The 55,958-nt window shown below is 67.6% G+C and carries 51 protein-coding genes (1 of these 51 running past the window's edge); 29 read left to right on the forward strand and 22 right to left on the reverse strand.

Features of this window, described 5'->3' with window-relative positions; translation table 11 throughout:
* Positions 1–319: 319 nt before the first annotated feature.
* The 5 genes from infB to FHR04_RS09500 all read right to left on the reverse strand — a co-directional run bounded on the left by infB (position 320) and on the right by FHR04_RS09500 (position 5,145).
* Entirely contained in the window at positions 320–2,185 is a 1,866-nt protein-coding gene (infB, locus tag FHR04_RS09480; protein ID WP_139402761.1) for a translation initiation factor IF-2, read from the reverse strand.
* Entirely contained in the window at positions 2,178–2,498 is a 321-nt protein-coding gene (locus tag FHR04_RS09485) for a YlxR family protein (protein WP_039684485.1), read from the reverse strand. Before FHR04_RS09485 ends, infB begins: the two co-directional genes overlap by 8 nt.
* Positions 2,499–2,501: 3 nt before the next feature.
* Entirely contained in the window at positions 2,502–3,689 is a 1,188-nt protein-coding gene (gene nusA, locus FHR04_RS09490) for a transcription termination factor NusA (RefSeq protein ID WP_039684483.1), read from the reverse strand.
* A gap of 38 nt (positions 3,690–3,727) precedes the next feature.
* Positions 3,728–4,243, reverse strand: a complete 516-nt coding sequence (gene rimP, locus FHR04_RS09495) for a ribosome maturation factor RimP (RefSeq protein WP_081995115.1) — start codon at positions 4,241–4,243, stop codon at positions 3,728–3,730.
* 287 nt (positions 4,244–4,530) lie between these two features.
* Positions 4,531–5,145: a septum site-determining protein MinC gene (locus FHR04_RS09500; RefSeq protein WP_039684481.1), complete on the reverse strand. Its 615-nt coding sequence runs from the start codon at positions 5,143–5,145 to the stop codon at positions 4,531–4,533.
* A gap of 75 nt (positions 5,146–5,220) precedes the next feature.
* On the opposite strand from FHR04_RS09500, the gene FHR04_RS09505 reads away from it, so the two are divergent.
* The 6 genes from FHR04_RS09505 (at position 5,221) to FHR04_RS09530 (ending at position 10,548) form a co-directional block, all read left to right on the forward strand.
* The gene (locus tag FHR04_RS09505) at positions 5,221–6,006 is read left to right on the forward strand and encodes an ABC transporter ATP-binding protein (protein WP_139402763.1); all 786 of its coding nucleotides are present in this window, start codon (positions 5,221–5,223) and stop codon (positions 6,004–6,006) included.
* The gene (locus FHR04_RS09510; RefSeq protein ID WP_249039058.1) at positions 6,003–7,577 is read left to right on the forward strand and encodes a hypothetical protein; all 1,575 of its coding nucleotides are present in this window, start codon (positions 6,003–6,005) and stop codon (positions 7,575–7,577) included. The genes FHR04_RS09505 and FHR04_RS09510 overlap by 4 nt, the downstream gene beginning before the upstream one ends.
* Before the next feature lie 87 nt (positions 7,578–7,664).
* Positions 7,665–8,534, forward strand: a complete 870-nt coding sequence (locus tag FHR04_RS09515) for an HpcH/HpaI aldolase/citrate lyase family protein (protein ID WP_139402765.1) — start codon at positions 7,665–7,667, stop codon at positions 8,532–8,534.
* Complete coding sequence (locus FHR04_RS09520; protein WP_139402767.1) at positions 8,527–9,012, forward strand: MaoC family dehydratase; 486 nt, start codon at positions 8,527–8,529, stop codon at positions 9,010–9,012. The genes FHR04_RS09515 and FHR04_RS09520 overlap by 8 nt, the downstream gene beginning before the upstream one ends.
* 284 nt (positions 9,013–9,296) lie before the next feature.
* Positions 9,297–9,650: a hypothetical protein gene (locus tag FHR04_RS09525; protein ID WP_039684473.1), complete on the forward strand. Its 354-nt coding sequence runs from the start codon at positions 9,297–9,299 to the stop codon at positions 9,648–9,650.
* A gap of 208 nt (positions 9,651–9,858) precedes the next feature.
* Entirely contained in the window at positions 9,859–10,548 is a 690-nt protein-coding gene (locus tag FHR04_RS09530; protein ID WP_139402769.1) for a TetR/AcrR family transcriptional regulator, read from the forward strand.
* A gap of 303 nt (positions 10,549–10,851) precedes the next feature.
* On the opposite strand, the gene FHR04_RS09535 is transcribed toward FHR04_RS09530, so the two are convergent.
* Both FHR04_RS09535 and FHR04_RS09540 read right to left on the reverse strand, forming a co-directional pair.
* On the reverse strand, positions 10,852–11,397 hold the full coding sequence (locus FHR04_RS09535) for a DUF402 domain-containing protein (RefSeq protein WP_139402771.1): 546 nt from the start codon (positions 11,395–11,397) through the stop codon (positions 10,852–10,854).
* Between the two features lie 146 nt (positions 11,398–11,543).
* Positions 11,544–14,093, reverse strand: a complete 2,550-nt coding sequence (locus FHR04_RS09540; protein ID WP_170213907.1) for a U32 family peptidase — start codon at positions 14,091–14,093, stop codon at positions 11,544–11,546.
* Positions 14,094–14,201: 108 nt separating this feature from the next.
* Here FHR04_RS09540 and FHR04_RS09545 point away from each other — a divergent pair, with 108 nt between their 5' ends.
* The 3 genes from FHR04_RS09545 to aspS all read left to right on the forward strand — a co-directional run bounded on the left by FHR04_RS09545 (position 14,202) and on the right by aspS (position 17,662).
* Positions 14,202–15,386 carry a GGDEF domain-containing protein gene (locus FHR04_RS09545; protein ID WP_139402773.1) on the forward strand — a complete coding sequence of 395 codons (1,185 nt, stop codon included), beginning with the start codon at positions 14,202–14,204 and terminating at the stop codon, positions 15,384–15,386.
* A gap of 138 nt (positions 15,387–15,524) precedes the next feature.
* Complete coding sequence (locus FHR04_RS09550; RefSeq protein ID WP_249039059.1) at positions 15,525–16,103, forward strand: ankyrin repeat domain-containing protein; 579 nt, start codon at positions 15,525–15,527, stop codon at positions 16,101–16,103.
* A gap of 215 nt (positions 16,104–16,318) precedes the next feature.
* Positions 16,319–17,662, forward strand: a complete 1,344-nt coding sequence (aspS, locus tag FHR04_RS09555) for an aspartate--tRNA(Asn) ligase (protein WP_139402775.1) — start codon at positions 16,319–16,321, stop codon at positions 17,660–17,662.
* Positions 17,663–17,794: 132 nt separating this feature from the next.
* Here aspS and FHR04_RS09560 read toward each other — a convergent pair whose 3' ends face one another.
* The 4 genes from FHR04_RS09560 to FHR04_RS09575 form a co-directional block, all read right to left on the reverse strand.
* A complete protein-coding gene (locus FHR04_RS09560) occupies positions 17,795–18,289 on the reverse strand; it encodes an FKBP-type peptidyl-prolyl cis-trans isomerase (protein WP_039684464.1) in 495 nt (164 codons plus the stop codon).
* A 125-nt stretch (positions 18,290–18,414) separates the two neighbouring features.
* Entirely contained in the window at positions 18,415–19,947 is a 1,533-nt protein-coding gene (gene malQ / locus FHR04_RS09565; RefSeq protein ID WP_039684462.1) for a 4-alpha-glucanotransferase, read from the reverse strand.
* Between the two features lie 252 nt (positions 19,948–20,199).
* The gene (locus FHR04_RS09570; RefSeq protein WP_039684460.1) at positions 20,200–21,885 is read right to left on the reverse strand and encodes a bifunctional metallophosphatase/5'-nucleotidase; all 1,686 of its coding nucleotides are present in this window, start codon (positions 21,883–21,885) and stop codon (positions 20,200–20,202) included.
* Positions 21,886–22,135: 250 nt separating this feature from the next.
* The gene (locus FHR04_RS09575) at positions 22,136–22,726 is read right to left on the reverse strand and encodes a PsbP-related protein (RefSeq protein ID WP_139402777.1); all 591 of its coding nucleotides are present in this window, start codon (positions 22,724–22,726) and stop codon (positions 22,136–22,138) included.
* Between the two features lie 161 nt (positions 22,727–22,887).
* Here FHR04_RS09575 and FHR04_RS09580 point away from each other — a divergent pair, with 161 nt between their 5' ends.
* Complete coding sequence (locus tag FHR04_RS09580) at positions 22,888–23,826, forward strand: SMP-30/gluconolactonase/LRE family protein (protein WP_139402779.1); 939 nt, start codon at positions 22,888–22,890, stop codon at positions 23,824–23,826.
* 215 nt (positions 23,827–24,041) lie between these two features.
* On the opposite strand, the gene FHR04_RS09585 is transcribed toward FHR04_RS09580, so the two are convergent.
* Entirely contained in the window at positions 24,042–25,469 is a 1,428-nt protein-coding gene (locus FHR04_RS09585; RefSeq protein WP_139402781.1) for an ATP-binding cassette domain-containing protein, read from the reverse strand.
* A gap of 75 nt (positions 25,470–25,544) precedes the next feature.
* On the opposite strand from FHR04_RS09585, the gene FHR04_RS09590 reads away from it, so the two are divergent.
* Complete coding sequence (locus FHR04_RS09590) at positions 25,545–26,465, forward strand: SPFH domain-containing protein (protein ID WP_039684454.1); 921 nt, start codon at positions 25,545–25,547, stop codon at positions 26,463–26,465.
* Between the two features lie 2 nt (positions 26,466–26,467).
* On the forward strand, positions 26,468–26,938 hold the full coding sequence (locus FHR04_RS09595; RefSeq protein WP_139402783.1) for an NfeD family protein: 471 nt from the start codon (positions 26,468–26,470) through the stop codon (positions 26,936–26,938).
* A 220-nt stretch (positions 26,939–27,158) separates the two neighbouring features.
* Here FHR04_RS09595 and rpsI read toward each other — a convergent pair whose 3' ends face one another.
* The 3 genes from rpsI to FHR04_RS09610 all read right to left on the reverse strand — a co-directional run bounded on the left by rpsI (position 27,159) and on the right by FHR04_RS09610 (position 29,343).
* Positions 27,159–27,560, reverse strand: a complete 402-nt coding sequence (gene rpsI, locus FHR04_RS09600) for a 30S ribosomal protein S9 (protein WP_039684450.1) — start codon at positions 27,558–27,560, stop codon at positions 27,159–27,161.
* Between the two features lie 2 nt (positions 27,561–27,562).
* Positions 27,563–28,021 (reverse strand): 50S ribosomal protein L13, encoded by a 459-nt coding sequence (rplM, locus tag FHR04_RS09605; RefSeq protein ID WP_039684449.1) that lies wholly within the window; start codon positions 28,019–28,021, stop codon positions 27,563–27,565.
* A gap of 194 nt (positions 28,022–28,215) precedes the next feature.
* Entirely contained in the window at positions 28,216–29,343 is a 1,128-nt protein-coding gene (locus FHR04_RS09610) for a deoxyguanosinetriphosphate triphosphohydrolase (RefSeq protein ID WP_039687172.1), read from the reverse strand.
* Between the two features lie 117 nt (positions 29,344–29,460).
* On the opposite strand from FHR04_RS09610, the gene FHR04_RS09615 reads away from it, so the two are divergent.
* The 4 genes from FHR04_RS09615 to FHR04_RS09630 all read left to right on the forward strand — a co-directional run bounded on the left by FHR04_RS09615 (position 29,461) and on the right by FHR04_RS09630 (position 33,046).
* A complete protein-coding gene (locus FHR04_RS09615; protein ID WP_139402785.1) occupies positions 29,461–29,937 on the forward strand; it encodes a peroxiredoxin in 477 nt (158 codons plus the stop codon).
* Between the two features lie 2 nt (positions 29,938–29,939).
* Complete coding sequence (locus tag FHR04_RS09620; protein ID WP_249039060.1) at positions 29,940–30,980, forward strand: DNA glycosylase AlkZ-like family protein; 1,041 nt, start codon at positions 29,940–29,942, stop codon at positions 30,978–30,980.
* A 106-nt stretch (positions 30,981–31,086) separates the two neighbouring features.
* Entirely contained in the window at positions 31,087–32,445 is a 1,359-nt protein-coding gene (gene glmM / locus FHR04_RS09625; RefSeq protein WP_139402787.1) for a phosphoglucosamine mutase, read from the forward strand.
* Between the two features lie 85 nt (positions 32,446–32,530).
* Positions 32,531–33,046 carry a hypothetical protein gene (locus tag FHR04_RS09630; RefSeq protein ID WP_139402789.1) on the forward strand — a complete coding sequence of 172 codons (516 nt, stop codon included), beginning with the start codon at positions 32,531–32,533 and terminating at the stop codon, positions 33,044–33,046.
* Positions 33,047–33,253: 207 nt separating this feature from the next.
* Here the strand turns inward: FHR04_RS09630 and FHR04_RS09635 are convergent, their stop codons facing one another.
* The 4 genes from FHR04_RS09635 to FHR04_RS09650 all read right to left on the reverse strand — a co-directional run bounded on the left by FHR04_RS09635 (position 33,254) and on the right by FHR04_RS09650 (position 37,678).
* A complete protein-coding gene (locus FHR04_RS09635; protein ID WP_139402791.1) occupies positions 33,254–34,381 on the reverse strand; it encodes an LLM class flavin-dependent oxidoreductase in 1,128 nt (375 codons plus the stop codon).
* 74 nt (positions 34,382–34,455) lie between these two features.
* Positions 34,456–35,310, reverse strand: a complete 855-nt coding sequence (locus FHR04_RS09640; RefSeq protein WP_139402793.1) for a carbohydrate ABC transporter permease — start codon at positions 35,308–35,310, stop codon at positions 34,456–34,458.
* The gene (locus FHR04_RS09645; protein WP_139402795.1) at positions 35,307–36,245 is read right to left on the reverse strand and encodes a carbohydrate ABC transporter permease; all 939 of its coding nucleotides are present in this window, start codon (positions 36,243–36,245) and stop codon (positions 35,307–35,309) included. The genes FHR04_RS09640 and FHR04_RS09645 overlap by 4 nt, the downstream gene beginning before the upstream one ends.
* Before the next feature lie 191 nt (positions 36,246–36,436).
* A complete protein-coding gene (locus tag FHR04_RS09650) occupies positions 36,437–37,678 on the reverse strand; it encodes an ABC transporter substrate-binding protein (RefSeq protein ID WP_039684435.1) in 1,242 nt (413 codons plus the stop codon).
* A 169-nt stretch (positions 37,679–37,847) separates the two neighbouring features.
* On the opposite strand from FHR04_RS09650, the gene FHR04_RS09655 reads away from it, so the two are divergent.
* The 5 genes from FHR04_RS09655 (at position 37,848) to FHR04_RS09675 (ending at position 43,033) form a co-directional block, all read left to right on the forward strand.
* Positions 37,848–39,644, forward strand: coding sequence for a M3 family oligoendopeptidase (locus tag FHR04_RS09655; protein ID WP_139402797.1), 1,797 nt, complete (start codon positions 37,848–37,850; stop codon positions 39,642–39,644).
* A gap of 139 nt (positions 39,645–39,783) precedes the next feature.
* Positions 39,784–40,677 (forward strand): P1 family peptidase, encoded by an 894-nt coding sequence (locus FHR04_RS09660; protein WP_139402799.1) that lies wholly within the window; start codon positions 39,784–39,786, stop codon positions 40,675–40,677.
* Positions 40,678–40,715: 38 nt separating this feature from the next.
* Positions 40,716–41,129 carry an NUDIX domain-containing protein gene (locus FHR04_RS09665; RefSeq protein ID WP_170213908.1) on the forward strand — a complete coding sequence of 138 codons (414 nt, stop codon included), beginning with the start codon at positions 40,716–40,718 and terminating at the stop codon, positions 41,127–41,129.
* Positions 41,126–41,575, forward strand: coding sequence for an NUDIX hydrolase (locus tag FHR04_RS09670; RefSeq protein WP_249039061.1), 450 nt, complete (start codon positions 41,126–41,128; stop codon positions 41,573–41,575). The genes FHR04_RS09665 and FHR04_RS09670 overlap by 4 nt, the downstream gene beginning before the upstream one ends.
* A 270-nt stretch (positions 41,576–41,845) precedes the next feature.
* A complete protein-coding gene (locus FHR04_RS09675; RefSeq protein ID WP_170213909.1) occupies positions 41,846–43,033 on the forward strand; it encodes a peroxiredoxin-like family protein in 1,188 nt (395 codons plus the stop codon).
* A 3-nt stretch (positions 43,034–43,036) separates the two neighbouring features.
* On the opposite strand, the gene FHR04_RS09680 is transcribed toward FHR04_RS09675, so the two are convergent.
* Positions 43,037–43,768, reverse strand: coding sequence for a GNAT family N-acetyltransferase (locus FHR04_RS09680; protein WP_139402805.1), 732 nt, complete (start codon positions 43,766–43,768; stop codon positions 43,037–43,039).
* Positions 43,769–43,824: 56 nt separating this feature from the next.
* On the opposite strand from FHR04_RS09680, the gene cobA reads away from it, so the two are divergent.
* From cobA to FHR04_RS09695, 3 genes are all read left to right on the forward strand, one after another.
* The gene (gene cobA / locus FHR04_RS09685) at positions 43,825–45,348 is read left to right on the forward strand and encodes a uroporphyrinogen-III C-methyltransferase (RefSeq protein WP_139402807.1); all 1,524 of its coding nucleotides are present in this window, start codon (positions 43,825–43,827) and stop codon (positions 45,346–45,348) included.
* Between the two features lie 157 nt (positions 45,349–45,505).
* Positions 45,506–45,688 carry a 50S ribosomal protein L32 gene (gene rpmF / locus FHR04_RS09690; protein WP_039684420.1) on the forward strand — a complete coding sequence of 61 codons (183 nt, stop codon included), beginning with the start codon at positions 45,506–45,508 and terminating at the stop codon, positions 45,686–45,688.
* A gap of 98 nt (positions 45,689–45,786) precedes the next feature.
* Positions 45,787–47,022, forward strand: coding sequence for an aminopeptidase (locus FHR04_RS09695; protein WP_139402809.1), 1,236 nt, complete (start codon positions 45,787–45,789; stop codon positions 47,020–47,022).
* A gap of 72 nt (positions 47,023–47,094) precedes the next feature.
* On the opposite strand, the gene FHR04_RS09700 is transcribed toward FHR04_RS09695, so the two are convergent.
* Positions 47,095–47,835, reverse strand: coding sequence for a carbonic anhydrase (locus FHR04_RS09700; RefSeq protein ID WP_139402811.1), 741 nt, complete (start codon positions 47,833–47,835; stop codon positions 47,095–47,097).
* A 33-nt stretch (positions 47,836–47,868) separates the two neighbouring features.
* On the opposite strand from FHR04_RS09700, the gene FHR04_RS09705 reads away from it, so the two are divergent.
* The 3 genes from FHR04_RS09705 (at position 47,869) to FHR04_RS09715 (ending at position 51,088) form a co-directional block, all read left to right on the forward strand.
* The gene (locus FHR04_RS09705) at positions 47,869–48,255 is read left to right on the forward strand and encodes a hypothetical protein (RefSeq protein WP_139402813.1); all 387 of its coding nucleotides are present in this window, start codon (positions 47,869–47,871) and stop codon (positions 48,253–48,255) included.
* Positions 48,256–48,373: 118 nt separating this feature from the next.
* Positions 48,374–49,780 carry an MDR family MFS transporter gene (locus FHR04_RS09710; protein WP_249039062.1) on the forward strand — a complete coding sequence of 469 codons (1,407 nt, stop codon included), beginning with the start codon at positions 48,374–48,376 and terminating at the stop codon, positions 49,778–49,780.
* A 372-nt stretch (positions 49,781–50,152) separates the two neighbouring features.
* Positions 50,153–51,088, forward strand: a complete 936-nt coding sequence (locus tag FHR04_RS09715; RefSeq protein WP_139402815.1) for an Ig-like domain-containing protein — start codon at positions 50,153–50,155, stop codon at positions 51,086–51,088.
* Positions 51,089–51,170: 82 nt separating this feature from the next.
* On the opposite strand, the gene abc-f is transcribed toward FHR04_RS09715, so the two are convergent.
* Positions 51,171–53,087 (reverse strand): ribosomal protection-like ABC-F family protein, encoded by a 1,917-nt coding sequence (abc-f, locus tag FHR04_RS09720; RefSeq protein ID WP_139402817.1) that lies wholly within the window; start codon positions 53,085–53,087, stop codon positions 51,171–51,173.
* 61 nt (positions 53,088–53,148) lie between these two features.
* Here abc-f and FHR04_RS09725 point away from each other — a divergent pair, with 61 nt between their 5' ends.
* The gene (locus FHR04_RS09725; RefSeq protein ID WP_170213910.1) at positions 53,149–54,804 is read left to right on the forward strand and encodes a FecR domain-containing protein; all 1,656 of its coding nucleotides are present in this window, start codon (positions 53,149–53,151) and stop codon (positions 54,802–54,804) included.
* Positions 54,788–55,958, forward strand: partial view of a CHASE2 domain-containing protein gene (locus FHR04_RS09730; protein WP_139402820.1) — the 5' portion only. It continues 329 nt past the right edge of the window; the window shows 1,171 of its 1,500 coding nt (coding positions 1–1,171); it begins with the start codon at positions 54,788–54,790; its stop codon lies off the right edge, out of view. The genes FHR04_RS09725 and FHR04_RS09730 overlap by 17 nt, the downstream gene beginning before the upstream one ends.

The following is a 55,958-nucleotide window of genomic DNA, read 5'->3' on the forward strand; positions in this document are numbered from 1 at the left end:
CTGGACTGGACAGGCGGGGTTCTGACAGACGAAACTCTCGAGTGGGAGCTCTTTTGACACGTCCGGGGATAGGCCCCGGACGCTCTCATTTCAGTGGTGTCGGGCATGGTTCCAGCCAACTACCCGAGCGGAGCGAGAAAGAGAAAAACGGGTTCCGGATGTGGAGTGTAGGAACCGGCGCTCTCCCGGTTCCTACACGAAACAAACGGAACCCGTATAACGTGCTTCCACCAGCATCCGTGTAGCCCTTCAACAGAAAGGGAGCCGCCCCCCTTCAGGAACGGCCCCTCTCATCTGGTGAAGCTCTGGCGGCTCAGGCTTACGCCTGCTCGACTTCCACCATCTCGCTGGCCTCGATGATGTCGCCGACCTCCGCGCCGTCCCAGTCCAGGTTGATCCCGCACTCGTAGCCGCTCTGCACCTCGCGCACGTCGTCCTTGAGGCGCTTGAGGCCCACCAGCGTGCCCTCGTAGACGGTTTCCTTGCCGCGCGTGACCTTGGCCTTGGCGTTGCGCTTCAGGCTGCCGTCGGTCACGTAGGAGCCGGCGATGTTGCCGAAACGCGGGTGCTTGATCACCATGCGGACCTCGGCGCGGCCCAGGTACTTCTCCTCGAACACGGGCTCGACGTTGCCCTTGATCAGACGGTCCACCTCGTCGATCAGTTCGTAGATGATGCGGAAGGACTTGATGTCCACGCCCTTGCTCTCGGCGATCTTCGTGACGCTGCCGGGGGCCGTGACGCTGAAGCACAGGATGGTGGCGTCGGCAGTCCCGGCCAGCAGCACGTCACCCTCGGTGGGCGCGCCGATGCCCGCGAGCATCACGTTGATCTTGACGTCCTCGGACTCCTTGCGGGCCAGGATGCCCTGGATGGCCTCCACGCTGCCCTGGGTGTCGGTGCGCAGAATCAGGTTGACGGTCCGCACGCTGCTCAGCGGCCCCATCATCTCTTCCAGGGTCAGTTTGCGCTGCACCTGGGCGGCCTCCGCGTCGCGGCGGTCACTGGCGCGGCTGGCGATCAGTTCGCGCGCGGCGTGCTCATTCTTGGCGCTGCTGACCTTCTCGCCGCTGGTGGGCACCTCGCTGAAGCCCAGCACCTGGACCGGCGTGCTGGGACCGGCTTCCTTGATGCGCCCGCCCGCGCTGTCGGTCATGGCCTTGATCTTGCCGTAATTCTCGCCCACCACCAGGAAGTCGCCCACGTGCAGCGTCCCTTCCTGCACCATCACGGTGGCGAGGACGCCGGCCTGCTTGTCCACCTTGCCCTCGATGACCACGCCCGCAAACGTTCCCTTGGGATCGGCGCGCAGGTCTTCGAGTTCGGCGTTCAGGCTGATGTATTCCAGCAGGTCTTCGACGCCCTCGCCGGTCTTGGCGCTGACCGGCACCACGATCAGATCGCCGCCGTACTCTTCCGGCACGAGGTTCAGCTGCGTCAGGTCCGTCTTGACCTTTTCCGGGTTGGCCTGCGGCAGGTCCATCTTGTTGATGGCGATGATCATCGGCACCTTGGCGGCCTGCGCGTGCGCGATGGCCTCACGGGTCTGCGGCATCAGGCTGTCGTCGGCGGCGATCACGATGATGGCGATGTCGGCGACGTTGGCCCCGCGCGCCCGGATGGTCGTGAACGCCTCGTGACCGGGGGTGTCGATAAAGACGATCCGGCCCTTGCTGGTCTGCGCCTCGAAGGCCCCGACGTGCTGCGTGATGCCGCCGGCTTCCTTGGCCGCCACCCGCGTCTTGCGGATGTAGTCCAGCAGCGAGGTCTTGCCGTGGTCGACGTGGCCCATGATGGTGACGACGGGCGCGCGGTGCGGGATGTCCGACTTGGGCGCTTCCGTCACGACGTCATCGCGGGTCTGGGTGGCCGTGGCGGAGCCTGAAGCCTGGGCCGCAGGTGCGCTGGCGGCGGCGGGCTGGGGGGCCTGTGAAGCGGCCCCCTGCTTGGGCGCCTCCTGTTCCGGCGCTTTCTCGGCCTCGGTGGGCGCGGCGGCCTGGGGTTCCCCATTTGCGCCGCCCGTGCCTTCCTCGGCCACGATCTGCTTGATCAGTTCCACCGTGTCTTCCTCGATGGTGCTGCTGACGCTCTTGTACGACACGCCCAGACCGTCGAGGATTTCCAGCATTCGGGCATTTTCCAGATTCAACTCTTTGGCCAGCGTGTAGATTCGGACTTTAGACATGACTCACCTCCGGTGAGACCCGCGCGGACGGCGCGGAATGGTTCTGTTTCGGTTCTTTTCGATGGTGCAGAAGTTGCTCCGCGATCTCGGCGGCCTGGGCACGGAAGCCCCGCCGCAGCCGCTTTTCCTGCCAGCATTCAGGGGTGTCGGCACAGACGTACGCGCCCCGCCCCACTCTGTTTCCGGCCCGCACGGCCCACCGGCCGTCCACCCGCGTGACCCGCAGGAAGTCCTGCTGGGGGCGTTTGCGGCGGCAGGCCACGCAGGTGCGCTCGGGCACGTGCCGGCTGGGGGTGGGGGAAGCGGCGGTCAAGACTTACTGCTCCCCGATGTCTTCCGGACTGGCGGTGGCCACCGACTTGCTGTCCTTGAACAGCGCGTCGAAGGCGGACTGCGCGACGTCGGCCTCGCGGCCTTCCTGCTCGTCCTGCAGCGCCTGCTGCATGGCGGCGTCGAGGTCGCTGATGGCGGCGGTCTCGCGCAGGTCGATCTTGAAGCCGGTCAGCTTGGCCGCCAGCCGCACGTTCTGTCCGCCCTTGCCGATGGCGAGAGACAGCTGATCGGGCGTGACGGTCACGGTGGCTTCCTGGCGGTCGGGCAGGACCTCGATCAATCCCACCTTGGCCGGAGACAGCGCGTTGCGGATGAAGTCGCGCAGGTTGGCGTCCCACAGAATCACGTCCACGCGCTCGCGGCCCAGTTCGCCGGTCACGGCCTGGATGCGGTTGCCCCGGTGGCCGATGCACGCGCCGATCGGGTCCACGTTGGAGTTGTGGGAGAAGACCGCCACCTTGCTGCGCTGCCCGGCCTCGCGCGAGATCGCCTTGATCTCCACGATGCCGTTGGCGACTTCGGGAATTTCTTGCCTGAGGAGGTAGTCCAGCAACCGCTCGTCGGCGCGGCTCGCCAGGATCGTCGGCCCCTTGGGGGTCTTGCGGACCTCCTTGAGGTAGATCTTGACGCGGTTGCCGGGGGTCAGCTTCTCGCCGGGAATCTGCTCGCGGGGCGGCAGAATTGCCTCGCCCGCGCCCAGTTCCACAAACCAGTTGCCCTTGTTGTCGCTGCGGACCACCTGGGCGGTCAGCACCTGGCCCTCGCGGTCCTTGTACTCGTTGAAGACCACGTTGCGCTCGGTCTCGCGCATCTTCTGCGTCAGGGTCTGCTTGGCGGCCTGCAGGGCAATGCGCGAGAACTTCTCGCGGTCCACCGGGAATTCCATCTCCATGCCCAGTTCCACGCCGGGGTCCAGCTCCAGCGCGTCGGCCAGCGAGATCTGGAGGTGCTCGTCCTCAATGACCTCCACCACCTCGCGCACCACCAGCACTTCCAGCTCGCCGCTGACCGGGTCCAGGTGAACCTCAATGCGCTTGTCCGGCTCCACGTTGCGGGTGTAGGCCTGGGCCAGCGACTCCTCGAAGGCCTGGATCAGCGCCAGTTCGTTGATGTTGCGGGCCTGCGCCACTTCGCGCAGTGCGTCGGCAAAATTGAATTCGGGTTGGGTCATCTCACTCTTCCTTTGTTTGTTTTAGAGGTGGGCTGCATTCAGCGGTGCCGGTCCGGGAACTCGGCCAGATTGGCGGTGAACGTCCCGGCTTTGAGCGTCACGTCTTCGCCGTTCACGTCGAAGGTCACGTCGTCGCCGTTCACGGCCTTGATCGGGGCGGTGAACGCCTGTCCGTCGCCGCGCACCCGGGTCTTGAGGCCCACCATGCGCTCGAAATGCCGGGCGCGCAGCAGCGGACGCTTGGCTCCCGGCGACTCGAATTCCAGGCGGTACTCCCCGGCAATCGGATCCAGGCGGTCAAACTCCGCCTCGGCGGCGCGGCTGGCCCCCGTGATGTCGGCCATCGTGACGGGCTGTTCGTCCAGGCGGTCGATCCGCACCAGCACAATCAATTCTCCGCCCGCATGCTGCAACTGAACTTCCAGGACCTCAAAGCCCAGCGGCTCTACTCCTGCCTGCGCGATGGCCTGAAGCCGGGCGATCTGCCCGTCTGTCTGCCCACCTGAATTGTTGGCCGTCTGGCCGTCTGAGTTGTCGGTTGCGTTGTTATTCATATTGTCGGGGCCTCCCGTCCGGGCTGCCCACCTGACCACCCCCTCCACGAAAAAAGGTGGGCTGTCCTGCACCCACCCCCCAGTTCGAGGAATTTCAAGACCCAGTATAGCCGATGGCCCGATTTGGGCGGCGAGAGGCGTCACAAAGTCGCCGTGCGGGGCCTTTCTGGCCGCTTCTGGTCTGGAGATCTGGCCGGCAAAGGGGGGGCATGGACGCCGCAGGGCGAACCGGGGCCGGGCGTCTGAAGGGCTGCGACGTCCGCCTGCTTATGCGCTGGCCCGCTTGATTATTTCTGCGCGTCGATCACGATGATGCCGTCTTGCAACCGTGCGAGTTCAGCCACCGGCTCGCCGCCCCGCACGCGCATGTTGCTCAGGCTGCTGCCTTCGGGGGCGCGGGCCACGGCGTCGCCGATGCGGATCTGGGGGCTGGCGATGGGCCGCGCCCACACGATGGCGTCGCTGTAGCCGCCCTGCCCGGCGTGGGCCAGGCCGCGCAACGCGCCAATCACGATCACGTCCCCGCCCGCGATGACCTCGGCGCTGGGGTTCACGTCGCCCAGCACGATCACGCTGCCCCGGTACTCGCTGCGCGATCCGGCCCGGATGGTGTGCGGCACGATCACGGTGCGGGCGCTGTCGATGGGGTGGGCTTCAGGCGCGGCCTGGGCCGGCGAGGCCACGGTCACGCGCGGCGCACGCAGGCGCCCCGGCTGGCCCCCGGCGGCGCGGATGATCTCCAGCGCCCGTTCCAGCGCGCCCATGTCGGCGTCGCCATGAATCTCAATGGTCACGCTGCTGCCCGCCAGGTTGGGCATCACCAGCCCGCGCGACACGCTCTCGGCGGTGTCCCCAGGCTCCAGCAACAGATTCAGACCGCCCAGCGTGCCGCGTAACTTCATGACCCGTAATCTAGCGTTCCCTGCGCCGGGGGTTCTGGGGGCAACCTCTGTCCGCCGTATCCCGTATAAGAGGACATGTCCGCGCCCATCCCGCCCGAAACTGAAAGTGCCGCCCTGGAGTTGCGTGACCTGCACAAATCGTTCGGGGGCAAGGCGGCCGTCTCTGGCCTGAACCTGCGCGTGCGCCCTGGTGAACTGTACGCGCTGCTGGGGCCGAACGGGGCGGGGAAGACCACCACCATCCGCATCGTCGCGGGCCTGACGAAGCCCGACAGCGGCGAGGCGTTCATCTACGGCCACAGCGTCCAGCACGCGGCCCAGGCGGCCAAGCAGGTGCTGGCCTACCTGCCCGACGATCCGCTGCTGTACGGCAAGCTGAGTGCGCCGGAATACCTGGAGTTCGTGGCCGGGCTGTGGGGCATGGACGCCGCGCAGGCCGCGCCGGAGGCCGAACGCCTGCTGAAATGGCTGAACCTGTGGGACCACCGCCAGGAGCGGGTGGAGGGCTTCTCGCGCGGCATGAAGCAGAAACTGGCGATGGCCGGGGCGCTGATCCACCGCCCGCGCCTGCTGCTGCTGGACGAGCCGCTGACCGGGCTGGACGCGGCGGCCTCGCGGCAGGTCAAGGACGCGCTGCGCCAGTACGTCGATGACGGCGGCGCGGTGGTCCTGACCACCCACATTCTGGAGGTGGCCGAACGCATGGCCGAACGCATCGGCATCATCGCGGGCGGCACGCTGATCGCCGAGGGCACGCCGGAGGAGTTGCTGGCCCGCACCGGCACCGCGACGCTGGAAGACGCCTTCCTGTCACTGACTGGCCTGGACGCCCCGCAAGCTGAGGTGGTGGCCGGACTGTGAGCACTGGAGTGGTCAAATCACCCGTCCCCCGTGCCAGAGGCCCCAGACCCGGCAGCCTGCCGTGGCTGCTGAAAAAGCAACTGCTGTGGCAATGGCAGGCGCTGACCGGCGGCCAGCGGGTGGGACTGTATATCGCGCTGGGCGTGCTGATTCTGGGGGTGCTGGGCGGCTACTTTGCCCTGCGCTCTGTCCTGTCGGGGTTGCCCTTGAGCGCCCCACTGCCGGACGCGGCCCTGGGGCCGGTGCTGCTGGCCCAGGCGTTCTTCGTGACGCTGATGCTCTCGGCAGCCGTGCGGGCGTCCCTGGTCACGCTGTTCACGCGCGGCGATCTGGACCTGCTGCTGCAATCGCCCCTGCCACCGCGCGTGGTGCTGGCCTCGCGGGCGCTGGGGGTGGCCCTGTCGGCGGCGTTGCCTGCTGGCCTGCTGGTGGTGCCGCTGACGCTGGCCCTGCTGGTGCTGGGCGTGGGGCGCGGTGGCCTGGGCCTGTTGCTGTGGTGGTGGTCGGCCTCCTTGCTGGCGTCGGGGGCGGGTCTGTGGCTGACGCTGGGGCTGGTGCGGGTGCTGGGTGTGCGCCGCACCCGCACGGTGTCGGCGGTGCTGGGCGCGCTGTTCGGCGCGGGCATTTTTCTGGCGACGCAGTGGGCCAATTTCAGCGGGGGGCGGGGCCAGCGGTCCAATGCCGTTGTTGAGGCCCTGTCCTCCTTCGCGCCGGGGCAGGGCGGCTGGCCGGGCCGGGAGGCGTGGCTGTGGCTGCCCGCCCGCGCCGCGTGGCTGGAGCCGCTGCCCGCGCTTGTGCTGGTCCTGTTTTCTCTGGCCGTCTTCGCCGTCTCGGTCCTGGCCCTGACCCGGCAGTTCGTGAATGGCGCGCAGGAAATCGCCGCGCCGGAAGGCCGCGTCAGACAGGCACGGGCCGGATCGGGTGGCCTGCGCTTCGCCTCTGGGTCCCGCGCCACGCTGCTCAAGGAATGGCGGCTGATCGGGCGTGACCCCGAACTGCTGTCGCGCACGCTGCTGCAACTGGTGTACCTGCTGCCGCTGCTGTTCTCGGTCACGCGGGGCGGGGGCCTGCGGGCGGCAGGCGGCACGGGCGTCGTTCTCCTGACCGCCAGCCTCACGGCGGCCCTGGCCCACCTGACCCTGAATGCCGAGGACGCCCCCGATCTGCTGGTCAGTGCCCCGCGCAGCCCGGCGGCCCTGCGGCGCGACAAGTGGCTGGCCGCCGTCCTGCCCACCGTGCTGATCGGTCTGGTGGCGCTGAGTGTGCTGGCCCTGCGGGGGGCGCTGGGCACGTCCCACACACTGTTTCTGGTGCCTCTGCTGCTGCTGGGCACAGGGGGCACCGCCCTGATGGTGCTGTGGCAACCCCTGCCGGTGCGCCGCGCCGACGCCTTCAAACGCAGCCAGCGTGCTCCCCTCCTGAACACGGTGCTGACGCTGGTCTTTCAGGGCGGGCTGTCGGCCACGGCTTTTGCAGCCAGCAGCGGCGCGGTGTGGGGGCTGGCGACGCTGACGTTGGCCGTGATCGCGCTGGCGGTGGCCTATGCCCTGCGCCGCAGCGACGTGCGGTAGGGCGTGGGCCTGTGCCGATACCGCTGCCGTGGGCGACTATGCTGACCGCATGATGTCCCGACTCCCCTTTTCCCGGCGGAGGCGCTGATGGCCGCCTCCCTGCTGCGCCCGCGTTCCGTGCTGTTCGCTCCCGGCAACCGCGCCGATCTGATCGCCAAGCTGCCGCGCAGCGCCCCCGACGCGGTGGTGATTGATCTGGAGGACGCCATTCCCGGCACCGCCGAGGCCAAAGCCGCCGCCCGCCCGGTGGCCCGCGACGCCGCCCGTGACCTGATCGCCGCCGCGCCGCATCTGGCCGTCTTTCTGCGCGTCAACGCTCCACACTCGCCGTATTTCGCCGACGATCTGGCCGTGCTGACTCCGGAACTGGCCGGCGTGGTGGTGCCCAAGCTGGAATCGGCTGCAGATGTTCAACGGGTGGCGAAGGCGCTCGAAGCGCACCACCTCAACTTGCCCCTCCTGGCCGGACTGGAAACCGGGGCGGGCGTCTGGAACGCGCTGGAGATTCTGCGTGAGGAGACTGTGACGCTGGCCTACTTCGGCGCGGAGGACTACACCACCGATCTGGGCGGACGGCGAACCGCTGGCGGGCTGGAAGTCCTATACGCCCGCTCAAAGGTGGCCCTGGCCGCGCGGCTGGCCGGGGTGGCGGCGCTGGACATCGTGGTGACGGCGCTGAACGACGAGGCCGCCTTCCGCACCGATGCCGAACAGGGCCGCGCGCTGGGCTACGCGGGTAAGCTGTGCATCCACCCCGCGCAGGTGGCGCTGGCCCACGATATTTTCGGCGCCACGCCCGCCGAGGCGGCCCGTGCCCGCGCCCTGCTGGACGCCGCCCATGCGGCCGCCGAACGCGGCCACGGAGCCTTCAGTTTCGAGGGCCAGATGGTGGACGAACCCATGTTGAGTGCCGCCCGCGCCGTGCTGGCCGCCCTTCCGGAGGCTGACCATGAATGAAGACTTAAACCGCCCCCAGGGCCGCTATTTCGAGGAACTCACGCCCGGCACCGTGATCCGCCACCGCGTCACCCGCACGCTGACCGAGGCCGACAACGTGCTGTTCACCACCCTGACCATGAACCCGCAGCCGCTGCATCTGGATCACGAGTACGCCGCGCAGACCGAGTTCGGGCAGCCGCTGGTCAACAGCCTGCTGACCCTCAGCCTGCTGGTGGGCCTGAGCGTCCACGAGCTGACGCTGGGCACGCTGGTGGCGAACCTGGGCCTGACCGACGTGGTGTTCCCGAAGCCCGTCTTTCACGGCGACACCATCCGCGCCGAGTCCGAGGTGCTGACGGCCCGTGACAGCCGATCTCGCCCCACGCAGGGGCTGGTGACCGTCGAACACCGCGCCCTCAACCAGCGCGGCGAGGTGGTGGCGCAGTGCAAACGCACCATGCTGATGCAGCGGCGGGCTGCGCCGGGCGAGGGCTAAACACAGGCGGCCACTCTCCAGCAGCCCTCTTGGGGGAGGGCCTTTGGCCGGCGGTCAGAACGGGCCTGCCGGCCTCGCTCTATGAGATGCAGCGGGGGGGAGGGCTGGCGTCCCCCGGACTCCAATGCCGCCCTTCAGCGCCAGGTACGCATCCTGAGGTTGCCCGGCGTAAGCCATTGGTAAGAGGCTGGCCTTTAGGGTCAATGTGCGCTGGGTGCCCAGGTGTTCCCCCGAGACAGCCAGCGTACCCACAGGCCCGACTTCTGTTTCTGGAGTGTGACTGCATGACGCTGCTTCATTCGCCCCCCTATTCCGCTCCCCCGCCGGCCCCCGCCCGACTGGAGGCCTTCGCCGGAGTGCTGGCCCAGCCTGAGCGTCACCCTCTGCCGGACGGCGAACTGCTGGTGTTCCGCTTCGGCAACGGCTACGGCGCCGCCGTGAGCCGCGGCGACGAATTCTGTGTCTTGGACTGTACGTCCCACGCGCCACAGCCCACCTTCGAAACGCCGGTGGCGTCCGGGCTGCTGGGTGGACTGGACGCCGCCGCACTCACGCGGTTGCTGATCGAGACTGAACGCCTGCCCCGCCACCCCCTGCTGGTCAGCGCCGACGAGGCGCTGTTGCAGGAGACGTTTTAGGTCAGCAGCGGGGAGCGCCGAAAGGCCGTTCCGGCCAGCTGAGGCGGGTTCTGTCCGGCCTCTATGCATTCCCGACGCTGCACGTCAAGGCCATGACGGGACTGAACCTTGGGCGATCCTCCCCGCTTCGTTGAGAGAATCACCAGAATAGGCGGGGCGTGAAGCTCTTAACAGCGTTTGGGCCACGCTTGACCTATGGTCAGCCACCATGACCAGTCACCCATCACGCCCCCTGCGCGCACGCAGCCTGGCTGAAAAAAGGCAGCGTCGGGCCGACATTCTTCGCGCCGCCGAAGACCTGTGGGCCGCCACCTCCTACGCAGACCTGAGCATGAACCAGGTGGCCGGTGCGGCCCGGCTGGCCAAGGGCACGCTGTACCTGTATTTCGACACCAAGGAAGAACTGTTTCTGGCACTGGTAGATGCCCATCTGGACGCGTGGATTGACCGTGCCGCCGCATTGTTGGAAGAACGTCGCCCGCGCACGCCGGCACAGGTGGCCGACGTGCTGCTGGAGGCCGGACAGGAGGCCACAGCGCTGCGCCGGCTGCTGGTGCTGTTTGGGACGGTGCTGGAACGCCGGGTTCGGCCCCAACTGCTTCAGGAGTTTCGACAGAGATTGGGCCGGCGCCTGGAAGGTCTGCTGGCGCTGATGCCCCTGGAGCGGGAGCTGGCCCAGCGGGCACTGAGCCACCTGTACGCCCTGTCCGTCGGCTGGCAGCACCTGTCCGAGCAGCCGGACATCTGGGAAGCCTCGTCGGCGGTCCCGCTTCCCGCCGCAGGGGGCCTGGACGCGCTTGACCGCCCACAGGACCGCCTGGGGCTGAACGCTGAGGAGTATCGTCTGGCCGTCAGGGCGGTGTTCGAGCGCCTGACCCGCGTGCCCCAGCCGGTCTGAATCGGGCATGGCAGGACGCTTGTGGGCTTCTGAAGGGGGACACGCCGGGAACCAGTGCTGTCGTCCGGGGCGTGATGCTCCTCAGCCGGGCGTTGATGCTCTCTGAAGGCAAGGTTGCAAGGCGAGCGGGAGCGATTGTAGGCCCCGTTGCAACGGGCCGAGCAGATCAGGGACCGTACCGGACGGCCTCTCTCCTGGGTCCACGCGCCGCGTCTGCGAGGGACTATCCTCCACTTGTATGTCTGGGTGTTGACTGCGAGGACGCCCCTTGACAGCCGCTTGAACTGGCCTGGACCCGACGGCCTAGGCCAGATTCATCTGGGCCGTGTCGGCCCGCTGGGGATCGCCCTGCCACTCCAGCCTCAGCTCCTGCCCGGTCAGCCAGTGGTTCAGGGAATAGCGGGCGCGCGCCAGCCCCGAGACGGTATGGTGCGCCACCTCGATGGCCTGATGCAGTTCCTCGGCGTTCAGGAAACCCACTTCCCAGGCAGCCAGCAGTTCGTCGGTATCGGCGATTTCCGCGCCCAGACCGTCGTGCAGCACAATGTCCAGGTACAGGTCGCGTACCGTCCAGACCGGCCCGTCCTGACTGACCTGGGCCACGTCAATGTAAAAATCATGTTCGCGGTGCCCGTGAAACCCGTAGTGGCACACCACCAGGTTCAGGTCAGGCAGCAGGTGGGCCTGCCAGTGGCGAATGCGCGGATGCCCCACAAAATCGCGGGCCACGTACAGGCCCGCAGATGTTTCCCGGTAAGTCTTCACGCGGCGCTGGCCGGTATTGGTGTGGTGACAGTACTGTGCCGTGTCGTGCCGTTCCACCTTCACCGGATGCGCGTCAACAAGCATGGGCCAGCGTAACTGACCGTCCGCAGATGGGCGCAGAGGAATCTAACATCCTGATCAAGAATGCAGACTTAATGAAGGCGCATTGGTTCTGGCCCGCGTTCGCCCAGCTTTCATCGTTTTTGCCAAAGTTTCCACTGAAGTTCGTCTTACACGACGGGCAGCGCGTCTAACAGCCCGAAGTCGTGCGGCACGAACAGGCTGCCCTCGGTGGTGCCGCCATCGCTGAGGCCGGACAGGGCCGCCTCCAGTCCGGAAACGCTCATCTCGCCGTTCAGGAAGGCGCGGTGGGCGCGGATGACCTCGCGCACCCCATCCGGCGATTCGTGGACAAATTCCAGGCGCAGGTCACGCAGGCCTGCTGCTAGCCACTGGCTCAGGTGCGCGGCGGCCACCTGCGGACGGCCCTCGAACACGGTGTTGCGGCAGCCCACATCGGCCATCACCGGATGCGTGCGCCCACGTTCGTCGCGCAGGGCGACGCGGTGCGACTCGCAGGGGTGGCCGCAGTTGGTGTAATCGGTACCGTCCGACAGGAAGCGGCAGAAGACGCAGTGCTCGGTGTGAAAGACCGGCAGGTGCCCGTAGGCGATGACCTCCAGCCGTTCCGGCCCCACCAGCCCGGCCAGCTCGGTGATCTGCTGCGCGTTCAGATCGTGGGTGGGCGTCAGCCGTTCCAGGCCCAGTTCCAGCAGGGCGCGGGCGGTCAGGACATTGGCGGCGTTCAGGGAGAAGTCGCCCGTCAGCGCCGCCTCCGAACCCTGCAAGCCTTCCAGCAGGCCGCCGCTGCGCACCAGAATCCCGGCGTCCAGCGACAGCAGGAACTTCTGCAGGTTCTGCTCGGTGGGTTTGAGGATGCGCGGACTCGCCACCCGCACCGCGATTCCGGCGGCTTTCACGCGTTCCACGCTGGGCTTCAGGCCGTACAGTTCCAGGTAATCCAGGGTGATGGACTCCGGCGCTTCGGCCAGGGCCGCGTCCAGTTGCTTGGGGGTGCGGACGAGGACGTGCAGGCGCGGACTGGCCGACTGCGGCTGAGGCGCGGTGGGTGCGCCCAGGGACTCGCTCAGGCGGCCCTCGATTCGCCGCACCGGGGCCGCCGCCCGAAGCGCCGTCAATCCCTCCACCGCCTCGCGCCGCAAGCCGTTCAGGGCGCTGACCGGCAGGAAGCCCTCGCCGCGCAAGTCCGCGTTCAGCCCGGCCAGGTGGTAGCCCGTGCCGCCCAGCTTGCCCAGCTGTTCCCATAGGCCCGCCTCGTCCAGCGCGCGGTTGCGGGCAGGAGACAGCGGCTCCGGCAGGCGGGCGGTGAAGCGGTGGCCCGCCTCGTCGGTCAGGGTCAGCTGGGGCGGCTGCCCGACATGGCCCACGAACCCGGCGCGGATGGGGCGGGTGTACACCGGATCGCCCGCCTCGATCAGTGGTTTAACGCGGGCGTTCAGGCTGGGGTCATGGGTGCGCCACACCGGATCGCCGGGGCGCACGCGCGAGCCGTCCACCGCGCCGCGCCCGAACCGCAGCTCGTAGACGCCGCCGGCGCGCACGTCCTCCGTCTGCTGACCGTCCTGCCACAGCCCGTACAGGAACCCGCCCTCCTCGCGGCCCTCCGGGGCACGCCAGTTGGCCGGATCGAAGACCAGACCGTCGCCGGGCTTCAGCGGCTCGGCCAGTTCGGCCAGCACGCCGCGTTCGGTGACGCCGCGCACCGTGCCCACCCGCACGCCCCGGTGTCTGGGTGCCCGCCCGCGCACCACGGTCTGGTGGTTGGTGCCGGCCATGAAGTGCGGGGCCAGCCCGCGCGAATAGACCTGTTCCAGATCCTGCTCCTGCTGCGGCGTGATGCTCAGCGGCAGGCCCGCCCACGCCTCGTCCACGGCCTGACGGTAGGCGGCGGTGGTCAGGGCCACAAACTCGGCGTCCTTGTAGCGGCCCTCGATCTTCAGGCAGTTCACGCCGATCCGCACCAGTTCCGGCACCTGATGCAGGGCGTACAGGTCACCCGGCGACAGCAGGTAGCGGGCGTCCCCCAGATCACGCTCTTCACCGTCCACCAGCAGGTCATACGGCAGGCGGCAAGCCTGGGCGCACTGGCCCCGGTTGGCGCTGCGGCCTCCCCAAGCCTCGGAGGAAAAGCACTGGCCGGAGTAGGAGACGCACAACGCACCGTGGACGAAGGTTTCCAGCTCCACGTCGGTCTGGCCGGCGATGCGCTCGATGTCCTTGAGGCTCAGCTCGCGGCCCAGCACCACCCGGCTGGCTCCGAAGCGGCGGGCATGTTCGGCGCCCTCGGCGCTGGTGATGCTCATCTGCGTGCTGCCGTGAATGGGCAGATCGGGGCAGATTTCGTGGGCGAGGCGGGCGACGCCGTGATCCTGCACGATCAGGGCGTCCACCCCGGCCTCGGCCAGCGCCATCAGCTGACGTTCGGCGTCGCGCAGCTCGCGGTCAAAGACCAGCACGTTGAAGGTGACGAAGCCCTGCACCCCGCGCGCGTGCAGGCCGCGCATGATCTCGGGCAGGGCCTCGGCGTCAAAACCCACCTTGGCCCGCGCGTGGAAGCCCGCGCCGTCCGCCCTTCCGGCGCCTCTGGCCGGGTTGACGCCGAAGAACACCGCGTCGGCCCCGGCCTCCACCGCTGCCTTCAGCTGGGGAAAGCCTCCCACTGGACTCATCACTTCAGGCTTGATACGGGGACGCAACATAACAGGGCAGTGTACGGGCTGCGAACCGGGGAATGTGGATGGAGAGAACAAAGGTGCAGGCCACTTTTCGCCCCCGTCGGCAGGGACCAGACCCATATACTGCGGAACATGGGGCTCCCCGACGGCCAGCAGGACCCCAACACCCTGCCGGCCACCATGCACAACAGGGCCGAGTGGTCTGCGTTGCAGGCGGGCTCGGACACCATCCGGCGGCGCATCTACCTGCTGGTGCTGGCCATCGTCATGGTGACCCTGGCCACGTCCGTCGCCACGCGCCAGCCATCGGGCATTCCGGAGTTTTTCGTTCAGGTGCTGATTCCGCCGCTGCTCGTGCTGTTTGGTGGCCTGATGGCATGGCTGCTGCTGGGCCGCCCGCTGCGAACAGCCGAAACGGTGATGGTCTGGGTGGCGGGTCTGGCCTCACTGGCCAATGTCACCGCTTTTTCGGTGGGCCAGCAGCCCGCGACGTACTACCTGAATTCCGGACCTTACCTGAGCGTGCTGGTCGCGTTTACCTTTCTGCTGCTGGTCCACACCCGGCCCCGCGCCGGCCAGCTGGCGCTGGGGCTGCTGGCCGTGTCGCTGGCGTTGCCCTGGATGTTCCGGGGCGGTTCCCCTGTGCTCAGCGAATCCCTGGCCCTGCTGCGGTTGCAGATGAACATCACCGCCACCGCCCTGATGATCTACCTGCTGTCGTGGTACCGCACCCAGCACCTGTCCTCGTTGCAGCGTCAGCAGCTGCTGGCGGCCCTGGCGTATTCGGACCCGCTCACGGGCCTGCCCAACCGGCGCGGCCTGATGCTGGAGGCCGCCGGGGACCGCTGGCCAGGGGGCCAGCCGAACGCGCTGCTGCTGGTGGACGTCGATCATTTCAAGGTCATCAACGACCGCCATGGCCACGCGGTCGGAGACGCCGTGCTGGTCACGGCCGCTGGCCTCCTGGCGCGGGCCACCGGTCGCCGGGGCACTGTGGGCCGCTGGGGCGGTGACGAGTTCCTGGTCCTGTTGCCCGGCATGGACGCGGCGGCCGTCCAGCACCACGCCGAGAGTCTGGTCCGCACCTTTCAGGAGCAGCCGTGGCCGCATGGCCTGAACGTCACGGTCAGCGTGGGGGGCACCCAGCTCCAGACCCCCAATACCCACGACGCCGATCTGGCGCGGGCCGACGCTGCCCTGTACCACGCCAAGACGCTGGGGCGTAACTGCAGCGCCGTCTATGACCAGCTTGACGAGCAGACCCGGCAGCAACTGCTGGACGGCGCACGACCAGCCCCGGACCTTCACCCCGCCTGATGGGCTGGCCGGCGCCCCCGGCCGCCCGCTAGACTGGCCCATATCCGTGCGGCGGCCCCGCGCACCCCATGCCCTGCCCGCCGCCGCACGCCCGACGTCCTTTCCGCCGCTCGAGTCCGCCCTTCAAGGAGGCCCACCATGTCCGCCGACGCCGATCCGCACGCCCAGCCTCAACCCATGCCGGCCGCCGAACCCACCGATGCCGAGGTGCTGGACATCCTGCAGTCGGCCTTTGAGGCGGCGCGCAACGGGGACGCCGACTTCCTGACCACGTGGCTGGAGCGCGGTCTGCCGCCCAACTTGCAGAACACGCGCGGCGACACGCTGCTGATGCTGGCCGCGTACCACAGCCACACTGAAGCGGTTCGCACGCTGCTGGACCACGGGGCCGACCCCGACATCCTGAACGATCAGGGGCAGACCCCGCTGATGGGCGCGGCCTTTCGGGGCGATCAGGCCACCGCTGAACTGCTCGTCGAGCGCGGCGCGGGGCTGGACGTGGCCGCCCCCGGCGGCAAGACGGCGCTGATGATGGCCGCCATGTTTAATCGCACCGAGATGCTGAACTGGCTGCTGGAACTGGGGGCCGATCCCAGCCTGCGTGACGCGGGCGGGGCCTCGGCCGCCGACGCGGCCCGCGTGATGGGTGCCTCCGACGCAGCGGCGCGCTTGGACGCCGTGATGGCCGCCAGGGGAGGAGACGCCGCCTCTGAGTAGGCCAAGGGCCTGCCCGCCACGTTGACTAGTTTCCACATTGAAATCTGAGCCGCGCGCCCGCTAGACTGGCCCGCATGTTCGCGGCCCCCACCAACAACAACGACAACGATCCCCGTTAGGGGACGCCTGAGCCGTTGCGCCCCCGACCCCCTCAGCGGAGTCGGGGGCTTTTCTTCAGTCCATTCAAGTCAGAGCCCACCCACACAGGAGCCTCCATGACCACCGAAACCCAGCCCGCCACTCCCCCCACGCCCGCGCAGAAACTTCCCCGCACCCTGACCCGTGACCTCTCGCAGCACGACGGGCAGACCGTGCGCCTGCAGGGCTTCGTCCACGCCCGGCGTGACCTGGGCGGCGTGCAGTTCGTGGTGTTGCGCGACGTGTCCGGCGTGACCCAGTGCGTGGGCAGCGGCCTCACGCTCCCCCTGCCGGAAAGCAGCGTGGAGGTGGTGGGTACGGTCAAGGCGCATCCCAAAGCGCCGGGCGGCTATGAGGTGCAGATCGAGGATTTTCGCGTGATCAGCGCCGCCGTGGAAGCGCCGCCCCTGGAAATTCCCAAGATGGAGTGGAACGTCAACCCGGAAACCATGCTGGATTACCGCTATGTCTCTCTGCGCGGGCTGCGGGAACGGGCGGCGCTGCGGGTGCAGGGCGAGATCGTCTACGGCTTCCACACCTACCTGCGCTCACACGGTTTTACCGAGATCAGCACGCCCAAGATCGTCTCGGCGGGGGCGGAGGGCGGCGCGAATTTGTTCAAGCTCGACTACTTCGGTGAACAGGCGTATCTGGCGCAGAGTCCGCAACTGTACAAGCAGATCATGGTGGGCGTCTTCGAGCGTGTCTACGAGGTGGCCGCCGTCTACCGCGCCGAGGAACACGCCACCAGTCGCCACCTCAACGAGTACCTGTCGCTGGACGTGGAAATGGGCTTTATTGAGGACGAAGAAGACGTGATGGCCCTGCAGAACGGCCTGCTGGCGTCCATCATGGAGCGGCTGCGTGAGACCTGCGCCGCCGAATTCGAGCTGCTGGGCGCGACGATTCCTGACGTCCCGGCCCACATCCCGCGCCTTCCGCTGATGGAGGCGAGAAAACTCGTTACCGAGAAATACGGCCATCAGGTGGGGGGCAAAGATTTAGACCCGGAGGCCGAACGCCTGCTCAGCCAGCACTTTGCGGAGACGGAGGGCAGCGATTTCGTGTTCGTGACCAAGTACCCGCGCGCCGCCCGGCCCTTCTATACGCACGCGGACCATAACGCGGACGGCAGCCTGAACCCGGACCTGACGCGCGGCTACGATCTGCTGTTCCGGGGCATCGAGATCACCTCCGGCGGGCAGCGCATCCACGATTACGCCATGCTGATGGACTCGATCCGCGCCTACAAGATGAATCCCGAGGCCATGACCGGCTACTCGGAAGTCTTCAAGTTCGGCATGCCCCCGCACGGCGGCTTCGCCATCGGGGCCGAACGGTTGACCGCCAAGTTGCTGGGCATCGCCAACGTGCGCTACGCCCGCGCCTTCCCCCGTGACCGCCACCGCCTGACGCCCTGAGCGTCGACAGGCGAGAGGAGAAACGGTTCAAAGCGGCTGAATATTCTTCCTCCTGACCTGCCGGCCAAAAGAGAGGAGCAGAGGCTCGCCATGTCCGGCTTGTCCTCGGCTCCTCTTGAAACGGTTCCGTCTTTACTCGTGCTCGTGCATGTCCGGGGTGTGGGCGTGGCCGTGCTCCAGTTCCTCGGCGGTGGCGTCGCGCACGCCGACCACCTTGACATCGAAGGTCAGCACCATGCCCGCCAGCGGGGGGTTGAAGTCCACCTTCACGGTGTCGCCGTTGACTTCCATCACGGTGAAGGGAATGACGCTGCCGTCCTCGGCCTGTGCGTAATACGTCTCGCCGATCTCGATGTCGTCCTCGAAATCTTCACGGGCCAGTTCCTCGGTGTTGGCCTCGTCACGCTCGCCGTACCCGTCTTCCGGCTGGATGATCTCCTGAAACGCGTCGCCGACCAGCTTGCCTTCCAGCGCCTTTTCCAGGCCAGGAATGATGTTGCTGTGGCCGTGCAGGTACGTCAGCGGCTCGCCAGGCTCGCTCTGGTCCACCACTTCGCCGTTCACGGTCAGCTTGTAATCGAGGTCAACGACCTTGTCCTGGGCAATTTGATCTGGTGCAGTATTCATTCGGGCCTCCATGTCTCGTCCGGCGGCGAACAGCAGCCTGCCGGGACGGGTTTTCTCGCCTGAGAAGTGTAACGCTTTGGGGTGAGAGATGCGCCCCCGCGTCGCTGGTGGGGTTTACGCTTCCCTCAGCTGGACTGGTTGAGTCGCCCCGTTTCCGCCGTCAGCGCGCGCAGGTCCGCCGCCAGATCGGGACGCAGATCGCCGGCCCGGTAGCGCCAGGTCCAGTTGTGGTCGCCGGTGGTGCCAGGCAGATTCATGCGGTCCTCGCTGCCCAGATTGAAGATGTCCTGCAGCGGCACCACCGCCAGTGCGGCGCGGCTCTCGAAGGCCAGGCGCATCATCTGCGGCACGAAGCTGGCTTCCGTGGGATCGGAGGACGTGTACACCCGGAAGTTGTGCTTTTCCTGCTCCTCGGCATTCCCCCACCAGCCGCGCGTGGTGTCGTTGTCGTGGGTGCCGGTGTAGACCACCTGATTCTCGCGCAGGTTGTGGGGCAGGAAGTCGTTGACGGCAAAGTCGCCGCCACCAAAGGCGAACTGCAACACCGCCATGCCCGGAAAGCCGAAGTCGTCGCGCAGCTTTTCCACGTCGGGGGTAATGACGCCCAGATCCTCGGCGATGATCGGCAGAACCCCCAGCGCGTCGCGCACGGCCTGGAACATCTCGTGGCCCAGCGCCGGGACCCAGCGCCCGTGCATGGCCGTCTCGGCGGGAAAGGGAATCTCCCAGTACGCCGCGAAGCCCCGGAAGTGGTCGATGCGGATCAGGTCGAACAGTTTCATGCTGCCCTTGAAACGCTCGATCCACCACGCGAAGCCGTCCGCCTGCATGGCCTTCCAGTCGTACAGCGGGTTGCCCCACAGCTGCCCGGTTTCCGAGAAGTAGTCCGGCGGCACCCCGGCCACCACGGTGGGCTGTCCCTGATCGTCAAAATAGAACTGATCGCGGCCCGCCCAGGCGTCGCTGCTGTCCATCGCCACGAAGATGGGAATGTCGCCGATCACCTCGATGCCGCGCTCGCGGGCGTAGGCGCGCACGGCGTTCCACTGCCGGAAGAACAGAAACTGAATGAATTTGGTGCGCTCGATGGACACGTTCAGGTCGCTCCGGGCCTGCTCCAGCGCCTCCGGCTGACGGTCCCGCACGGGCGGTTGCCACGCGTTCCAGGGCAGCCCACCGTGCGCGGCCTTCAGGGCCGTGAACAGCGCGTAGTCGTCCAGCCAGCTCGCCTCCTCCGTTTTGAAGGCCTCGAACTCGGGTGCCAGCTGCTCGGCGCTGCCACCCACAAACGAGATATAGGCCCGCTCCAGCATCTGGTTGCGCCAGATGTACTGCAGGCCGAAGTCCACCTTGGTGGCCGAGAAGGCCGGCGTGGCTGCGAAGTCGGTCTCGTGCAGCAGGCCCTCGCCCTGCAGCGTGGCCAGGTCGATCAGGTAGGGGTTGCCCGCGAACGCGCTGAAGGCCTGATAGGGGCTGTCGCCGTAGCCGGTTGGCCCCAGCGGCATGACCTGCCAGTACTTCTGCCCGGCGTCCGCCAGCCAGTCCACGAAATTGCGGGCATAGAGGCCCAATTCGCCGATGCCGTAGGGACCGGGCAGGCTGGTGGGGTGCAGCAGAACGCCGCTGGAACGGGCCAGGGTTGGGGTGGGCTGGGTCATACAGAAGCCTCCTAACAGGAGCAGGGAGAGGGAGTTTTGGAAGTGATTCCAACTCGGGCCTGCCGATATCGCAGAGGATAGTACACGGGCCACAGGTGCGAATCCGCCTGCAAAGGGACGGTCAAGACCGCCCTACGGAAACGCCCCCCACCTCTTTGACAGGGGGAGGGCGCGTTGTTTGCCGAGTTGCGGCGGCTGGACCCCTTGGCGTGCCGCTGCGGGAGCAACTCGGCAGGGGGCAGCCGCCCAGCGTTACTTCGTCTTGATGATGCGGTCCTGCGCGCCGCCCGCCACGCCGGGGTTGGCCTTGACGTAGGCCACGAAGGCATCGACGTCGGGCAGGTTGGGCAGTTGCAGCACGTTGGTGCCGTCCTTGAAGACCAGGAAGTTGTCGCCGCCGGTGGACAGGAAGGCGTTCATGGTCACGCGGTAGGTCTTGGCGGGGTCCAGCGTCTCGCCGTTCAGCTTGATGCTGGCGGCGTCCACCCGGCTGCCCTTGGGCGCGGTGGAGTCGTAGCTGTAGGCAAAGCCCTTGCTGACCTGCAGAATGCGGCTACTGCCCGCTTCGGGGTTGTCGAACTGCTGCTCGAGCAGGGTCTTGATCTGCGCGCCGGTCAGGTCCATAACCACCATGGTGTTGCCGAAGGGCTGCACGGTGAACAGGTCGCCGAAGGTGGCGGTGTTGTTCGCCGCGCTGGCAATCAGGTCCGCGCGGATGCCGCCGGGGTTCATGAAGGCGATCACGGCCCCCTGATCCGCGGTGGCGGCCAGCTGCGAGTCGGCGATCAGGTCGCCCAGCGCGCTTTCGCCCGCCGCGTTGTTGGTGCGGCTGATGGTGGTCGCGCCAATGGTGCCCACCGGGGTCGCCTTGACGGCGTCGGTCAGCGTCTTGGCACGGGTCAGGATGTCGGTCATGGCCGCGTCCTTGGGCAGCGTGCGGGTGTCCATCACCACGTTGGCGGCGCTGATCGCCAGCACCTTGTGGTTGGCCTTGTCCAGGGTCAGGTCCAGGCGCTGCAGCAGGTGGCCGTAGTAGTCGCCCTGAATGACCGGGATGCCCTTGACCACGCAGTTGTAGCCCTGGTGGGTGTGGCCGCTGATCACCGCGTTGATGGCCGGATCGAGCTTGTTGACGATGTCCACGATGGGACCGGTCAGGTTGCCACAGGCGGGGGCCGCGAAGCCGTCCTTGGACATGCCGCCCTGGTGGATCAGCACGATGATGGCGTCCACGTTCATCTTCTTGAGTTCGGGCACGTACTTGTTGATCGAGGACGCCTCATCCAGGAAATTCAGCGTCGTGATGCCCGCCGGATTGACGATGCTGGGGGCATCCTTGAGGTCCGCGCCGATAAAGCCGATCTTGGCGCCGCCGATTTCCTCCACGCCGTAGGGGGCGAACACGGGTTCACCGGTGGTCTTGTCCACCACGTTCGCGCCCAGCCACTTGAAGGTCGCGCCGGGATAGGGGTTCTCGAACTTGCAGGCCTTGGCCGTGTCGTTGCTGTCGCAGCCGCCGTTCTGCATGCGCAGCAGTTCCTTGGTGCCCTGATCGAACTCGTGGTTGCCCAGCGAGCTGAATTTCATCCCCAGCTTGCTCATGGCAATCGTGGTGGGTTCGTCACGCAGCAGGCTGCTGGTGATAGGCGACGCGCCGATCACGTCGCCCGCGCCCACGAACACCAGATTGGGGTTCTTGGCCCGCTCCTGATCCAGATACCCGCCGATGGTCTCGATGCCGCCCGCCAGCAGCCGGATCTGCTTGGTGGGGTCCTTGGGATCGGGCACCATCACGCCGGAAAAGTTGCTGGCCTCCAGATTGCCGTGAAAGTCATTGAGGCCCACCACCGTGACCGTCACCGGGTCTGCGGGTTTGGACATCATGCTGCACGAGGACAGGGTCAGGGCTGCGCCGATCAGGAAGAGATTTCTTTTCATGGGGGTCCATCATAAGCCGCTCTCATCCAATGAGGGGCAAAGTCGGGACAGGCCGCCCCCGCTCTGGAGGGACGCCAGGGGTAGTGTCCGTTTTGCTGGACCGTTCAGGCAGGCCAGTCGCGGCTTCGGGACTCCGCGAAGAACCCAGACAGGGACAGCCTTTTCATGGCGAGGAACCCAGATCAGGGCCTAAAGATCAGAACCTGTCCTCCATGCTGAGATCAACTGGACTGATGAGCGTTGCTGCGCTCTACTTGTTCGTCAGCGCGAAACTGTCGATGATGCCGCGCCCGCTGTCCAGCAATTCCTGGGGCGTGCCGGTGGGTGTCACCAGGGTCACGGTGTACAGGCGATTGTTCTTCAGGGTCAGCACCTGGGTCCAGCGCACCTTGCCGCCGTCGCCGTCGCCGGTGTAGCTCCACAGAATGGCGTTCTGGCCGCTGACCCGGATGGTCTTCTCGCCCAGCATTTTCAGGTTGGGCACCACGCTGGGCATTTTGCTGGCGTTCAGATCACGCACATCGGCCAGCGTGGCCTTCAGATCCGCCGGGATGTCCTGAACGACCACGGTCACGGTGGGCCGCAGCTGTCCCACGGTCTGGTTGACGAAGGCCACGTCGGCGCCCGGCACGTTCTTCAGCGGGGTCCAGCCGCCCGGCACCTTGATGCTGTAGCCCTGGGTGCTGGTCACGGTGATGGCCTCGATGGCCCGCTCGCCCGCAGGGGCGGTGGCAGGAGCCGGCGCAGCGGCAGGGGCGGTCTGGGCCAGTGCGGAAGGCAGGACGGGCAGAGCCAGCAGCGTGAGAGCCAGCAGGGGAAGGGATGGAGCAAAACGCGTCATGCGCGGAGGCTAGTGCCTGAAAGTGAGGCGAGTCTGACTAGGCGCAGGTGAAAATGGGGGCGGCGTGGCGCTGTCTGATGCGGCCCGCTGAAGCGCAAAGGTGAACGGATTTGTAGGAAAAGCGCAACCCCAGCGGACCTGGGGGACATAGAACTGAGAGCATGAAAAAATTGCTGACCGCCGCCGCCCTGACTGTGACCCTCGCCGCCTGTGGTGTGCTCGGCCTGCCGCCGGGCGGCGTGACCAGTTACACCCTTCCTGGCACTGCCGTGTTCCCAGAAGGGATCGCCCACCTGAACGGCAGCAAGACTTTCTACGTGGGCAGCACCACCGACGGCACCATCTTCCGGGGCACACTGGGCCAGAAGGACACCGAGGTCTTCTTTCCCCCCGTCGCCGAACGGCCCACCGCCGTGGGCATGAAGGTGGACGCGCAGAACCGCCTGTACGTTGCGGGTGGCGGCAGCGGCAAGGTATTCGTCTACGACACCGTGGGCAAAACGCTGCTCAAGACCCTGACCACGCCAGCCGCCAGCGCCACCTTCCTCAACGACATCACGCTGACTCCGGATGCCGCGTACATTACCGATTCGCAGCGTCCAATCCTGTTCCGCGTCAGCCGCAGTGAGACCAGTCTGGGCGAGATCGAGAACTGGCTGGACTTCACCGGCACGGCGCTGGAATACCAGTCGGGCTTCAACCTGAACGGCATCGCCTCCACGCCGGACGGCCAGTACCTGATCGTGGTGCAGAGCAACACCGGCAAGCTGTTCCGCATCACGGTGGCCGACAAGTCCGTGGCGGAGATCAGTCTCAACGGCGGCGCCACCGTCAAGAACGGCGACGGCATTCTGCTGGACGGCCAGACACTGTATGTGGTGCGCAACCAGGACGTGATTATCGTGCCCGTCACCCTGTCGGCCGACTTCAGCACGGGCATCCTGGGCACGCCCTTCAGCGACGACAGCCTGCGTTACCCCACCACCATCGCGCAGGAGGGCAAGCGCCTGCTGGTGGTCAATGCCCAGTTCGACAAGCGCGGCAAGCCGGGGGTCACGCCGGAACTGCCGTTCACCGTCTCGGATATCGCCATCAAGTAATACGGATTCCGATTGAATCGTTTGCAAAAACGATGAAATGCGAGCGGGAGGAGCAGCGTCCTCATGGGCGTCTGTCCGCGACGACGCGAGGAGGAAAGATGACGGGTTCCGCGTATGGAGGAACCCAGCGGTGCTTTCCCGATGGGTTAAGGAATGAAGCGGAAGCCGTATAAGCACGTTCAGCGCGCGGGAGGGGGCCACATCCGGCTCCCTCTTTACTCTGGCGCCAGGGCCACAGGCAGACGCGACACGCTCGCCACCCGTCCCCCGTCGAGATGCAGGTGATGCGTCAGGCCGTCCGGCGCGTCGCTCGCGCGGTGGGCGATCACCATGATGTGCGTGCCGCCGCGCACCAGCCCCGGCAGCAGCGCCGAGAAACGGTCGCGGCTCGCGGCGTCCACGAAATCCAGCCCCTCGTCCAGCATCAGCAGCGTGGGCGCGTGGGCCACGGCGCGGGCCAGCAGCAGCCGTCTGAGCTGTCCCTGCGACAGCGTTTCGGCGGGGCGGGGCAGCAAGTCCAGCAGATCGAGTTGCGCGGCGAGTTCGCGCACCCGCTCCACTTCCTGCCCGCTCAATTCCGGCACGAAGCCCTCGGTGCCGTGCCACGCGCTGCCGATGATGTCCTGGCCCGTCCAGTCGCGCCGCTGCCGGATGCCGGGTTCGGCCCCGACGAGGCCCACGGTGCGGCGGCGTTCGGTCAGCAGATCGCGCGTCAGGTAGGGGCGCTCAATGTGGCCGCCCAGCGCGGGGTGTAGCTCCCCGGCAATCAGGCGGGCCAGCGTGCTCTTGCCGCTGCCGTTCTCACCCGTGACCAGCCAGTGCTGCCCGGCCTCCCACGTCCAGCCTATCGGCCCCAGCGCCCGGTGGCCGTTGCGCCAGACCTCCACGTCCTGCAGGCGGATGAGCTCCCCTGTGCCCGGTGGAATAGGCAGGTGCAGGCTGGCCGGAAACGGGGGAGAGGCGGCGGCGGCCTCGCGCACCTGTCCGCCATCCACCCGCACGGTGCGCCACGGCAATTCCGGCGCTTCTTCCGGGCGGTGGGTGGCCAGGACGATGGCGACGCCTGCGGCGTAGACGTGCTGGAGCACGCGGGCCAACTCCGCGCGTGCGCCTGCGCTCAGGCCGTCGGTGAATTCGTCGAGCAGCAGCGCTTCGGGCCGGGGCATCAGGGCGCGGGCCAGTACCACCCGTCGCCGCTGCCCGTGGCTGAGGGTACGGAAATCTCGCTCCAGCAAATCGTCTAAACCTGTAAGTGACACGACTTCGGCCAGCCTGGTTTCCGCTTCCGGTGTCGCCTCCCACAACTTCAGCGTGTCGCCCTCGAACGCCGCCAGCAGCACGTCGCGCACACTCTGCGCCCAGTCGCGGGTGAGGTAAAACGCCTCCGCGTCCGGCCCGACGACGGACAGACTGCGCCGCGCCCGCACCGCCGAGGTCTGTCGCGCACCGTTCAAGACGTAGGTTCTCGTTCCGAGGACCGGAGCCACCTCGCCCGCCAGCAGGCGCAACAGCGTGGTCTTGCCGCCGCCATTCGGGCCGAACAGGCGCAGCGCCTCGCCCGGCTTGAGACTCAGATTCACGTCTTCCAGCAGGGTGCGTCCCCCCGCCTTCACGGTCACGTCCCTTAATTCCACCAGCGTCATTGCCGCCGAGTCTAGAGCCTGCTGGCGCGGGAACCTTCCGCGTGGCGTGCGCGTAATGCTGTCAGGAGGAACTTCATGGGCCCACTCATCGTGATCGTCGTTCTCGTTTTACTGGTGCTGATTACCCTGCTGGCCGGGGTCAAGAGCGTGCCGCAAGGCTACGAATGGACGCAGGAACGCTTCGGCAAGTACCAGCGCAGCCTCAAGCCGGGTCTGAACCTGATCATTCCTTATATCGACAAGATCGGCCGCCGGGTCAACATGATGGAACAGGTGCTGGACGTGCCCAGTCAGGAAGTCATCACCCAGGACAACGCCCTGATCACCGTGGACGGCGTGGTGTTCTATCAGGTGCTGGATTCGGCCAAGGCCAGCTATGAGGTGCGCCATCTGGAACAGGCCACGCTCAACCTGACCATGACCAACATCCGCACCGTGATGGGCGGCATGACGCTGGACGACCTGCTGAGCAACCGCGACTCCATCAATGCCCGCCTGCTGGCGGTGGTGGACGAGGCCACCGAGCCGTGGGGGGTCAAGGTCACGCGCATCGAGGTCAAGGACATCAAGCCGCCCGCCGATCTGGTGGCCTCGATGGGCCGTCAGATGAAGGCCGAGCGTGAGAAGCGCGCCAACATTCTGGACGCCGAGGGTTTCCGCCAGGCCGCCATCCTGAAGGCCGAGGGCGAGAAGCAGGCCGAGATCCTGAGCGCTGAGGGCCGCCGCCAGGCCGCCTTCCTGAACGCTGAGGCCCGCGAGCGTGAGGCCGCCGCCGAGGCCGAGGCCACCCGCATGGTCAGCGAGGCGATTGCGTCGGGCAACGCGCAGGCCATCAACTACTTTATCGCGCAGCGCTACGTGGACGCCCTCAAGGACATCGCCACCGCCCCCAACCAGAAGACCCTGATTCTGCCCATCGAGGCCACCAGCATCCTGGGCAGCCTGCAGGGCATCGCGGAGGTGGCGAAAGAAGCCTTCGGCGGGACCAAGAGGTAGGTATGGGCGACTTGCTGCCGTCTTTAGACCGCATCCTGCCCGGCCACTGGTGGGTGCTGGGCGCGGTGCTGCTGATGCTGGAGGTGGCCGCGCCAGGAGTCTTTTTCGTGTGGCTGGCGCTGGCCTCCTTCGCGCTGGGCCTCGTGGTGTTCGTGCTGCCGCTGGCGGTGCCGCTTCAACTGGCGCTGTTCGCCGTCCTGAGCGTCGCGGCCGTGTTCCTGGGCAAGCGGTATGTGGGTCAGCTGGCGCTGGGCGGCCAGGAGGGGGATCGCCTGAATACCGGGGCCAGTCGGCTGGTGGGGCGCACCGTCACCGTGACCGCCGCCATCCAGAACGGCACGGGCCGCGTGCGCGTCGGCGACAGCGAGTGGCGGGCCACCGGCCCCGACACTCCGGAAGGCGCGCAGGTGTTGATCGTGAGCGCCGAGGGCACCACGCTGGCGGTGCGTGAGATCAGTGGAACGTGGGTGTAGAGCGCCTGATACGGATTCCGTCTGTTTCGTGTAGAGATCGGAGCTGTCCCGATCTCTACACTCCACGTCCGGAGGGATGTTTTTCTCCTCCTCGCTCTGCTCGGATTTCCAGGTGTTTTCAACACCTTTCAATCGGAGTCCGTATGAGCTTTCAACCTGTGCCACAAGCAACAAAAAAGCCCCTCCAGATTCTGGAGGGGCTTTTGAGTGGAATCTCGCTTCAGCGCTTGCTGAACTGAGGCGCGCGGCGGGCCTTCTTGAGACCGTACTTCTTGCGCTCGACTTCACGCGAGTCGCGGGTCAGCAGACCGAAGGGCTTCATCTGGGCGCGGAAGTCGGGGTTGACCTTCAGCAGCGCGCGGGCAATGCCCATCTTGATGGCGTCGGCCTGACCGCTGGGGCCGCCGCCGGTCACGGTGATCAGCGCGTCGTAGCGGCCGGCGGTGCCGGTCTCACGGAAGGCTTGCAGGGCGTGCACGGCGCGCAGCAGGCCACGGAAGTAGCTCTGGAACTCCTTGCCGTTGACCATGATCTTGCCTTCGCCGGGGCGCAGGAACACGCGGGCCACGGCGGTCTTGCGGCGGCCCGTGCCGTAGAACTGTTCGGGTTGCTGAATCGCCATGATTATTTGACCTCGTTATTTTTGGTGCGGGCGGTGTTGGTGATGTCCAGCTTCTGCGGGTTCTGCGCGACGTGCGGGTGACGCTCGCCGGCGTAGACCTTCAGGCGGTTGTGCATGGAACGGCCCTGACGGCCCTTGGGCAGCATGCCGAAGACGGCGTGCTCGATCACGCGGTCGGGGTGCTTGGCCAGACCCTGACGGGCGGTTTCGGTCTTGAGGCCGCCCTGGTAGCCGCTGTAGCGGGTGTAGACCTTGCCGTCGAGCTTGCCGCCGGTCAGCGCGATCTTGGAGGCGTTGACCACGATCACGAAGTCGCCGTTCATGATGTTGGGGGTGAAGTCGGGGCGGTGCTTGCCACGGATCCGGCTCGCCACGACGGTGGCCAGTCGGCCCAGCGGGATGTCGGTGGCGTCCACCACGATCCAGTTCTGCTCGTCATTTTTAGGAACAAAGGTTTTCACGGCTGTACTCCGGTCATCTGTGGGATTTGGCGGCGACACGCCCCGGCCTCATGGGGGAAGGTTCGTGCGTGTCCGGGTGCCTGCCCGGCTATCTGCGCCCTACCAAGCGCAAGACACTAAAGGTCAGGCTATCAGATCGGGGCTGACGTGGGCAAGAGGAGGTTGAGGTGGCGTGGCCTTTCCTGGCCGCGTCCCTAAAAGTGCGGGGCGTGGTGCGCTGGGGGCGCGACGCTGGCATGCATGTCCAGGGCGTAGCGGTCGGTCATGCCGGCCAGATAGTCGCAGATCACGCGGGGCAGCGTCTCCGACTCGGTGCGCTCCCGGAACTGCGGCGGCAGCATGCTGGGCCGCCCTGCAAAGGCGTGGAACAGAGTGGTCAGCACCCGGCTGGCCTGCTCCACCTGCATCTCCACGCGCCAGTGGCGGTACAGGTTTTCTTTCAGAAAGACGCCTGTGTCACGCAGCAGGCCGCGCAGGTGGGGGCTGTAGGTGATCAGCCGCTCCGGCCGTGCCCGGACGGCGGCGGCGCTGTCCACGCCGCTCGCGGCAATCGCCGCGTCGCTGGCCGCCGTCAGGTCCCCGATCAGCCAGCCCAGCAGTTCGCGGTGCAGGGTGCGCCGCCCTCCCTCCGAGAGGACGGTGTGCGAGAGGCCCGTTCGACCGGCCAGTTCGGCCCACAGCGGCAGCTCCAGCAGCTGTGCGTGCGTCAGCAGCCCGCTGCGCAGCCCGTCGTCCAGGTCGTGGGCGGTGTAGGCCAGGGCGTCGGCGGCGTCCACCAGCTGGGCCTCCAGACTGGGCGGCCCCAGGCCGGCGCGGCGGTGTTTGTTGAGGCCGTCGAGGGTGTCCAGCGTCAGGTTCAGCCCCGGATGCTCCGGCCTGGGCTGTTCCAGCACCGAGACGATGCGCTGGGCCTGGGTGTTGTGATCGAAGCCGCCGTGCCCGGCCATCAGGGCGTCCAGCACCCGTTCCCCGGCGTGGCCGAAGGGCGGGTGGCCCAGATCGTGCGCCAGCGCCACCGTCTCGGCCAGCGTCTCGTTCAGGCCCAGGTTCAGCGCCACCGAGCGGGCCACCTGCTGCACCTCCAGCGTGTGGGTCAGTCGGGTGCGGTAGTGGTCGCCGCTGGCGTTCAGGAACACCTGCGTCTTGGCCTCCAGCCGGCGGAAGGCGGTGGTGTGCAGCACGCGGTCCCGGTCCTTCTGAAAGGCGGTGCGCGTCGGGCTCTCGGCTTCCGGGTATTCGCGCCCGCGAGAGTCGCGGCTCAGGGCGGCGTAGGGCGCGAGCGTCTGCGCCTCGCGGGCCTCCAGATCGGCGCGGCTGAGCATGGGGGCAGTGTAGGGCAAGCGTGCGCCCGCAGCCGGGTGTCTTCACGGACCCTCAACCCCACGGCGTCTGCCCGCCCCACGCCCCATGCACGGCGCGTCCCCGCCTAAAATGCCCGCATGAAGCCCGCCGTTCACCAACCGGCCCCCGAGTTCACGCGCCGCAGCGACGACGGGCGCACCGTCAGCCTGCGCGGCCTGCGTGGGCAGTGGGTGGTGCTGTATTTCTACCCGCGTGCGAGTTCGGCCGGCTGCACCACCGAGGCCCGGCACTTTGAGGCCGCGCTGCCCGAATTCAAGCGCCTGAACGCGGCGGTGATCGGCGTCAGCACCGACACCGAGGCCCATCAGGCGCACTTCCGCGACACCTGCGGCCTGACGCACCCGCTGATTCCCGATGGGGACCGGACGCTGTGCCGGGCCTACGGCGTGCTGGGCGGCCTGGGCGTGCTGACCGGCCGGGCCGCCCGAGCCACCTTTCTGATCGACCCACAGGGCGTGCTGGTCCATGCGCACCGCAGCGCCAACCCGCAAGGCCACGCCGCCGTCATGGTGCAGCAACTGGAGCGGCGGGCTGCCGCCGCGCGGCCGGGTTAGGGGTGGCCGCCCTCACCCTCGCTGACCTCCGCGCGGCGGCGTTCCGCACGCTGACGCCGCAGCCCTCGCTGCAGGCGGCGCTGGACGGCATGGGCTTCTTGCAGGCCGACCCGATCCGTGCCCCCGCCCGCGCGCAGGACCTGACGCTGCTGGCCCGTGTGCCGGGCTACCGGGCCGGTGAACTGGAACGCCGCTACGCCGAACTGGACGCCGAGGAAGACATGATTCCCAACTACGGCTTCGTGCCGCGGGCGGTGCAGGCGCTCTTGCACCCCCGCGAGGTGACGCCGGGCCGGGTGGAGCTGGAGCATCCGGGGCTGCTGGACGAGGTCCGCGCCCGGTTGAACGGGGGCGATGAACTGCATCCGCGTGAGCTGGCCGCCGCGCTGGGCCACGGGCGCACCATCAACGCCTGGGGCGGGCAGTCCAGCATTGGCACCCGCCTGCTGGGCGCGCTGCACTACCGGGGCGAGGCCCGCGTGATCCGGCGGGTGGGCGGCGTGCGCGTGTATGGCCCCGCGCCGCATCTGGCCGCCCTGCGTGATGATCCTCTTCCGGAGGCCGAACGTCTGCGCCGCGCCGTGCATCTGCTGGCTGCCCTTTACGGCCCACTGCCGGAAGCCAGCCTGCGTTATCTGGTCAGCCTGTCCGGCTTCGGCTTTCCGCATCGGCGCGGCGAATTGAAGGCGGCGTTGAAAGCGGCTCTCAGGGAAGAACTGTCGGGCGCGGCGGTGGACGGCGTGAAGTATGTCTGGACTTCGGATCACTCTCCCTCCGACTCGCCCGCCCCGCGCGGGGTGCGGATCGTGGGGCCGTTCGACCCACTGGTGTGGGACCGCCGCCGCTTCGAGCACCTGCACGGCTGGCCCTACCGTTTCGAGGCGTACACACCCGCCGCCAGACGCACGATGGGCTACTACGCCCTGCCCGTGTTTCACGCCGGACGCGCGGTGGGCTGGGCCAATCTGAGCGTCGGCGGGGGAGGGCTGGAAGCTGAGCTGGGATACGTGCCCGGCTTCCGGCAGACCGCTGCCTTCCGCTAGGGCCTGGAGGCCGAACTGGAGCGCTACCGTACCTTTCTGGCCCTGCGGTGAGGCGCGGTCATGAGTGGAGTGTGTAAATGACTCATGACGCTATGATCGGGGCGATATGAGTGACGGCGAGAGAAAGTATTTTGGCACCGACGGCGTGCGGGCGGTGGCCGGCGAGTTTCCCCTGACGGCGGCCTGGGTGATGAACCTCGGGGCAGCGGCCGGCGAGGTGCTCACCCGCCGCTCCGAATCGGGCAAGGTCAGCGTGGTGATCGGCAAGGACACCCGCCAGAGCGGCGACATGCTGGAAGCCGCGCTCGCGGCGGGGCTGACCGCGCGTGGCGTGAACGTGATTCACGTGGGCGTGCTGCCCACCCCCGGCGTCAGTTACCTCACGCGGCAGCTGGGGGCCGACGCGGGCGTGGTGATCAGCGCCTCGCACAACCCGTACCAGGACAACGGCATCAAGTTCTTCGGCGCCGACGGTCAGAAGCTCAGCGACGCCACCGAACACGAGATCGAGGCCGCCATCGACGAGGTGGAGGGTCTGCCGCCCGTGACCGGCGTGGATCTGGGCGGCGTGACCAACTCCACCGAGGCCGAGCGGGTGTACATCCAGTACCTGACCTCGCACGCGCCGGACCTGAGTGGCCTCAAGATCGCGCTGGACTGCGCCAACGGCGCGGCCTACCGGGTGGCTCCCAAGGTCTTTCAGGCGGCGGGCGCCGACGTGTTCGCGGTGTACACCACGCCCGACGGGCGCAACATCAACCGGGGCTGCGGCAGCACCCACATGGACCACCTGCAGGCCATCGTCCGCAACGGCGACTACGACCTGGGCGTGGCCTTCGACGGTGACGCGGACCGTGCCCTGTTCGTCGATTCGCGCGGCAACGTGGTCCACGGCGACCACATGCTGCTGCTGAACGCCCGCGCCCGCCCGGCGGCGGCGGTGGTGGCCACGATCATGACCAACATGGCGCTGGAGGTGAAGCTGGAGGAGGCCGGGATTCCGCTGGAGCGTACCGCCGTGGGCGACCGCTACGTGCACGAACGCCTGCATTCCAAGGGCCTGCAACTGGGCGGCGAGCAGAGCGGCCATGTGCTGTTCCTGGACGTCTCACCCACCGGGGACGGCGTGTTGACCGCGCTGCTGACCCTGGCCAGCATGAAAGCGTTGGACACCACCCTGGACGTGCTGTTCGACGAACTGACCATGTACCCCCAGACGCTGGTCAACGTGCGCGTGGCCGACAAGAAGGCCATCGCGCGCGACGAGACGGTGCAGATTGCGGTCTCGAAGGCCGAGGCGCAACTGGCCGGCCGGGGCCGCGTCAACCTGCGGCCCAGCGGCACCGAGAACCTGATCCGCGTGATGGTGGAGGGCCAGGACGCCGCCGAGATCCACGAAATCGCCCGCGTGCTGGCCGCCGTCGTCGAGGAACGCGGCCTGAGCAGCGCGGCGCCCGCACAGTAACCCCCCGGTTCCTGCCGGGTTTCATCAGTTTCCCCGCGCATGGCTCTCATTCACCCTGGGCACAATGGCTGGAGGAGGACTTCTCATGAACAACACCCAGATTACGAAGGCACTGGTGGCCGCGCTGCTGGCCGCCCCGCTGCTGGCCCAGAGCGCGGGCGCGCAGAACTCGCCGCTGAAGGTCACGTCGTCCACCCTGCTGGTCAAAGAGGTGCAGCAGGACGGCAAGACCACCGAGACACTGACCGACACCGCCAACCGGGGCGTGGCGCCGGGAGACCTGCTGCAACTGCAGCAGCGGGTGGAGAACACCAGCAAGGCGGCGGTCAAGCAGCTCAAGCTGAACATGGCGGTGCCGGCGGCCACCTCGTACGTCGGTCAGCAGTGTGATGTGGACGGCGTGACGGCGCTGTTTACCATCGACGGCAAGTCCTACGCCGCCGAGCCCCTCAAGAAGTTCGTGACCGTGACCGAGAACGGTCAGGACACCAGGAAGGAAGTCACGGTCAATCCCAGCGAGTACACGGGCGTCCGCTGGCAGCTGCCCGAGCTGAGGGGCGGCGGCGTGATCACCTGCTTTATCCGGGCCAGCGTCAAATAGGCGCGGCGGGCGCAGTGGGGGAGGCGAGCCGCCGGGACTCGGGACTCGCCTCCTGTTCTTTTGCCGGTCGATCATACGGATTTCGCTTCATTACGCAACAATCGGGAAAGCACCGCTCGTTGCTCCATACCGCGAAATCCGTCACCTCTCATGCTCGCTCCGCTCGGATTTCAGGTTTGCGCGTAAACCTTTCAATCGGAGTCCGTATCAGGCCACCGGGGCCACTTTATCCGTGTAGATCGCGCGGCTGTCCTCGGCCCCGCCCTTGAGCAGCGGCATCACCAGTTCGCCGAAGCGGCGGGCCTCTTCCAGATGCGGGTAGCCGCTGAAGATGAACGAGGAAAAGCCCATCTCCTCGTAGCGGCGAATCTTGGCGGCCACCTGCCCAGGATCACCGATCAGCGCCACGCCCACGCCGCTGCGGGCCATGCCCACCCCGGCCCACAAGCCGGGCTCCACCATCAGATCGGCGTCCAGATTCTTGACCATGTCGATCTGGCGCTGCTGGCCCACCCCGTCCACGTGGGCGTGGCTGGCGACGAAGGCGGCGCGCACCTCTGGATCGACGCGGCTGATCAGGCGCTCGGCAGCCTGTCTCGCCTCGGCCTCCGTTTCGCGCACGATGACGTGGGTACGCAGGCCGTAGCGCAATTTGCGCCCAGTCTTTCCGGCCAATGCCTGCATCTGGGCCAGACGTTCCCGGATCATGTCCTCGCGCTCGCCCCACATCAGATAGACGTCGGCCAGCTCGGCGGCGATCCCCTGGGCCACCGGGGACGCGCCGCCAAAGTAGATCGGGATGGGCTGCACGGGCGCGGGATCGAGCACCGCGTTGTCAAAGGCGTAGATGTCCGATTTAAAGGATTGGGGCGGGGGCTGAGTCCACAACTGGCGCAGGATCTGGATAAATTCGCGGGTGCGTTCGTAGCGCCGCGCGTGGTCCTCGAAGTCGCCGTACATGGCGTTCTCGGCGGGGCTGCTGCCGGTCACGATGTTGAGCCGCACGCGCCCCGGAAACAGGTTTTGCAGCGTGGCGAGCATCTTGGCGTACATGGCCGGCTGGAACATACCGGGCCGCACCGCGATGAGCAGTGCCGGATCGGTGGCCGCCGTTGTGGCCAGGGCCGCCACCGCCGCCGTGTAGTTCTCGTGTTCACTGTGATAATTGGTGGCGGTCAGCAGCGCATCGAAACCCGCCTCGCCCGCCGTGCTGATCAGGCTTTGCAGATAGGGCAGTGTGGGCCTGCGCGGCATCTTGTTCTTGGTGCCGATGAATTCGCCGTCGCGCGAGAGTTGCAGGAACCACAGGAATTCGGACTGGGAGGACTGGGTCATGGGAACTCCTTCGGAGGGCAGGTGGCGTGTGGCTCGTTCCATCTCTTGCCATCAACTATCAATCTTCACTATCTCTACGCCTTCACCCCCCCCGCCGTCAGTCCGGCCACGAAGCGGCGCTGGAAGATGGCGATCAGCGCCACCACCGGAATGGTGGCAATCACCACGGCGGCGGCGATCAGCGGCCAGGGAAAGGCGAACTCGCCCTGATACAGCGTGACGCCCACGCTGACCGTTCGCATGTCCAGCTTGGTGTTGAAACTCAGGGCCAGCAGAAATTCGTTCCACGAGTTCACGAAGATCAGCAGGGCCGCCGTGACCACGCCAGGCGCCGACAGCGGCAGCACCACGCGCCACAGGGCGCCCACGCGGGAGGTGCCATCGATCATGGCCGCCGCCTCCAGATCGCGCGGAATGGCGCTGAAAAAGGCCACCAGGGTCAGAATCGCCACCGGCAGGCTCAGGGCGGCGTAGGGCAGGATCAACGCGGGGTAGCTGTTGAGCAGATCCACGCCCCGGAACAGCCGGAACAGCGGCACCAGCAGGCTGACCACCGGGAACATCGAAAAGGCCACCACGGCGGTCAGCAGCACGCTGCGGCCCCAGACCTGCAGGCGGGCCAGCGCGTAGGCGGCCGGCACCGCCACCGCGATGCACAGCAGTGTGCTCAGCAGGCTGACGGTCAGGGAATTGAAGAAGAAGCGCGCGAAGGGCTGCTCGCTGAACACGCGGGCGTAGTTGGCCGCGTCCAGCGCGCCGGGCAGGTACTGGACCGGGAACTTCTGAAGTTCGGCCTCGGTCTTGAGGCTGGTCAGCACCATCCACACCAGGGGAAAGAAGCCGCCCACGATCAGCGCGCTCAGGCCCAGGGCGCGGCCCGCCCGATCCAGCGGGCTCAGCCGTGCGGGCGTGGCTGCCTCCGCGCTCATGTGCTGGCCCCATCCCGCACGAAGCGGATGTAGATGGCGGTCACGGCCAGGCTGACCGCGAACAGCGCCACGCTCAGGGTGGCCGCGTAGCCGAAGTCCAGAAACTCGATGCTGGTGCGGTAGATGTAGACCCCCAGCGTTTCCAGCAGCCCCTGCGCGGGCGCCTGCTGAATGAAGGTGTACGGAATATCGAACACCTGCACGGCGCTGATCGAGCGGAAAATAAAGGCGACGGCCAGGCTGGGGGCCAGCAGCGGCAGGATGATGCGGAAGAACGACTGGACGCGGGTTGCACCGTCCACCTCGGCCGCCTCGGTGAGTTCGCGCGGAATGCCCTGGAGGCCCCCCAGCACGATCAGCGCCACGAAGGAGCTGGTCTTCCAGACAATCGTGACCACCATCGCCAGCACGGCCAGCCCCGGCGTGCTGAGCCACAGCAGCGGCTCCTGAATGACGTGCAGCCGCACCAGAATGTCGTTGAACACGCCGTACTGCGCGTTGAACAGCCACGCGAAGATCAGGCCCGTCATCACCGGCGGCATGGCCCATGGCAGCAGCAGGGCCACCCGCGCCAGCCCGCGCACCCGGCTGGGCGTGTGGGCGGCCAGGGCCATCGGAATGCCCACCAGGAACGAGCCACCCACCGTCAGCACCGCGAAGAACAGCGTGTTGCGCAGCGCCGTGCCGAAACGCGGATCACCGAACATCTGCACGTAGTTCTTCAGGCCCACGAACGGTTGACCGTTGAACGGCTCAGTCAGCTTGTTGAAGAAAAAGGAGTCGCGAACGGTGGTCAACATCGGAAACAGCAGCACGCCGCACAGCAGCGCCGCAGCAGGCAGCAGCAGCCAGAATGCCAGCCGTCCCTCGCTGGCCTCGCCCCGGCTACGCCCCCGGCGCCGGGGCAGCGGGGCGGCGATGTTCTTCTGGGTCATGGGGCCTCCTTCGGAGGGGTCTAAGGGTCTAAGGGTCAGAAGGCCGGAACGTTCCCTGTGTCCTGCTGCTCTGGGAGGTGATGGATTGAATCAGGCGAACCGCTGCCCTCAGACCCTTAGACCGCGCCCCACAGCAGCCGCCCCCCAATCCACTGGAACTTCAGATGTGGGGGGCAGCGGAGCGAATGAACCTACTTCAGCAGCGGGGCCAGATCGCGCTGCATATCGCTCAGGGCGGCGTCCACGCTCTTGCTGCCCGCCACGGCGGCCGACACGTTGTTGCGGATGATCTCGCTGACCTTGGGGTAGTTGGGCGTGACCGGGCGCGGGCGGGCCTTGAGGATCACCGGATATAGCGCCTTGAAATGCGGGTTGGCGGCCAGCACGGCGGGATCGCTGTACAGGCTCTTGCGCACCGGCAGGTACGCGCCCTTGACCGCCATCTCGCGCTGGACGCTCACGCTGGACATGAATTGCAGCAGCTTGACCGCCTCTTTCTTGTGGGTGCCGTAGGCATTGACGCCCCACTCCCAGCCGCCGGTGCAGGTGGCGCTGGGGTTCTTGCCGAAGGAGGGCAGGGCGGCCACGCCCACGTTGCCCTTGACGGTGGTGGGCTGCGGGCTGTTGCCCTGGAAGTGCGCCCAGGCGTAGCTCCAGTTCAGGCCCATCGCCACGTCCCCGGCCTGAAACTGCTGCCGCGAGTCGTCGGTCTTGATCTCGGCGCTGGCGGCAGGCGACAGTTTGGTCTTGACCGAGTTCACCAGAAAGTTCAGCCCCTGCTTGCCGGCCGCGCTGTTCACGTTGCTCGCGTCGCCGCCACCAGTCCACAGGGTTTCCAGGAAGTTGCAGACGGTGCCCTCGATGGGGGCGCCCTGGAAGTTGAAGCCCTGCATCTTGCCGCCCTCGCCCTTCTGGATTTTTGCGGCGGTGGCGCTCAGTTCGTCCCAGGTCTTGGGCACCGGCAGCTTGTACTTGGCAAGCAAATCCTTGCGGTAATACAGGAACTGCGCGTCGGTAAAGGCGGGCATGGCGTACAGCTTGCCGTTGTAGGTGGCGGCGCTGACCGGGCCAGGCAGGAAGCTGCCCAGGTAGCTGCCCACGCCGCTGATGTACCCGTTGAGCGGTTCGGCCCACCCGGCGGCGGCGAAGGTGGCGGTGCGCACCACGTCGATCAGAAAGATGTCCAGGGTGTCGTCGCGCGCGGCCAGCACCGTGGTCAGGTACTGGTTCTGGGCCTCGCTGGTGGCCCCGCCGGTCTCGATCTTGACCTTGATGTCGGGGTTGGCCGCCTCGAAGCGGTCAAACAGCGGCTGGAAGATCTCCGGGCGCTGCTGGCTGCCCATGAAGACGTTCAGGGTGGTGGCGGCGCTGGCCCCTGCCGAGAGGGCGGCGGCGACCGTAAGAGCGGCGGACAGAACGAGGCGGGTACGCATAGGTGAAACCTCCTGGGGCGTCGGGAACGCCGGCTCGATTAACGGTTCATTTAAAGTAGCACTTTTCGGCGGGGCGCAGTTGGGGTGCAAATGCCGTCACCATGCACAACTGAATCGATCAAGTGCAGTCGGGGGACGGCGCAGTTTCGCAGCCTCTAGACTGGGCGGCATGACTTCCACCGCACCCCAGGCTGAAATGCCCCGCTGGCGCACCGACGATCTGTACGCCAGCCTGAGTGACCCGAAACTGGAACAGGCTCTGGAGGGCCTGGGCGCCGACATCGGCCGGCTGGAGGCCCTGTTCGGGGAGCTGGAGGTGGGCAAGGGCGGCCCCGCCCCCACCCCCGCAACGCTGGGACGCGTGCTGAAGGCCATGAACGCCCTGGGCAACACCTCCGGCCCCATCGGCGCGTACCTGAACGCCTTCGTGACCACCGACAGCCGCGACGAGCTGGCGCAGGGCCGCATGGCCGCGTTCACCACCCTGACGCTGCCGCTGGGGCCGCTGCGCTCGCGCCTGACCGCGTGGCTGGGCGGCCTGAGCGACGCACAGCTCTCGGACTTGCTGGCGGCTTCCGAGACAGCGCGGGCGCACGAGCACTTTCTGCGCCGCGCCGTGAAGCTGGCCCGCCACCAGATGTCGCCGCCCGAGGAGGATCTGGCCGCCCGCCTGCGTCCCAGCGGGGCCGGGGGCTGGGCCAAGTTGCAGGGCAACGTGAGCAGCCAGCTGAAAGGCGAGTTCCGGGGCGAGCCATTGCCGGTGACTGCTCTGCGCGCCCTCGCCAGCGACGCGGATGAAGCGGTGCGCCGCGACGCCTTCGAGGCCGAGATCGCCGCGTGGAAATCCTCGGAAGTGGTCTTCGCGGCCTGCCTGAACGGCGTCAAGGGCGAGGAGGGCACGCTGGCCCGCCGACGCGGCTTCGAGGACGCGGTGGCCCCCAGCCTGCTGACGCACGGCATCGACCGCCAGACGCTGGACGCCATGCAGGGCGCAGTGGTGCGCTCCTTCCCCGACTTCCGGCGTTACTTTGCCGCCAAGGCGCGGGCGCTGGGCAAACCAAAGCTGGACTGGTGGGACATCCTGGCCCCGCTGGGCCACAGCGAGACCGAGTGGACGTACGGGGCGGGCACCGAATTCGTGGAGCGGCAGTTCCGGAGCTACTCCGAACAGTTGGGCGACTTTGCCGCCGAGGCCTTTGAAGGTGAGTGGGTGGACGCCGGCCCACGCGAGGGCAAACGCAGCGGCGCGTTTTGCATGCGCTGGACGCGCGGCAAGAGCCGCATCCTGATGAACCACGCCCCCAGCCTGGACAGCGTGTCCACGCTGGCGCACGAGCTGGGCCACGGCTACCACAACGCCCGTCTGGCCGGTGCCGAGCCGTTGCAACGCGAGACGCCCATGACGCTGGCCGAGACCGCCTCCATCTTCTGCGAGACGGTGGTGCAGAACGCCGCGCTGGAAGGCGCCACCGGCCCCGAACGCCTGTACGTGCTGGAAACCTCGCTGATGGGCCACGCGCAGGTGGTGGTGGACATCCACAGCCGCTTCCTGTTCGAGCGGGCGGTGTTCGAGCGCCGGGAGAAGGGGGATCTGAACCCGCAGGAGTTTGGCGAGCTGATGACCTGGGCACAGCGCGAAACCTACGGCGACGTGCTGAACACCCTGCACCCGTACATGTGGGCGGTCAAGCCGCATTACTACAGCCTGGCGTTCTACAACTACCCGTACACCTTCGGCCTGCTGTTCGGCCTGGGCCTGTACGCGCAGTACGTGGCGGCGCGCGAGGCCGGCATCGAGGCCGACTTCCAGGCCCGCTACGACGAACTGCTGGCCTCCACCGGACAGGAGGGTCCCCTGACCCTGGCTGCCCGCTTTGGCATTGACCTGCACGCCCCCGATTTCTGGGAGGGCAGCCTGGACGTAATCCGCCGGCAGATTGAGTCGTATGTGGAGGCGGTGGGGTGAGGCGGGAGGCGGTGCGCGGTCCGCAGTGCGCGGCAAAGAAGAGAAAACCGGCAGCAGACGCGCCAGTTCCCCCTTGCACTGACGGCGGATCAGCAAGCCCCGTCCCGCGTCCCGCCTCCCGCGCACTGCGCACCCTCCTGTGACCCTGACGGCCATTCCCGGCTTTCGGGTGGGTCACTGGACAGACGCGGTGGGCCAGACCGGCTGCACCGTGATCCTGTGCCCGGGCGCGGGCGCGGTGGCCTCCGCGTCGTTCCTGGGGCCGAGTCCGGCGACGCGCGAGGGCGTGCTGCTGTCGCCCGAGAAGAAGGTGGAGCGCGTTCACGCCCTGCTGCTGACGGGCGGAAGCGCCTTCGGGCTGGCGGCGGCGTCGGGCGTGGTGCGCGTGCTGGAGGAGCGCGGTGTGGGCCACCAGACGCCGTTTGCGCGCGTGCCGCTCGTGCCGGCGGCGGTGGTGTATGACCTGGGGGTGGGCGATCCGCTGGCGCGTCCGGGGGAGCGGGAGGGCGAGGCGGCGGCGCGGGCGGCCTCCTCCGAACCCGTGCCGCGCGGCCGGGTGGGCGCTGGAACCGGCACGACGGCGGGCAAGTACCTGGGTGGCCCCGGCGCGGTGCCCGGCGGTCTGGGCAGCGCCATGCTGGAGCGTTACGGCGTCTCGGTGGGGGCGCTGGCGGTGGTCAATCCGATCGGCGACGTGCTGGACGAACGCGGCGGCGTGCTGGCCGGGCCGGGCACGGGGCCGGGGGCGGTGTCGTTTGCCCCTGGCGACGTGGAGAACACCACCCTGGTGGCCGTCGTGACCGAGCACACGCTAAGCAAGGCCGACTGCCGCCGTCTGGCCGACGCCGCGCAAGCCGCGCTGGGCCGCGTGATCCACCCCAGTCATACCTACTGGGACGGGGACGCCGCGTTCATGCTCAGCAGTTGCGCGAAACCGCCCGCCGATCCCTTGCTGCTGGGCGCGCTGGTGCAGGAGGCCGTCTGCGCGGCGGTGCGCGACGCGGTGCGGCAGGCTAACGGTCTGGGTGTGTAAGATACTCAGGTGAGTGCAATTGATTACGCTGGTGGGCTGTGCCGGATCATCGCACGCGGCCCGTGAATTTCGTGGGCGCGGCGGGCGTCATCGTCAACCGTTGCGACGAACTGCTGCTCCTGCGGCGCGTGGGGGCCGAGCACTGGGGGCTGGTCACGGGCATCAGCGAGCTGGGCGAGGCGCTGCCCGACACCCTCCGGCGCGAGGCGTTGGAGGAAGTGGGCCTGAGCCTGGGGAGGGTGGAGTTGCTGGAACTGCTCAGCCCTGCCGGACTCGCGCAGGTGGCGAACGGCGACGAGTTCTACGCCTATACCGCCCTGTTCCGCGTGACCGAGTGGAGTGGAACCCCGGTGCCGGACGGCGTGGAAATTGCCGAAGCGCGGTTCTTTTCAAGGAATGATCTGCCGCCTCTAAACCGGCTGGGCCGCAAAGCGCAGCAGTGGCTGGCGTGAATTACGTCCGAGACTTGCGTGCGCTGATCGGTCACGCGCCCGTCAACTGGGTGGGCGTCTGTGCGCTGGTGCTGAACGCTGCTGGCGAAGTGCTCTTGCAGCGCCGCACCGACACTGGGGGGTGGGGCACCCTGGGCGGCATTGCTGAACTGGGCGAGGCCCTGGAAGACACCCTGCGCCGCGAGCTGTGGGAGGAGGCGAAGCTCACGCCTCTTAAAGCTGACTTCCTGACGGTCATCAGCGGGCCGCAGACCTATCAGAAACTCCCCAATGGCGACGAGTTCTATCAGGTGGTGGCCGTCTACGTGGTGCGCGAGTGGGAGGGCATGCCCGTTCCAGACGGCGAGGAAGGCACGGAACTCCACTTCTTCGGTCTGGATCATCTGCCCTCCCCGCTGGGGCCGGTGGATGGGGAGGCGCTGGGACTTTTGCAAGGAGGAATGTAACGAGCCAGTTGCCTGACGGTTATCGCTGACCGTTCTGCCTGTTGATTGAGGTCCGGTCAGCGATCAGGGGTGGAGCCGCCCAGCGGATATCGCCTACTGACCCGGAATCGATTTTTCTGAGGGGTACGCTCACGTCCGCGAAGTGCCTGATGCGTCTTGCGGACCACTCTTCAAGAAAGGGTTCTGTAAGGTGAAGTTTTTTACAGTCGGACCATGTTGCTTCCCGTCCTTCAAGCCGTGTCTCAGGTTGCTGCGAAAGAGAGTCCCACAGTGTTGAACCTCGCATTCGCCGATCAGCAGTTGAACACGGCACTCCGGCTGATGCAGGGGCAGATCGTGGGACTGAGGAGCGGCGTGCTGCCCCCCTGGAGCGTGTCATTGATCGCCCAGGGGGTGCATCCGGTCACCATTGCCGAGGCGCAACAGGTGGGCGGCAGCCTGCAGGGTGCGCTGGAATTCCTGCTGGACCGGGGGTACCTGGGGCGCGCGCAATTGGACGGGGTGGCGCAGGAGCGTGCACTTTCAGCCCTGCTGCCGCTGGCCTGGCAAACCAGCATGACCAGTTCAGCCCTCTGGGCCGACGCTCCATCCGAACTGCCGCTCAATAGCACGTCCACGCAGCAGATCATCGAGACGGCTGAGCGCCACGCTGCCTTGCTGACCCGGGAGGAACGCGCGCTCAAGCCTTCTTCCCGCTTCAGCGCCAACCCCCTGTCGGTGTCAACGATGGTGGGAAACGAGGACAAGGAGCGGGTGTATCACGCAGCGATGCGGGGACTGAGCCTGGGGGAAATGTCGCAGCGGCTGCCGCAGCGCTGGGACACCCTGACCCAGACGGTAAGCCGGCTGCTGCGCGAGGGGGCCTTGCGTCCGCAGAACGCCGCCGCCCCACGCGAGGTGGCCGACGCGTTGAAGGCTGGACAGGCCGCGCCGGATTTCTGTCTGCCGGATCTGGCCGGGGGAGAACTGCGCCTGAGCGCTCTGCGCGGTCAGCCGGTGTGGCTGGTCTTTAACCGCCAGAGCACCTGCGCCATGTGCAATCCTCATCACGCCAAGATCATCGCCATGCATGAACTGCTGCGTGCGCGCGGCGTACAGATCGTCTCGGTGTGGGGCAGCCCGCTGGAAGACCTGTCGAGCGGCATCGGCAGACAGCGCCCGCCGTACCCGGTGCTGGCCGATCCGAACGACGAGACCTATGACCGGTATGGCCTGCGCATGAGCCTTAAGGGCACTCTGGATCCCCGCAACCTGTCGACGATGATTCAGGGTTTCCGCATGATGGGCGCCAGCGCCCTCAAGGACGACGGCGAACTGCTGCGGATGCCCGCCGAATTTCTGATCGGCGCTGACGGCGTGATCGAGACCGCGCACTACAACAGTTACGGCAGTGACTGGCTGCCCATGGAACGGGTGCTGTCCTGGGCTGACCAGCAGACGGTTCCTGACCGTCACTAATCCTTAATCCTGCCGCGTCAGCGTCAGCCGCGCTCCCACCAGCCGGAAGCCGGCCCGCTGCACGTTGCGTTCGCTGCCACTGCCCGGCGTCACGAACACGCTGGCGAGGTCCGCTCCGGCCCCTGAGGCGGCCTGCAGGCGGTGGGCCAGCAACGCGGTCTGGAGTCCTCGCGCACGAAACTCAGGGAACGTGGCCGTGCCGTGAAAGGCGGCGACGTCCCCGGTGACGCTTAGGGCGGCGGTGGCGGCGGGCATGCCGTTCATCTCCGCCACAAACAGCCGCGTTCCCGGCGCGTGCGCCACCACCGACATGATTTCTTCCGCCCCTGGCCCGAACCCCCGCGCGGCCAGGGCGGCCCAGGCGCCGGCCTCCTCCGCGCGAATCTGAATCGGAGGTTGCTCGGGTAGATTCGCCAGATCGTGAACATAGGCGTGCAGGACATACTCCAGCCCATACCCCCGTTCTCGGAGAAGTGACAACACCGGAGCGGCAAAGGCCGAGAGCAGGTGCAGCGTGGCGGGCTGCCGGTACCGGACGCTGAACGCCTCGAACGCCTCCAGGTCGGCGGCGGTGAAGGGGTGCGTGCCGTCGTGCCACGCCGTGTCCACCGGCAGATTCGGCCCGGCGTGGACGGCCACCAGCGGGCCGAACTGCGCCACCTCGCCTGTTCGCCCATAGCGGGCGTGCGCCGTGGCTTCCGCGTGGGCCAGCCGGGTCAAGACATCCGTGTTCACCCCGCCAGCGTAGCGCCCCGCATTTGTCCCCGCCCCGGCCCGCTAGCTTAAGCAATATGACTCAGGCTTCCACCACTTCCCGCGCTTTCGTCTCCCTGATCGGGGCCGGGCCGGGCGATCCCGGCCTGCTCACCCTGCGCGGCCAGCATGCCCTTCAGCACGCCGACGTGGTGCTGTTCGACTACCTCGCCAACCCTGAGCTGCTGCGCTGGTGCCCGGACGCCCGCACCGTGTACGTGGGCAAAAAAGGATTCAGCGAGTACATCACCCAGGAGCAGATCAACGCGCTGATCGTGCAGACGGCGCAGGAGAACGGCGGCCAGCGCGTGGCGCGTCTTAAGGGCGGCGACGTGTTCGTTTTTGGGCGCGGCGGCGAGGAGGCCGAGGCCTGCGCGGAGGCCGGGATTCCCTTCGAGATCGTCCCTGGCGTGACCAGCGCCATCGCCGCCCCGGCCTACGCCGGCATTCCCGTCACGCACCGCAGCGTGGCCCGCTCGTTCGCCGTGCTGACCGGCAACACCCGCGAGGGCGGCGCACAGTACGAGCGGCTGTCGGGCGTGGACACCCTGCTGCTTCTGATGGGCGTGCGGAATCTGGACAGCATCGCTGCCGAGCTGATCGCCGCCGGACGTGATCCGCAGACCCCCGCCGCCACCGTGCAGTGGGGCACCACCCACCAGCAGCGCGTGGCGACGGGCACGCTGGAGACCATCGCCCAGGCGGTCAGGGAGGCTGGCCTGGAAGCCCCCGCCGTGACCGTGGTGGGCGAGGTGGTCAAGCTGCGGGACACCCTGCGCTGGTTCGACAATATGCCGGGCTTCGGCGGCCCCCTGAGCGGCAAAACGGTGGCGGTGACCCGCACCCGTGATGGGGCCAGCGCCCTGAGTGACGTGCTGCGGGCGCGCGGCGCGGACGTGCTGGAGGTGCCGCTGATCCGCTTCGAGGCGGCCTCCGATGGGGGAGAGGCGGCCCTGGGCGCCCTGCGGGACGGCGCGGGGTGGCTGCTGCTGACCAGCAATCAGGCGGTCACGGCACTGTTCGCGCTGCTGGACACGGCGGGGCTGGACGCCCGCGCCCTGGCTCACCTGAATATCGCTGCCGTCGGCCCCAGCACCGCGCGCAGTCTGGCCGAACGCGGCGTGCGCGCCGACTTTGTGCCGTCCACCCCCGGCGCCCGTCATCTGGCCGCCGAACTGCCTTTACAGCCGGGCGAAGCGGCCCTGCACCTGACCTCCCAGCTGGCCGAGGACGAGTTGCAAAAGGGCCTGGAGGCGCGCGGCATCGTCTATACGCGGGCCGAGCTGTACCGCACCGAGGCCGCTGCGCCCGACCTGAACAAGCTGGAGCGCCTGAAGAACGCCGCCGTTATCACCCTGGCCTCGGGCAGCGCGGCGCGCCATCTGGCGGCCCTGGCCGACGCGGACTTCAATCCGCTGAACATGCCTGTGGCCGCCATGGGACCGCAGACCGCCGACGCCGCCCGCGACGCCGGGTTCACCCGCGTGACGGTGGCCGAGACCGCCAGTCTGGACGCTCTGGCCGACGCGGCGGAACGGGCGGTGGTGGACGCCGCAGGCTAAGCGCCCAGTTGCTTCCGAGGTTCATCTCGCCCAAACGCTCTGCCGTGCTATACTCCCGCCTGTTGTCTCGCCCGCTGCTTTAGGCCTGTCCCTGAGCGCAAGATGGCGGGCAGAATGCGTCCTGGCGAGAAACGCCCGGCAAGAGGAGAATCACGACATGGCTAAACATCCCGTTCCCAAGAAGAAGACCAGCAAGAGCAAGCGCGACATGCGCCGCAGCCACCACGCGCTGACCGCCCCCAACCTGTCCGAGTGCCCCCAGTGCCACGCCAAGAAGCTGTCGCACCACATCTGCCCCAGCTGTGGGTACTACGATGGCCGTCAGGTGCTGGCCGTCTAAGCGCGCCCTGTTCGAGAAGAGGCTCCCCGCGTGGGAGCTTTTTTCATTTCCCCCTTAATCTCCCGGCTCTTCGTGGGCGGCGCGTTATTCTCCCCGCTATGAGTCTGACATTCGAGGAGAAGTTGCAGAATTACGCTCGGCTGGCCGTGCGCGTCGGCCTGGGCCTGCGTGAGGGCCAGCGCGTGCTGGTGCAGGCCCCGGTGGACACTGCGCCGCTGGCCCGCGCGGTGGTGCGTGAGGCCTACGCGGCAGGCGCGTCCTTCGTGGACGTGCGCTGGGACGACGACGACGTGGTGCTGGCCCGCTTCGAGCTGGCCCCCGACGGCACCTTCGACACCATCAGCCGGTGGCGGGTGGACGCCGAGACCGAAACCGCGAACGCGGGCGGCGCGGTGATCGCCATTCGCGCGACCAACCCCAACCTGCTGGGCGGCGTGGACGCCGAGCGGGTCACCACCCACCAGCGGGCGCTGGCCGCCTACCGCAAGCCGTACACCGAGCAGGTCATGACCAACCGCCTGAACTGGAACCTGATCAGCGCCCCGGTGCCTGCCTGGGCCGAGCTGATGTTCCCCGACTCGTCTGCCGACGAGGCTGTGGAGAAGCAGTGGGACGCCATCTTCGCGGCCACCCGCGCCGACCAGCCGGACCCTGTGGCGGCGTGGCAGGAGCATCTGGCGAACCTCAAGCGCCGCCGCGAGGTGCTGAACGCCAAGCAGTACGCGGCCCTGCATTTCAGGGGCGGCGAAACCGATCTGACCGTGGGCCTGGCCGAGGGGCACCTGTGGGGTGGCGGCGCGGCGGACACCCCCGGCGGCATCACCTTCACCGCCAACATTCCCACCGAGGAGGTCTGGACCGCCCCGCACCGCGAGCGCGTGGACGGCGTGGTGGTCAGCACCAAGCCGCTGTCGTACAACGGCACGCTGCTGGACGGCATCCGGGTGGAATTCAAGGATGGGCGCGTCGTCAGCGCCGCCGCGAAGCGGGGTCAGGCCACCCTGGAGCAGTTGATCGACACCGATGAGGGCAGCCACCGGCTGGGCGAGGTGGCGCTGGTGCCGAACAGCAGCCCGATTTCCAGGTCCGGCCTGTTCTTCTTCAACACGCTGTACGACGAGAACGCGGCCAGCCACATCGCCATCGGCAACGCCTACCGCTTCAACGTGCAGGGTGGCGTGGACATGAACGTGGAGGACTTCAACGCCAGGGGCGGCAACGACAGCCTGACCCACGTGGACTGGATGATCGGCAGCGGCGAGATGGACGTGGACGGCATCGGCAAGGACGGCAGCCGCGAGCCGGTGATGCGGGCGGGTGAGTTCGTGATCTAGAAAGTTGATGGGTCAGGGTTGATGGGAGATGGTCAAGAGCTGTTTTCCATCTACCATCAACCATCCACCCAGTTACGGCTGCAAATCCGCGTCGTCGATCAGGAAGTCCACCGCACCGCTGCCGATTTCGTAGTAGCCGCCGATCACCTGAATCTGGCCCCGGCCCTCGGCGGCCTGAATGACCGACTCCTGACGCAGGGCGTGCACCTGGTGGCGCACGTTGTTCAGCACCGCCTCGCGCATGCGGGCCTTCTTGTCGCGGATGCGCGGCAGCCCCTCCAGGCTGGGAGAGATCCGCTGGATGATGGCCTGCAGGTTGGCCGGCTCCTGCGCCAGCTGCTCGGGCGGCAGCAGGGCGGCGGCCACCGCGCCGCAGGACTCGTGGCCCATCACCATCACCAGATGCACGTCCAGGTGCTCGATGGCGTATTCCAGCGTGCCCAGTTCGCTCTCGCCCACCACGTTGCCCGCCACCCGCACCACGAACAGGTCACCCAGGCCCACGTCGAACACCAGCTCCACCGGCACGCGGCTGTCGCTGCACGCCAGGATCGCGGCGTAGGGCGTCTGGCCCATGATCTGCGCCCGGCGCTCGTTGACGTCCAGCTCGGGCCGTCCGCTCTTGCCGCTGAAGAAGCGGGCGTTGCCGTCTTTCAGGGCCTCGATGGCCCCGGCAGGCGTCTGGATCTCGGTGTGGTGGCGCAGGGCCGCGATGTCCGCCATGCTGGCGCCCCGGCGGATGGCGTCCAGGATGCGCCGTTCCAGCTGGGCGGTGGACGGCTCGGTGGTCTGCGGAACAGGTGAATCGGTCATCGCCCCTGATCTTATCCGCTCTATTCTCTGGGCATGACCGATCCGTCTGGAGAGCTGCCCCATCAGGAACCGGGCCTGGAGGAGTTGCTCGAACGCTACGCCATGCTGCGCGACACCATTCAGGGCCTGGAGGCCGAGCGTGAGGCGCTGGGCGCGCAGCTCAAGGCGGCCCTCGCCAGCGGCGAACGCGCCGAGACAGAGCTGTACCGCGCCGTGTTGAAGGTCTCGCGCCGCGTCGAGTACCCGCTGGAGCGCTTCCGCGAGGTTTTCGGTGACGCTGCCGCGCTGGAGGTGGCCACCGTGGACCGTAAGAAGGCCGATGCCCTGGCCGGGGCCGGTGATCTGGACCCGGAGCGCCTGCGCGAACTGGGTGTGGTGCGCGAGATTCAGGTGCTGACCCTGCAACCCAAGACCCGCTGAGGCGGGGCAGCGCCCGTGCGCGAAGCGGCTTGCGTGATCCTTCATCTGTGCCCTGCTTTGCAGCCGGGTGTTGGCCGGCCTATGGTCTTGGCCCCGGCGCAGGCGTACCCTGACCCGCGTGACTCCGCCGCCCACCGCCGCTGCCCCCGCCTCTTCCGCTCAGGCCGCGCTGGACCAGGCCCGCAAGCTGGCAACCGTGGGCCTGATCCTGGGGGTCTTCCTGAACGCGCTGGAATCCAGCGTGGTTGCCAGCGCCATGCCCAGCGTGATTCAGGACCTGCGCGGGGAGGCGCTGTACGCCCTGCCCTTCGCGGCGTACCTGCTGACCAGCACCGTGTCCAGCCCATTGTGGGGGCGAGGTTCGGACATCGTGGGGCGCAAGAAGCTGTACCTGGCAGGCATGGCGCTGTTCCTGCTGGGCAGCGTGCTGTGCGGGGCGGCACAGAACATGGGCTGGCTGATCGGCGCGCGGGCCTTGCAGGGGCTGGGGGCGGGGGCGCTGCTGTCCATCGCGCTGACCATCGTGGGCGAGCTGTACACCCTGGAGCAGCGCGGACGGGTGCAGGCCTTCTTCAGCGGCGTGTGGGGCATCAGCGGGCTGGTGGGGCCGCTGCTGGGCGGCTGGCTGACCGAGACTTGGTCCTGGCGCTGGACCTTTTTCGTGTCGTTGCCGTTCGGGGTGGCCGCGTTCTGGATGGTGGCCCGTTACCTGCGCCAGTCGGGCGAGCGGCAGCGGGCGAAACTGGACTGGGCGGGCGCGGCGCTGTTCACGGCGGGCAGCGGCCTGCTGATCTGGGGGCTGGAGCTCAAGCAGTGGTGGGTGGTGGGGGCGGGGGTGCTGATTCTGGCGGGCGCCCTGTGGGTGGAAAGCCGCCACCCGGCCCCCCTGCTGCCCATGTCGGCCCTGCGCGAGAAGATTCCGCTGGTGGCCTTTGCCGGAAACCTGCTGGCGGGGGCGGCGTACTTCGGCGTGATCGCCTACCTGCCGCTGTATGCCCAGGGCGTGACGGGCCGGGGCGCGACGGCAGCGGGCGCGATCCTGACCCCGGCGCTGGTGGGCTGGACCCTGGCGAGCATCCTGGCCGCGCAACTGATGAAGCGCATCCCGCTGGCCCGCATCTCGCAGCTGGGGTTTGCGGTGCTGGTGGTGGTTTTCGCCGCGCTGACCTTCACGGTCCACTCGCCGCTGTGGGTCACCTCCGCGCTGGGCTTCGTGGTCGGCAGTGGCATGGGCTTTTCCATGCTCACGCTGCTGCTGTCGGCGCAGGGCGCGGCGGGCAAGGGCGAGCTGGGGGCCGTGACCAGCGGCGTCCTGTTTGCCCGGCAGATGGGCGGGGCGCTGGGCGTGACCGTCATGGCCCTGCTGATCGGCGAGGCGGCCATCGCCAACGGCGGCGCGGCGCTGGCCGAGGGCCTGCGGTCCGCCTACTTCCTGGGACTGGGGTTGGTAGCGGCGGCCTTTGTCTTCACGCTGACCCTGCGGGCCGGTTCCCCAGCGGAGAAGGGCAGTCCAACGACGCCGTAAATCCAGGCGTGGCCATTCCAGTCAGGTCTGATTGAACTCAGATTTCACGTTTTGGTAACGCCCGGCGGGGAGAATGGGGGACAAGCATCAATGCTGTCCGCTCTCCCTCGCCGCCGAATTGATGAGCCGTGCGCCTTGCCCGCACAGGCCGCATTTCTTCGCGAGAGGCAAGAGTGAGCACCGTATAGTGCCGTTGCCGCTGCCCCATCGGAAGAGGAAAGGAGCGGTTTCGATCCTGATCGGTCTGACTGAAGTCGGTGGAAGAGATGCAGTTTTCATGAAGCACAGTCCAATGAAAATGCATGTTAGGATACCAACCGCAGTCCAATTCCCTTCGCCCCTCGCACTTTATTCTTAAAGGTAGGCTTAACTATGTTTAACTTTTCTTCTGTCCGCCGCCCCGCCACCATCGCCCTGGCCCTGACCGCTTCTATCGCCATCGTGGCTTGTAACCCGGCGCCCACGCCTAAGCCAGCAGCCACCGTGACTGCGGTCACTGTTACGGCGACACCTGCCACCATCAAGGTTGGCGGAACCACCACGGTCAAGCCAGTGGCTACCGGGACCAACACCCCTGCTCAGACCTTTACGTTCAAGAGCAGCAATGATGCAGTGGCTTCTGTGAGCACTGCTGGCGTGGTGACCGGTAAGTCGGTGGGCACGGCTGACATCACCGCCACCTCCACTGTGAACACTACGAAGTCCGCCACAATCAAAATTACTGTTGAGCCCGCCGATACGAACCCTGGCACCCGCCCAACGGTCAAGATCAACTTCGCGCCTGCCACTTCTCCGGTGGCCGGTTACGAGACCAACTCTGGCGCTGCCTACACCGCCGCCAGCATGACCGGCTGGATCACAGAAGAGAGCGTTGGATCAGCGACCCCTGTTCCTCTGGATATGTCTGACAACGTCCGTCCCACCTCTGGGGTTGTGGCTGCGCCCGGAGCGGAGCCCGCCCAGCTTACCCAGATCAACATGCAGTGCGGCTCACCCACTTCGGGCAACACGTGCTTCACGGGCACTAAGACTGCTGGCGCCTTCGAGTACAAGATGGCTGACGGCAAGTACAAAGTGACCGTCAGCGTGGGTGACGCAAGTGCTAGCACAAACGCGAACAATACGAACAGCGAGCACACCATCAACGTTGAAGGCGTGAACCTGATCAACAAGTTCATTCCCACTCAGACCAACTTGTTCCAGAAGGCCACCAAGGAAGTCACCGTCACCGGCGGCGTGATGACCCTTGACGCCAAGGGTGGCAAGAACACCAAGATCAACTACATCATCCTCGAGCCGGTGAACTAAGTAACACTCCTGAGTCATTTACTGAATTGAAACAGGCGTCCCCCCATTGCGGGGGGCGTTTTCTTTTGCCTGCTCCAAGCGCTCAGCCCTCCTTATCCTCAACCTCCGCGCCCTTTTCGCCCCACTCTTCCATCTTGCGTTCCAGGGCCAGTTCCAGGTCGTGCGCGGTCTGGCCCAGCTCGGTGAAGTCGGCGCCGGGGGGGGCGCTGCTCAGCGCAGCATGGGCGGCTTCCAGTTCGGTTTCCAGGCGGGCGATGTCGGCCTCGATGGCCTCCACCTCGCGCTTCAGATGCCACAGCCCCTTGCCTTTCGGGGCCGTAACCCTGGGCGCCGCCTTTGCCTCGGCCTGTGCCGCTTCCCGCTGCTCCTCGGCCTCCAGTTCGGCCAGGGTGCGGTGCTTGGCACGGTAGTCCTCCCAGCCGGGGTACTCGTAGAACACGCCGTCCTCGATCAGCCAGATGCGGTCGGCCAGTCCCTCAATAAAGGCGCGGTCGTGGCTGACCATCAGCAGCGTGCCGTCAAAATCCTCCAGGGCGATTTCCAGGGCCTCCACCATTTCCATGTCCAGGTGGTTGGTCGGCTCGTCCATCACCAGCAGGTTGCGGTCCTCCTGCGCCAGCTTCAGCAGCGCCAGCCGCGCCCGCTCGCCGCCGGAGAGGATGCGGGCGGGCTTGTCGTGCTGGTCATAGGGGAACATGAAGGTGCCCAGCAGATCGTGGGCCTGTGGGTCTTTCTGCACGTATTCGCGGGCCACGTCGTAGAGGGTCTGATCGGGCGAGACGCCGCGCAGCGCCTGATCGTAGTAGCCCACGCCCACCCGTGCGCCGGTCAGCACCTTGCCGCGTGAATCGTCGCTCTGTTCCAGGCCCAGCAGCGTCCGCAGCAGCGTGGTCTTGCCCGCCCCGTTGCGCCCGATGATGGCAACGCGCTCGCCCCGGCGCACCTGCACGTTCACGTCCTCGAACAGCAGGCGGGTCTGCCCGCCCTCGACGGGAATCCGCCGCGTCAGATGGCGCGCGTCCAGCACGATGTCGCCGCTGCCGGGCGCGTGGAAGGTGATGCGGGCGCTGCGCTCCTCCGGCGGCGGGGCGGCGGTGGCACGGGCCTGCATGCGGTCCACGCGTTTTTGCATGGCCGCCGCGCGCCGGGCCAGTTTGCTCATGCCCAGGCCCCAGATCTTCATGCGGTCGGCGCTGCTCTGCAGACTGGCGATCTGGCGGGCGTCCTGCACGGCGCGGGCGGCCTGCTGCTCCAGTTCGGCGTCCAGCGCGGCGCGGAACGCGCTGTAGTTGCCGGGGTAGGTCCGCAGCGTGCCGCCGCGCAGGTGGGCGGTTTCGTTGGTCACGCGGTCCAGAAAAGTCCGGTCGTGGCTGATCACCAGCACCGCGCCGGGGTAGCGGCCCAGGAAATTTTCCAGCCACTCCACCATCACGATGTCCAGGTGGTTGGTCGGTTCGTCCAGCAGCAGCACGTCCGGGTTTTCCACCAGCAGCGCCGCCAGCCCCAGGCGGGTGCGCTCGCCGCCGCTGAGGCTCTCGGCCAGCGTGCCCTCGCGGCCCCGGAACCCGAAGGCCAGCGTCACGGCGTCCTTGCGGCTGCGGCGCTCGAAGCCGCCGCGCCGGACGTAGTGCTCCAGAATCTCCTCGTGTCTCAGGATGCTCTCGGGCGTTCCGGCACCCATGGCCTGCGCGGCCCGGTCCAATTCGGCCTCTAGCTCGTCCAGATCGTGGAAGGCAGCGTTCAGCACGCTGTCCACCGTCGAATGCTTTTCAAAGACCGGGTCCTGTTGCAACGAGCGCACCCGTACCCCTGGCGCGCGGCGCACGCTGCCACCGTCCGGCAGGATCTGACCGGTCAGCAGGCGCAGCAGCGTGGTCTTGCCCGCCCCGTTGCGGCCCACCAGACCGATGCGGTCGCCGCCCCTGACGGCAAAAGTGACCTCTGAAAGTACGGTGGCGGGACCGTAATCTTTGATGGCGTCCTGCACAGCAACAAGCACGCCCTTTAGTATACCTTGGCTTCGCCTATTGTCTGGTTTTTCTCGTAAACTGGGCGGCGAGATGGTGAACACGCTTCCCGGTGGTTCTGTGGCCCCCCAGGGCACCCAGAGCAGGCGACCCCGGGGCCGAGGCCTTGCGGCGCTGGCCCTGTGGTTCGGCCTGGGTAGCCTGGGGGGCGCGCAGACACCGCCGCCTGCAGGAGCTTCCGCCTCCGGTGGGGGAGCGCCGCCCAGCCTGCTGAACGCGCAGGGCCGGGTGGAGATCAGTGGGCCGGGCGGCATCTGGCAGGCGCAGAGTGCCGCCACCGAGATCACCACCCGGCTGCGGACAGGCACGGGCCGGGCGGTCTTGCGGGAAGGCCGGCAGGGGCAGTTGATCGTTGGAAGCGCGTCCGAGTTGCGGCGTTACCAGGACGAGGCCGATCTGCTGTCGGGCCGGTTCTTTCTGCGGGGGCCGGTCGCCGTGCACGTTGCGGGCCATCATGTGGTGATGGACGGCCCAGGCCAGCTGCGGGTCGATCTGGGCCCCATCGAAAGGCGGGTCGCGGTGATCGCCGGACGTCTGCGTATTGCGCTGAGGGGCCAGACCGTCGAGGTGGGGGCGGGGCAGCAGGTGGCGCTGGACAGCGGCCGATTCAGCGCCTTTCGGGAGACTGACCCGTGGTACGCCGCGCAGTTCCGGGGGCTGGGCGCGGCCACCGTGGAGGCGGTGCGCGGTCCGGTCAGGCTGCTGGAACGCGGCAATACGCGGCTGGCGGGACTGGGGGATGATCTGACCGCCGGCACGGCGCTGAACACCGGAGCAGACGCCTGGGCCGAGATCGGCTTCAGCGGGGGCGGCTACCTGCGCCTGAATGCCCAGAGCGAACTGAAGGTGCTGAGCATCGAGCGCACCAGCGCGGGCCGTGAGGTGCTGTTGAAGCTGGAAAAGGGCACTGCCTGGAACGTGGTGGAAAAGGGCCAGGGCGGGTACCGCATCGACACGCCGGTGGTCAGTACAGCCGTGCGCGGCACCGTGTTCCGGGTGGACGCCAGCGGCCTGGTCAAGGTGTTTGACGGTCAGGTGGCGCTGCCCGGTCAGGCGGCGGGACCGGGGGGTGCGGAAGGGGTGGTCGGGCAGGACCAGCAGCGCGGCGCCGGTGGCGGGCTGCTGCCGCTGCAGCTCGACGCCGTGGACCGCTTCAACATCGCGCAGGACGCGGCGCGGGCGCAGCCTCTGACGCTGGCGCTGGACCTGCCGGGCCGCAGCCTGCAGGAGCTGGCGCTTGCCGCCCGCAGCCTGCCCGACGCGCAGGTCACGCTGACCGTCGCCGGACAGACCCTTCCCCTGACGGGGGAGAACGGCACCTTTCGCCTGGAGCGTCTGAAGACGGCGCTGCCCGAGGGCCAGTACACCGTGACCGTCCGCGCCCAGCGCTACGGGCAGACGCTGACGCGCCGGCAGACCGTCACGGTGGACCGCACGCCCCCGCAGCTGGGGAACCTGTCGGTGACGCGCGTGGGTCGCCTCCTGACCGTGAGCGGCGTGGTCACCGATGCCGGAGGTTCGCGCGTCGGCCTGACCCTGGAGGTGGGGGGGCAGCGGTACCGACGCTGGGTGGACCCCCGTACCGGTGGCCGCTTTTCCTGGTCGGTGCCGCTGCCTTCACCCGGCGCGTCGGCGCAGCTGACCCTGCAGGACAGCGCGGGCAACCGGAGCCATGCTCAGCTTCCCTGACGTGGCCGCTGGGCGCATCGGTGGGGGCCGCCCGATACGGCGCTACACCGTGCTGCTCGCGGCGGTGCTGGCGGCGGCCCTGGCCTGGACTGGTCCGGTCAATACCCTGCTGTGGGACGCCCTGAACCGCGCGCTGCCCAGTGCTCCGGACGCGCGCGTGGTGGTGGTCGGCATCGACGACGCGACGCTGCGCGATTACGGGCGCATCGGCAGCTGGCCGCGCGAGCTGTACCGGCAGGCGCTGGATACGCTGGAACAGGCCGGGGCCGCGGCCATCGGCATCGACGTGCTGCTGGGCGATCCGGCGCGCAACGACGCGGGGCTGGCTGCCGTATTCAGCCGTCCCAACGTGGTGCTGGCGACGGCGCCGGGCGAATCCAGCGTCCTGCGGCCCGACTGGCGCTCGCCCACCGGCGTCAGCGCCCTGAACCTGAGCCGGGACGGCATCGTGCGGTGGTTTCAGACCGCCTACCCGGTTCCAGATGCGCCAGACGGATTGGCTCCCAGCTTCGCGCGCCAGCTGGCGGTGGCGGCGGGGCGCAGCGTCCCGCTGGACCTGACCCCACGCATCCTGCGCTACAGCGCGCCCGATCCGCAGCGTCTGCCGGTCATTCCTTTCCGGGACGTGGTCAACGGCACCATCCGCTACGGCGACGTGCAAAACCGGGTGGTCGTGCTGGGCCTCAGCGCCAGCGGCGTGTCCGGCCCCACCGTGCGCGACGTGAGCGGACAGGTGCTATCCGGGGTGCAGTTGCAGGCGCGGGCGGTATCCAGCCTGCTCAGCCCGCCGTTCGCCTCGCTGCCGCGCTGGACCATCACGCTGGTTGGCGTGCTGGCCGCCGTCGCCGCCGTGCTGGCGGGGGGGCTGTGGGGCTTCTGGATTGCGTTGCTGGCCCTGGCCCTGTCGGTGCCGTACTGGCTGCTCAACACGCTGTTGCCCGGCGTCACGCTGTCGCTGTGCGCGGTGCTGGGCACCGGACTGGTCATGCTGGAGCGCTGGTGGACCCTGCGCAACACGGGCGTGCGCGATCCCCTCACGGGCTTCGGCAACCGGCTGGCCTTCACCCGAGCCGTCGAGGGCCGCTGGCAGGGCCGCCAGAGCCGCCCGCTGGGCCTGCTGCTGGTGGACCTCAGCGGCTTTCGCAAGGTCAACG

Source organism: Deinococcus radiopugnans ATCC 19172 (assembly GCF_006335125.1).
GTDB classification, from domain to species: domain Bacteria; phylum Deinococcota; class Deinococci; order Deinococcales; family Deinococcaceae; genus Deinococcus; species Deinococcus radiopugnans.

What these genes read in the sequence shown, in the direction of transcription:
- infB (WP_139402761.1), bottom strand. Translation starts at nt 2,185, where the DNA reads ATGTCTAAAGTCCGAATCTACACGCTGGCCAAAGAGTTGAATCTGGAA.
- nusA (WP_039684483.1), bottom strand. Translation starts at nt 3,689, where the DNA reads ATGACCCAACCCGAATTCAATTTTGCCGACGCACTGCGCGAAGTGGCG.
- rimP (WP_081995115.1), bottom strand. Translation starts at nt 4,243, where the DNA reads ATGAATAACAACGCAACCGACAACTCAGACGGCCAGACGGCCAACAAT.
- FHR04_RS09500 (WP_039684481.1), bottom strand. Translation starts at nt 5,145, where the DNA reads ATGAAGTTACGCGGCACGCTGGGCGGTCTGAATCTGTTGCTGGAGCCT.
- FHR04_RS09505 (WP_139402763.1), top strand. Translation starts at nt 5,221, where the DNA reads ATGTCCGCGCCCATCCCGCCCGAAACTGAAAGTGCCGCCCTGGAGTTG.
- FHR04_RS09515 (WP_139402765.1), top strand. Translation starts at nt 7,665, where the DNA reads ATGGCCGCCTCCCTGCTGCGCCCGCGTTCCGTGCTGTTCGCTCCCGGC.
- FHR04_RS09520 (WP_139402767.1), top strand. Translation starts at nt 8,527, where the DNA reads ATGAATGAAGACTTAAACCGCCCCCAGGGCCGCTATTTCGAGGAACTC.
- FHR04_RS09525 (WP_039684473.1), top strand. Translation starts at nt 9,297, where the DNA reads ATGACGCTGCTTCATTCGCCCCCCTATTCCGCTCCCCCGCCGGCCCCC.
- FHR04_RS09530 (WP_139402769.1), top strand. Translation starts at nt 9,859, where the DNA reads ATGACCAGTCACCCATCACGCCCCCTGCGCGCACGCAGCCTGGCTGAA.
- FHR04_RS09535 (WP_139402771.1), bottom strand. Translation starts at nt 11,397, where the DNA reads ATGCTTGTTGACGCGCATCCGGTGAAGGTGGAACGGCACGACACGGCA.
- FHR04_RS09540 (WP_170213907.1), bottom strand. Translation starts at nt 14,093, where the DNA reads ATGTTGCGTCCCCGTATCAAGCCTGAAGTGATGAGTCCAGTGGGAGGC.
- FHR04_RS09545 (WP_139402773.1), top strand. Translation starts at nt 14,202, where the DNA reads ATGGGGCTCCCCGACGGCCAGCAGGACCCCAACACCCTGCCGGCCACC.
- FHR04_RS09550 (WP_249039059.1), top strand. Translation starts at nt 15,525, where the DNA reads ATGTCCGCCGACGCCGATCCGCACGCCCAGCCTCAACCCATGCCGGCC.
- aspS (WP_139402775.1), top strand. Translation starts at nt 16,319, where the DNA reads ATGACCACCGAAACCCAGCCCGCCACTCCCCCCACGCCCGCGCAGAAA.
- FHR04_RS09560 (WP_039684464.1), bottom strand. Translation starts at nt 18,289, where the DNA reads ATGAATACTGCACCAGATCAAATTGCCCAGGACAAGGTCGTTGACCTC.
- malQ (WP_039684462.1), bottom strand. Translation starts at nt 19,947, where the DNA reads ATGACCCAGCCCACCCCAACCCTGGCCCGTTCCAGCGGCGTTCTGCTG.
- FHR04_RS09570 (WP_039684460.1), bottom strand. Translation starts at nt 21,885, where the DNA reads ATGAAAAGAAATCTCTTCCTGATCGGCGCAGCCCTGACCCTGTCCTCG.
- FHR04_RS09575 (WP_139402777.1), bottom strand. Translation starts at nt 22,726, where the DNA reads ATGACGCGTTTTGCTCCATCCCTTCCCCTGCTGGCTCTCACGCTGCTG.
- FHR04_RS09580 (WP_139402779.1), top strand. Translation starts at nt 22,888, where the DNA reads ATGAAAAAATTGCTGACCGCCGCCGCCCTGACTGTGACCCTCGCCGCC.
- FHR04_RS09585 (WP_139402781.1), bottom strand. Translation starts at nt 25,469, where the DNA reads ATGACGCTGGTGGAATTAAGGGACGTGACCGTGAAGGCGGGGGGACGC.
- FHR04_RS09590 (WP_039684454.1), top strand. Translation starts at nt 25,545, where the DNA reads ATGGGCCCACTCATCGTGATCGTCGTTCTCGTTTTACTGGTGCTGATT.
- FHR04_RS09595 (WP_139402783.1), top strand. Translation starts at nt 26,468, where the DNA reads ATGGGCGACTTGCTGCCGTCTTTAGACCGCATCCTGCCCGGCCACTGG.
- rpsI (WP_039684450.1), bottom strand. Translation starts at nt 27,560, where the DNA reads ATGGCGATTCAGCAACCCGAACAGTTCTACGGCACGGGCCGCCGCAAG.
- FHR04_RS09610 (WP_039687172.1), bottom strand. Translation starts at nt 29,343, where the DNA reads ATGCTCAGCCGCGCCGATCTGGAGGCCCGCGAGGCGCAGACGCTCGCG.
- FHR04_RS09615 (WP_139402785.1), top strand. Translation starts at nt 29,461, where the DNA reads ATGAAGCCCGCCGTTCACCAACCGGCCCCCGAGTTCACGCGCCGCAGC.
- glmM (WP_139402787.1), top strand. Translation starts at nt 31,087, where the DNA reads ATGAGTGACGGCGAGAGAAAGTATTTTGGCACCGACGGCGTGCGGGCG.
- FHR04_RS09630 (WP_139402789.1), top strand. Translation starts at nt 32,531, where the DNA reads ATGAACAACACCCAGATTACGAAGGCACTGGTGGCCGCGCTGCTGGCC.
- FHR04_RS09635 (WP_139402791.1), bottom strand. Translation starts at nt 34,381, where the DNA reads ATGACCCAGTCCTCCCAGTCCGAATTCCTGTGGTTCCTGCAACTCTCG.
- FHR04_RS09640 (WP_139402793.1), bottom strand. Translation starts at nt 35,310, where the DNA reads ATGAGCGCGGAGGCAGCCACGCCCGCACGGCTGAGCCCGCTGGATCGG.
- FHR04_RS09645 (WP_139402795.1), bottom strand. Translation starts at nt 36,245, where the DNA reads ATGACCCAGAAGAACATCGCCGCCCCGCTGCCCCGGCGCCGGGGGCGT.
- FHR04_RS09650 (WP_039684435.1), bottom strand. Translation starts at nt 37,678, where the DNA reads ATGCGTACCCGCCTCGTTCTGTCCGCCGCTCTTACGGTCGCCGCCGCC.
- FHR04_RS09655 (WP_139402797.1), top strand. Translation starts at nt 37,848, where the DNA reads ATGACTTCCACCGCACCCCAGGCTGAAATGCCCCGCTGGCGCACCGAC.
- cobA (WP_139402807.1), top strand. Translation starts at nt 43,825, where the DNA reads ATGACTCAGGCTTCCACCACTTCCCGCGCTTTCGTCTCCCTGATCGGG.
- rpmF (WP_039684420.1), top strand. Translation starts at nt 45,506, where the DNA reads ATGGCTAAACATCCCGTTCCCAAGAAGAAGACCAGCAAGAGCAAGCGC.
- FHR04_RS09695 (WP_139402809.1), top strand. Translation starts at nt 45,787, where the DNA reads ATGAGTCTGACATTCGAGGAGAAGTTGCAGAATTACGCTCGGCTGGCC.
- FHR04_RS09700 (WP_139402811.1), bottom strand. Translation starts at nt 47,835, where the DNA reads ATGACCGATTCACCTGTTCCGCAGACCACCGAGCCGTCCACCGCCCAG.
- FHR04_RS09705 (WP_139402813.1), top strand. Translation starts at nt 47,869, where the DNA reads ATGACCGATCCGTCTGGAGAGCTGCCCCATCAGGAACCGGGCCTGGAG.
- FHR04_RS09715 (WP_139402815.1), top strand. Translation starts at nt 50,153, where the DNA reads ATGTTTAACTTTTCTTCTGTCCGCCGCCCCGCCACCATCGCCCTGGCC.
- FHR04_RS09725 (WP_170213910.1), top strand. Translation starts at nt 53,149, where the DNA reads ATGGTGAACACGCTTCCCGGTGGTTCTGTGGCCCCCCAGGGCACCCAG.